General features: G+C 68.9%; 44 protein-coding genes and 1 riboswitch (1 of these 45 only partly in view). Of the genes, 21 read left to right on the forward strand and 23 right to left on the reverse strand.

The genetic code is table 11. From position 1 onward, the window contains the following. Positions 1–180 precede the first annotated feature (180 nt). Both MMB92_RS10585 and cdpA read right to left on the reverse strand, forming a co-directional pair. Entirely contained in the window at positions 181–1,692 is a 1,512-nt protein-coding gene (locus MMB92_RS10585; protein ID WP_205672030.1) for an HDOD domain-containing protein, read from the reverse strand. A 25-nt stretch (positions 1,693–1,717) separates the two neighbouring features. Continuing rightward, positions 1,718–3,460, reverse strand: a complete 1,743-nt coding sequence (gene cdpA / locus MMB92_RS10590) for a cyclic di-GMP phosphodiesterase CdpA (protein WP_012492445.1) — start codon at positions 3,458–3,460, stop codon at positions 1,718–1,720. A 278-nt stretch (positions 3,461–3,738) separates the two neighbouring features. On the opposite strand from cdpA, the gene MMB92_RS10595 reads away from it, so the two are divergent. After that, on the forward strand, positions 3,739–4,287 hold the full coding sequence (locus tag MMB92_RS10595) for a peroxiredoxin (protein WP_006497688.1): 549 nt from the start codon (positions 3,739–3,741) through the stop codon (positions 4,285–4,287). 85 nt (positions 4,288–4,372) lie between these two features. On the opposite strand, the gene MMB92_RS10600 is transcribed toward MMB92_RS10595, so the two are convergent. Continuing rightward, positions 4,373–5,002: an SDR family oxidoreductase gene (locus tag MMB92_RS10600; RefSeq protein ID WP_006497687.1), complete on the reverse strand. Its 630-nt coding sequence runs from the start codon at positions 5,000–5,002 to the stop codon at positions 4,373–4,375. A gap of 283 nt (positions 5,003–5,285) precedes the next feature. Between MMB92_RS10600 and MMB92_RS10605 the strand changes: the two genes are divergently transcribed. Further along, on the forward strand, positions 5,286–6,761 hold the full coding sequence (locus MMB92_RS10605; RefSeq protein WP_059721226.1) for an NYN domain-containing protein: 1,476 nt from the start codon (positions 5,286–5,288) through the stop codon (positions 6,759–6,761). Positions 6,762–6,861: 100 nt separating this feature from the next. Here the strand turns inward: MMB92_RS10605 and MMB92_RS10610 are convergent, their stop codons facing one another. Continuing rightward, entirely contained in the window at positions 6,862–7,245 is a 384-nt protein-coding gene (locus MMB92_RS10610) for a VOC family protein (RefSeq protein ID WP_006491250.1), read from the reverse strand. Between the two features lie 251 nt (positions 7,246–7,496). Between MMB92_RS10610 and MMB92_RS10615 the strand changes: the two genes are divergently transcribed. The 5 genes from MMB92_RS10615 (at position 7,497) to MMB92_RS10635 (ending at position 12,972) form a co-directional block, all read left to right on the forward strand. Beyond that, positions 7,497–7,937 carry a (2Fe-2S)-binding protein gene (locus tag MMB92_RS10615; protein ID WP_006491242.1) on the forward strand — a complete coding sequence of 147 codons (441 nt, stop codon included), beginning with the start codon at positions 7,497–7,499 and terminating at the stop codon, positions 7,935–7,937. Continuing rightward, positions 7,921–10,125: a molybdopterin cofactor-binding domain-containing protein gene (locus MMB92_RS10620; protein ID WP_080331435.1), complete on the forward strand. Its 2,205-nt coding sequence runs from the start codon at positions 7,921–7,923 to the stop codon at positions 10,123–10,125. Before MMB92_RS10615 ends, MMB92_RS10620 begins: the two co-directional genes overlap by 17 nt. Positions 10,126–10,213: 88 nt before the next feature. After that, positions 10,214–11,305 (forward strand): porin, encoded by a 1,092-nt coding sequence (locus MMB92_RS10625; protein WP_006497684.1) that lies wholly within the window; start codon positions 10,214–10,216, stop codon positions 11,303–11,305. 31 nt (positions 11,306–11,336) lie between these two features. Next, entirely contained in the window at positions 11,337–12,299 is a 963-nt protein-coding gene (locus MMB92_RS10630; protein ID WP_006497683.1) for an AraC family transcriptional regulator, read from the forward strand. After that, the gene (locus tag MMB92_RS10635) at positions 12,277–12,972 is read left to right on the forward strand and encodes a helix-turn-helix domain-containing protein (protein WP_006497682.1); all 696 of its coding nucleotides are present in this window, start codon (positions 12,277–12,279) and stop codon (positions 12,970–12,972) included. The genes MMB92_RS10630 and MMB92_RS10635 overlap by 23 nt, the downstream gene beginning before the upstream one ends. A gap of 141 nt (positions 12,973–13,113) precedes the next feature. Here the strand turns inward: MMB92_RS10635 and MMB92_RS10640 are convergent, their stop codons facing one another. The 7 genes from MMB92_RS10640 to MMB92_RS10670 all read right to left on the reverse strand — a co-directional run bounded on the left by MMB92_RS10640 (position 13,114) and on the right by MMB92_RS10670 (position 26,540). Then, positions 13,114–16,422, reverse strand: coding sequence for an efflux RND transporter permease subunit (locus tag MMB92_RS10640; RefSeq protein WP_277562691.1), 3,309 nt, complete (start codon positions 16,420–16,422; stop codon positions 13,114–13,116). Positions 16,423–16,425: 3 nt separating this feature from the next. Next, positions 16,426–19,539, reverse strand: a complete 3,114-nt coding sequence (locus MMB92_RS10645; protein WP_069352668.1) for an MdtB/MuxB family multidrug efflux RND transporter permease subunit — start codon at positions 19,537–19,539, stop codon at positions 16,426–16,428. A gap of 15 nt (positions 19,540–19,554) precedes the next feature. Then, on the reverse strand, positions 19,555–20,928 hold the full coding sequence (locus tag MMB92_RS10650; protein ID WP_080331436.1) for an MdtA/MuxA family multidrug efflux RND transporter periplasmic adaptor subunit: 1,374 nt from the start codon (positions 20,926–20,928) through the stop codon (positions 19,555–19,557). 255 nt (positions 20,929–21,183) lie between these two features. Then, positions 21,184–22,008: an IclR family transcriptional regulator gene (locus MMB92_RS10655; protein ID WP_006497679.1), complete on the reverse strand. Its 825-nt coding sequence runs from the start codon at positions 22,006–22,008 to the stop codon at positions 21,184–21,186. A 625-nt stretch (positions 22,009–22,633) separates the two neighbouring features. Then, positions 22,634–24,598: an alkaline phosphatase PhoX gene (locus MMB92_RS10660; RefSeq protein WP_006497677.1), complete on the reverse strand. Its 1,965-nt coding sequence runs from the start codon at positions 24,596–24,598 to the stop codon at positions 22,634–22,636. Positions 24,599–24,757: 159 nt separating this feature from the next. Continuing rightward, a complete protein-coding gene (locus MMB92_RS10665; protein WP_006483862.1) occupies positions 24,758–25,951 on the reverse strand; it encodes an ammonium transporter in 1,194 nt (397 codons plus the stop codon). A 253-nt stretch (positions 25,952–26,204) separates the two neighbouring features. Beyond that, complete coding sequence (locus MMB92_RS10670) at positions 26,205–26,540, reverse strand: hypothetical protein (protein WP_006493329.1); 336 nt, start codon at positions 26,538–26,540, stop codon at positions 26,205–26,207. Positions 26,541–26,739: 199 nt separating this feature from the next. Here MMB92_RS10670 and MMB92_RS10675 point away from each other — a divergent pair, with 199 nt between their 5' ends. The 4 genes from MMB92_RS10675 (at position 26,740) to MMB92_RS10690 (ending at position 29,228) form a co-directional block, all read left to right on the forward strand. Next, positions 26,740–27,168: a hypothetical protein gene (locus MMB92_RS10675; protein WP_006484403.1), complete on the forward strand. Its 429-nt coding sequence runs from the start codon at positions 26,740–26,742 to the stop codon at positions 27,166–27,168. 90 nt (positions 27,169–27,258) lie between these two features. Beyond that, positions 27,259–27,714: an Rrf2 family transcriptional regulator gene (locus MMB92_RS10680; RefSeq protein ID WP_006484400.1), complete on the forward strand. Its 456-nt coding sequence runs from the start codon at positions 27,259–27,261 to the stop codon at positions 27,712–27,714. A gap of 155 nt (positions 27,715–27,869) precedes the next feature. Then, entirely contained in the window at positions 27,870–28,511 is a 642-nt protein-coding gene (locus MMB92_RS10685) for an NAD(P)H-binding protein (protein ID WP_006497676.1), read from the forward strand. Positions 28,512–28,757: 246 nt separating this feature from the next. Beyond that, positions 28,758–29,228, forward strand: a complete 471-nt coding sequence (locus MMB92_RS10690; protein WP_006484401.1) for an Lrp/AsnC family transcriptional regulator — start codon at positions 28,758–28,760, stop codon at positions 29,226–29,228. Between the two features lie 30 nt (positions 29,229–29,258). Here the strand turns inward: MMB92_RS10690 and MMB92_RS10695 are convergent, their stop codons facing one another. From MMB92_RS10695 to MMB92_RS10705, 3 genes are read right to left on the reverse strand one after another with little or no spacing between them, the layout of a single operon-like run. Then, a complete protein-coding gene (locus tag MMB92_RS10695) occupies positions 29,259–30,032 on the reverse strand; it encodes an ABC transporter ATP-binding protein (RefSeq protein ID WP_006497675.1) in 774 nt (257 codons plus the stop codon). A gap of 4 nt (positions 30,033–30,036) precedes the next feature. After that, a complete protein-coding gene (locus MMB92_RS10700; RefSeq protein WP_264835451.1) occupies positions 30,037–31,671 on the reverse strand; it encodes an iron ABC transporter permease in 1,635 nt (544 codons plus the stop codon). A gap of 55 nt (positions 31,672–31,726) precedes the next feature. Further along, positions 31,727–32,770: a Fe(3+) ABC transporter substrate-binding protein gene (locus MMB92_RS10705; protein WP_006490794.1), complete on the reverse strand. Its 1,044-nt coding sequence runs from the start codon at positions 32,768–32,770 to the stop codon at positions 31,727–31,729. A 244-nt stretch (positions 32,771–33,014) separates the two neighbouring features. On the opposite strand from MMB92_RS10705, the gene MMB92_RS10710 reads away from it, so the two are divergent. After that, complete coding sequence (locus tag MMB92_RS10710) at positions 33,015–33,176, forward strand: hypothetical protein (RefSeq protein WP_006476417.1); 162 nt, start codon at positions 33,015–33,017, stop codon at positions 33,174–33,176. Between the two features lie 147 nt (positions 33,177–33,323). Here MMB92_RS10710 and MMB92_RS10715 read toward each other — a convergent pair whose 3' ends face one another. Then, positions 33,324–34,691 (reverse strand): amino acid permease, encoded by a 1,368-nt coding sequence (locus MMB92_RS10715; RefSeq protein ID WP_060211585.1) that lies wholly within the window; start codon positions 34,689–34,691, stop codon positions 33,324–33,326. Between the two features lie 290 nt (positions 34,692–34,981). Next, a complete protein-coding gene (locus tag MMB92_RS10720; RefSeq protein ID WP_205672022.1) occupies positions 34,982–37,273 on the reverse strand; it encodes an FUSC family membrane protein in 2,292 nt (763 codons plus the stop codon). Positions 37,274–37,454: 181 nt separating this feature from the next. On the opposite strand from MMB92_RS10720, the gene recC reads away from it, so the two are divergent. Genes recC through arfB form a run of 4 tightly spaced genes read left to right on the forward strand, consistent with a single transcriptional unit; the run spans position 37,455 to position 47,204 of the window. Then, a complete protein-coding gene (recC, locus tag MMB92_RS10725) occupies positions 37,455–40,793 on the forward strand; it encodes an exodeoxyribonuclease V subunit gamma (RefSeq protein ID WP_205672021.1) in 3,339 nt (1,112 codons plus the stop codon). After that, a complete protein-coding gene (gene recB, locus MMB92_RS10730; RefSeq protein WP_060211588.1) occupies positions 40,790–44,497 on the forward strand; it encodes an exodeoxyribonuclease V subunit beta in 3,708 nt (1,235 codons plus the stop codon). The genes recC and recB overlap by 4 nt, the downstream gene beginning before the upstream one ends. Continuing rightward, complete coding sequence (locus MMB92_RS10735) at positions 44,494–46,803, forward strand: AAA family ATPase (protein WP_264835445.1); 2,310 nt, start codon at positions 44,494–44,496, stop codon at positions 46,801–46,803. The genes recB and MMB92_RS10735 overlap by 4 nt, the downstream gene beginning before the upstream one ends. Then, positions 46,800–47,204, forward strand: a complete 405-nt coding sequence (arfB, locus tag MMB92_RS10740; protein ID WP_006483724.1) for an alternative ribosome rescue aminoacyl-tRNA hydrolase ArfB — start codon at positions 46,800–46,802, stop codon at positions 47,202–47,204. Before MMB92_RS10735 ends, arfB begins: the two co-directional genes overlap by 4 nt. 60 nt (positions 47,205–47,264) lie before the next feature. On the opposite strand, the gene MMB92_RS10745 is transcribed toward arfB, so the two are convergent. Next, positions 47,265–48,545, reverse strand: coding sequence for an EAL domain-containing protein (locus MMB92_RS10745; protein WP_006483719.1), 1,281 nt, complete (start codon positions 48,543–48,545; stop codon positions 47,265–47,267). A 243-nt stretch (positions 48,546–48,788) separates the two neighbouring features. Between MMB92_RS10745 and MMB92_RS10750 the strand changes: the two genes are divergently transcribed. Continuing rightward, positions 48,789–49,010, forward strand: coding sequence for a hypothetical protein (locus tag MMB92_RS10750; RefSeq protein WP_156908305.1), 222 nt, complete (start codon positions 48,789–48,791; stop codon positions 49,008–49,010). A gap of 41 nt (positions 49,011–49,051) precedes the next feature. Here the strand turns inward: MMB92_RS10750 and MMB92_RS10755 are convergent, their stop codons facing one another. The 4 genes from MMB92_RS10755 to thiC all read right to left on the reverse strand — a co-directional run bounded on the left by MMB92_RS10755 (position 49,052) and on the right by thiC (position 52,985). Beyond that, on the reverse strand, positions 49,052–49,978 hold the full coding sequence (locus tag MMB92_RS10755) for a DMT family transporter (RefSeq protein WP_006483721.1): 927 nt from the start codon (positions 49,976–49,978) through the stop codon (positions 49,052–49,054). 146 nt (positions 49,979–50,124) lie between these two features. Then, the gene (locus MMB92_RS10760; protein WP_011545019.1) at positions 50,125–50,379 is read right to left on the reverse strand and encodes a hypothetical protein; all 255 of its coding nucleotides are present in this window, start codon (positions 50,377–50,379) and stop codon (positions 50,125–50,127) included. A gap of 216 nt (positions 50,380–50,595) precedes the next feature. Then, positions 50,596–50,808 carry a glycine zipper 2TM domain-containing protein gene (locus MMB92_RS10765; RefSeq protein WP_011545020.1) on the reverse strand — a complete coding sequence of 71 codons (213 nt, stop codon included), beginning with the start codon at positions 50,806–50,808 and terminating at the stop codon, positions 50,596–50,598. A 245-nt stretch (positions 50,809–51,053) separates the two neighbouring features. After that, positions 51,054–52,985 (reverse strand): phosphomethylpyrimidine synthase ThiC, encoded by a 1,932-nt coding sequence (gene thiC / locus MMB92_RS10770; protein WP_006483722.1) that lies wholly within the window; start codon positions 52,983–52,985, stop codon positions 51,054–51,056. Between the two features lie 75 nt (positions 52,986–53,060). After that, positions 53,061–53,177, reverse strand: a riboswitch (TPP riboswitch). A gap of 270 nt (positions 53,178–53,447) precedes the next feature. Here thiC and MMB92_RS10775 point away from each other — a divergent pair. From MMB92_RS10775 to MMB92_RS10785, 3 genes are all read left to right on the forward strand, one after another. Then, positions 53,448–53,705 (forward strand): pentapeptide MXKDX repeat protein, encoded by a 258-nt coding sequence (locus tag MMB92_RS10775; RefSeq protein WP_006483713.1) that lies wholly within the window; start codon positions 53,448–53,450, stop codon positions 53,703–53,705. A 76-nt stretch (positions 53,706–53,781) separates the two neighbouring features. Beyond that, positions 53,782–54,414, forward strand: coding sequence for a cytochrome b/b6 domain-containing protein (locus MMB92_RS10780; RefSeq protein WP_006483711.1), 633 nt, complete (start codon positions 53,782–53,784; stop codon positions 54,412–54,414). A gap of 29 nt (positions 54,415–54,443) precedes the next feature. After that, entirely contained in the window at positions 54,444–55,232 is a 789-nt protein-coding gene (locus MMB92_RS10785) for a molybdopterin-dependent oxidoreductase (protein WP_006497663.1), read from the forward strand. Positions 55,233–55,266: 34 nt separating this feature from the next. Here the strand turns inward: MMB92_RS10785 and MMB92_RS10790 are convergent, their stop codons facing one another. Together MMB92_RS10790 and MMB92_RS10795 are read right to left on the reverse strand one after the other, a co-directional pair. Further along, positions 55,267–55,548 carry an XRE family transcriptional regulator gene (locus MMB92_RS10790; RefSeq protein ID WP_058901296.1) on the reverse strand — a complete coding sequence of 94 codons (282 nt, stop codon included), beginning with the start codon at positions 55,546–55,548 and terminating at the stop codon, positions 55,267–55,269. Then, positions 55,545–55,898: a type II toxin-antitoxin system RelE/ParE family toxin gene (locus tag MMB92_RS10795; RefSeq protein ID WP_006497661.1), complete on the reverse strand. Its 354-nt coding sequence runs from the start codon at positions 55,896–55,898 to the stop codon at positions 55,545–55,547. The genes MMB92_RS10790 and MMB92_RS10795 overlap by 4 nt, the downstream gene beginning before the upstream one ends. Positions 55,899–56,383: 485 nt before the next feature. Between MMB92_RS10795 and MMB92_RS10800 the strand changes: the two genes are divergently transcribed. Next, positions 56,384–57,546, forward strand: partial view of an EamA family transporter gene (locus MMB92_RS10800; protein WP_012492452.1) — the 5' portion only. It continues 13 nt past the right edge of the window; the window shows 1,163 of its 1,176 coding nt (coding positions 1–1,163); it begins with the start codon at positions 56,384–56,386; its stop codon lies beyond the right edge, outside the window.

Here is a 57,546-nt window from a genome sequence, read left to right on the forward strand (position 1 = left end):
AGTGTCTTGGTGCCGGCCTCTCCAGCCAGGTACGCCTGAACCACTCGACGCCGAAAACGTTCGTCGTACTTCGTCATGAAAAACACCCCAAAGGTTGGATCTAGTCCAACTTTTGGGGTGCAGTTCAGATGCGGCCGGTTTGCTTTTGGGGAAGCGAAAACGCCGGAGGCGCGCCGGCCGTCAGCCGGCCGGCGCGGGAAAGAACCGCCCCAGTTCGCGCGCGAGTTCGTTGAGCACCGCCATCTCCTGCTGCGAGATCTTGCGCGCGGGTTGCGCGCCGGCCCAGTCGCCGTACAGCAGCGCGACGGTCGTCGTGCCGACCCGCACGGGCAGCAGCACGAACGCGCGCGTATCGTCGAACGCGTCGAGATACCACGCGGGCAGGCGCTTCACCATCTTCGGCTCCTGCGCCTGCTCGATGAAGATGCCGACCGAGTTCGTGATCGCGAGATGAAACACGTCCGGCTCGAAGCGCTCGTCGAAGCGTAGCCGGTCGAGCGTCGTATCGACGCCGGGGCCGAAGCCGAGGCGCGCGGCGAACGTGCCGTCGTCGTGACGCACGAACATCACGGTGCGCGTGAACGCGAGGCCGGCCAGCAGGCTTTCCGACGCGAGCGCGAGTACCGGCGTCAGCACGTGCTCGGACGGCAGCGCGCGCAGGTCGGCCAGGCCGGCTTCGAGGCAGGCCTCGGGTTCGGCCTGCGCGCGTGCGATCGCATCGGCGTTCGCACGCAGCTCGACGATCTCGCGCATCACGGTGTCGCTCGCTTCCTCGCGCGCGAGGCGCTCGGCGATCTCGACGAGCGCCTCGGATTCCATGTCCAGCTCGGCGCCGTAGTGCTGCGCGAGCGCCGCGATGCGCGCGTCGCGCTGCGGGCTGGCGGGCATGACGAGCGCGCCGGCGACGTCGGTCGAACAGCGACTGACCGCGCGCAGCCAGCGGATGCGCTCGGCCGGGCCATCGTCGGCGGCCGGCTCCGGGTGGCGGGCGTCACTGTCTTCGTCGTCGAACGCGTCGGCGTGCGCCGCGTGATCGTGGTCGGCCATCCCGGCGCGGATCACGTCGGGCAGCCGCCAGCGCGCGGCCGCCTCGAGGCCGATCTCGTCGAAGCCGACGCCGAGCACGTCGACGCAGGCCGCCGATTCGTCGCCGTTCAGCTCGGCCGCGCGGCGCCGGATGCGGTCCCACTCGCTGTCGAGATAGCAGACCACCAGCAGCTTGCCGACCTGGCGCATCAGCGTGCAGACGACGGCTTCCTCGCCCGAGCGCAGTTCGGCGCGCTCGGTGAGCTTGCGCGCGACGCAGCCGGACAGCAGCGCGCGGTTCAGCTCCAGCTTCGCGTCGATGCGCCGCGGCGTGCTCTGGTGGAAATGGTCGACGAGCTTCAGCCCGACCACGAGATGGCCGACGGCGTCCATGCCGAGCACCATCAGGGCGCGGGTCACGGTGGTGATGTTGCCGCCGAACGCCATGTACATCGCGGAGTTCGCGAGCCGCAACACTTTCTGCGTGAGCGCGAAGTCCGACAGCACGACGCGCACGAGCGCGGTGAAGTCGAGGTCGTCGTTCTTCATCGCGGCCATCGTCGCGCGCAGCGATTCCGACAGCAGCGGGAAATCGCCCCGTTCGTTCATCCGGGCCCACAGCTTGTCGAGCAGCGCGGTGCGGGGCAGGTATTCGGTGGTTGACATACGGATCTGTCCGGTTCGCCGCGCGTCAGGCGGCGGCGTGCAGGTGCAGCTGCTGCGCCTCGAAGCGCCGCGCGAGCTCCTCGGACGGCAGCGCCTGGCAGACGAGCCAGCCCTGGATGTGATTGCAGCCCATCTCCGTCAGCAGCTCGCGCTGCGCCTCGGTCTCGACGCCTTCGGCGACGAGCTCGAGATCCAGTGTCTGCGCGAGGCCGACCACCGCCGACACGATCGCGCGATCGTTGCGCGACGTCAGCAGGTTCTCGACGAAACTGCGGTCGATCTTCAGCTTCGCGAGCGGGAAGCGCTGCAGATAGGCGAGGCTCGAATAGCCGGTGCCGAAATCGTCGATCGCGAAGCGGATGCCGAGATCGGTCAGCTCCTCGAGCAGCACCTTCGCGTGCGCGGGGTCGTGCATCAGCAGGCTTTCGGTGATTTCGAGCACGATGCGGCGCGGGTCGATGCCCGTCAGCGCGATCGCCTCGCGCACGCTCTGCGTGAAGCGCGGATCGCGGAACTGCTGCGGCGACACGTTGACCGCCACGTATTGCAGCGCGAGCCCCTGGCCGTCCCAGGCGACGAGCTGCATGCACGCGGCCTTGAGCACCCAGTTGCCGAGGTAGTTGATCAGGCCGATCGATTCGGCGAGCGGGATGAAGGTGGCCGGCGGCACGAGGCCGTGCACCGGATGGCGCCAGCGGATCAGCGCCTCGACGCCGACCACCGCGCCCGACTGGCTGCGCGTGATCGGCTGGAAATGGAGCGAAAACTCGCCGTTGCGCACGCCGTCGTACAGGTCGGCTTCGAGCTTGAGGCGTTCGGCGTCGGCCGGATCGTCGACGGGCGCATGGAACGCGAGCGCGTTGCCGCCCGACGCCTTCGCCTGCGAGAGCGCGTGGTCGGCGCGGCGCAGCAGCGGGCTGTGGTGCTGCGCCCGATGCGGCGCGGCACGTTCGTCGGGGTAGAGCGCGATGCCGATGCTCGCGGACAGGTGCACGGTCTGCCCGTGGTACACGTAGGGCTCGCGCACCGCGGCCTGCAGCCGGCGCGCGAGCGCGTCGGCGGCCTGGCTCGCCTGCGCGCGGTCCGGTGCGTTCAGCACGACCGCGAACTTGTCGCTCGCGACGCGCGCGAGCCGTTCGTTCGGCGTGACGAGCGCCTTCAGCCGCTGCGCGGTTTCGCGCAGCAGCGTGTCGCCCGCGTCGTAGCCGAGCGCGCGGTTGATCCGCTGGTAGTCGTCGAGGTCGAGCAGCAGCAGCGCCGCGCAGGTGCCGTGCTCGTCGGCGGTCTGCTGCGCGCGCATCAGCGCCGGCACGAGCGCGGACAGGTTGTCGAGGCCCGTCATCGGGTCATGGTGCATTTCGTACGTGAGGCGTGCCTCGAGCGCGCGCCACGACGACACGTCGAACGCCGCGATCGCGAAGCCGTCGACGCCGTGGTGGCGGCTCTTGAACGCGCGGATCTCGACGTCCAGCGGGTAGGTGAGCGACTTGACGATGCACATCGTCGCCTTCTCGACCTGGCCGGAACGGGCGGCGCGTGCAAGCAGCCCTTCGAGCGCCGGGGTATCCTGTTCGGCGATCAGGTCGCGCAGCGTCAGCGTGTGCAGGTAGTCGCGGTGGTAGCCGATGAAGCGCAGGCTGGCGTCGGACACATACAGAAAGCGCAGCTCGCGGTCGACATGGGCGAGGAAATCCACCGTGCCGACCGTCTGTTCCAGCCAGTTGCGCACGGAATCGTCGCGGCGCGGCGCGACGGCGCGCGCGGGCATCAGCGCGCCGCCCGACCGAGCGAAGCGGCGCAGCGTATGCAAGGCGCTGCGCCAGGAGCCCTTGCGTGACGTCTGTTTCCTGTTGGCTTCCATGTTTCTCGCTGACGTGAAGGGCTGGAACCGGTTGTCCGGAAGGAATAACGGCAGACTGTCAGAAATCTTTAACGGGCCGGCCGCGCGCGGGGCTGTCGCGGTCCGGATCAACGAGGCAGGTGTTCGTCAGGCGAACGCCTGAGGGGCCTGCATCGAGGCTGACTTTATAAGAAATGAGGACGCAGATGAAGCGAAAACTGTTGCTGGGCGCCATGGCGGCGCTGATGGCCGGCCATGCGCTGCTGGCGCAGGCGGAACTGAAGCCGGGCGCCGCGGCGCCCGATTTCACGACGCAGGCGTCGCTGGGCGGCAAGACTTACACGTACTCGCTCGCGGACGCGCTGAAGCAGGGGCCGGTCGTGCTGTATTTCTATCCGGCGGCGTTCACGAAGGGTTGCACGATCGAGGCGCATGCGTTCGCGGACGCGGTCGACCGTTACAAGGCTTACGGCGCGACGGTGATCGGCGTGTCGGCCGACAACATCGACACGCTGACGAAGTTCTCGGTGAGCGAGTGCCGGAGCAAATTCCCGGTCGCGGCCGACCCGGACGCGAAGATCATCCGCGAATACGACGCGAAGCTGCCGGCGCTCGACCGGGCGAACCGCGTGTCCTACGTGATTTCGCCGGAAGGGAAGATTCTCTACGAATACACGAGCCTGTCGCCCGACAAGCATGTCGAGAACACGCTTGCCGCCGTGAAGGCGTGGGCCGACGCGCATCCGAAGCAGTAAGCGGCTGCCCCGCGCATGAAAACGGCCCGTCGTGCGGGCCGCGGGCACGGGCATGCGCCGCCTGCCGGCGGCGCGCAACGGGCCGTTATGCGCGCAACGCCTGCTCGATCGGCACGCTGCCGCCGACGAAGCCGACGATCTTGCGCGAAATGCCGAGCTTGATCGCCTCGATCGCGGCCCATGCCACGTCCTGGCGCGACACGGGCGGCGCGGGATCGAGCCACGTATCGGTCAGCGCGATCTTGCCGACGCCCGGATCGTCGGTGAGCGGGCCCGGGCGCAGGATCACGTAGTCGACGCCCGATGCGATCACGCGGTCGTCGCCTTCGCGCTTCATCTGCGAATAGTGGTGCAGCGCGTCCGGCCCCTGCTCGGGCCGGTACGCGGACAGCGAGCTGACCACCACGAGCTTCTGTGCGTTGTAGGCGAGCGCGTAGTCGGCCGCGCGGGCCACCGCGTCGCGGTCGACCTGCTCCTCTTCGGTCGCGCCGTCCGATTCGGCCGAGCCGGCCGCGTAGATCACGTGCGTGATGCCCTGGAAAGCGTGCGAGAAATCGTTCGTCAGATCGGCCTCGACGACCCGTGCGCCCGCCAGCGCATAGCCGTGCCGGCGCACGAGCGCCGTGACCTCGAACTCCGGCTGCTTGAGCAGCAGATCCGCGCAGGCCTGGCCCGTCCGGCCGGTCGCGCCAATCAGCAGTAGCTTCGTCGTCATGAAACCGCTCCTTGCTCGATGCGTCATCCATCCAGATAGGGACGGACGACCGATAACTCAAGTGTAATGTCGAATTGACCCGGCGGCGGGCGCGTAATAAGGGGCGTACCGGCATCGGGCGTACCGGCGTCGGGCATACCGGCGTCGGGCATACCGGCATGCGCGGCCGGCGGTCATTCATTCACACGGATGCGGGAATGACGCGCCGACCGGCTATCATGTGCGCGATGCATTTTTCGCCGCCACGTGTGAATAACGCGGCGGCCCACCGGTTGGAGTACACATGGCATTACCCCTGGACAACGTCAGCATGGCCGTGTTCTGCGACTTCGAGAACGTCGCGCTCGGCGTGCGCGACGCGAAGTACGAGAAATTCGACATCAAGCCCGTGCTGGAGCGCCTGCTGCTCAAAGGCAGCATCGTCGTGAAGAAGGCCTATTGCGACTGGGATCGCTACAAGGGCTTCAAGGCGTCGATGCACGAAGCGAGCTTCGAGCTGATCGAGATTCCGCACGTGCGCCAGTCGGGCAAGAATTCGGCCGACATCCGGCTCGTCGTGGACGCGCTCGACCTCTGCTACACGAAGTCGCACGTCGATACGTTCGTGATCATCAGCGGCGATTCGGATTTTTCGCCGCTCGTGTCGAAGCTGCGCGAGAACGCGAAGAAGGTGATCGGCGTCGGCGTGAAGAAATCGACGTCGGACCTGCTGGTCGCGAACTGCGACGAATTCATCTTCTACGACGATCTGGTGCGCGAGCAGCAGCGTGCGCTCGCGAAGCGCGAACAGCAGCAGCGCGCGGGCAACGGCGGCGCGAAGCGGCCGGACGAGCCGTCGCGCAAGCACGACATGGACGCGCGCAAGGCCGAGGCGATCGCGCTGGCGGTCGAGACCTTCGACGCGCTCGCGTCGGAGCGCGACGACGTCGGCAAGATCTGGGCGTCGGTGCTCAAGAGCGCGATCAAGCGCCGCAAGCCGGATTTCAACGAGTCGTATTACGGGTTCCGCGCGTTCGGCAACCTGCTGGACGAGGCGCAGGCGCGCGGCCTGCTCGAAGTGGGGCGCGACGACAAGTCGGGCGCGTTCGTGTCGCGGGCCCGCCAGTCGGCGGCCGCCGAGCACGTTGCGGCGGGCGGTGAGGGCGGCGCGGCGCACCACGGCGGCCACCATGGCACACGGGCGGCGGAGCCGGTACCGGCCGGCCGCGAGGCGCGCCGTCGCGGGCAGCGGGCGGAATCGGTCGTTCACGAAAGCGTGCAGGTCGAGGCGGAAGACGCGGAACTTGCCGAGGTCGCCGACGCGGCGCCGGCCGACACGCCCGAGACACCCGAAGCACCCGCGGTGGCCGACGCGCACGGCGACGCGAAGGATGGCCGCAAGCGTGCGCGCAAGAGCGCGGCGAAGAAGACCGGCGCGAAGAAGGGCGCGGCCGCGAAGGCCGCCGGTCGCCACGCGGCCGGCCAGCCGGACACCGCCGCGCAGGGCGACACGACGCATGGCGGCGATGCGCACGCGCACGGCCAGCATGCGGACGAACCGCATCGCGACGCGGCGCATGACGAGCGGCACGCCGAGCCGGCGCCTCGCGCTTCCGGCGCTCGGGACGACGCCGCGCAACCGTCGCACGACGTGGCGCCGGTCGAAGCAACCGTCGACGCGACTCCCGAAGCACCGGCCGCCGCGAAGCCGAAGAAGCCGGCCCGCAAGGCGGCGCCGCGCGCGCGTCGTCCGCGCAAGACGACGGCCGCCGCCGAGTGACGGCAGCCGGCGGCAGCCGGGGCAGTCGTCCGGGTTTCGTCCGCAACCGGGCGACACCCGCGCCGCGCCGTCCGGGCCGGCGCCATGCCGGCCTGTCGCGCTAGCCGTTCAGCACGTACGGCTGCGTCATCACTTCGAGGAAGTGACCGTCCGGGTCGTCGAAGTACACGCCGCGTCCGCCGTTGTGGCGGTAGATGTCACCGGCTTGCCGCTTCGCCGGATCGGCCCAGTGCGGCAACCCGCGTTCGCGAAGGCGCGCGAGCACGCGATCGAAGCCGGCCTCGTCGATCAGGAACGCGTAATGCTGCGACCGGATCTCCCCCGCCTGTTCGTAAAAATCGAGCGACACGCGATTGTCGAGCGCGACGACCAGCATCGCGCCGAACGGCGTCGGCGGCGGCAATTCCAGCAGTTCGGTGAGGAAGCGGCTCGACGCATGCTTGTCGCGGCACCAGACGATCGTATGGTTGAGCTGGACGTTCATGGCGGGTTCCCGGGAAGGGGACGGCGGTGGGCATGGACACACGATAGCCGATCGCGGCCCGTCCGCAAGCCGGGGCCGCGGCGAACCGGGCGGCACGCGCCATTCGTCGGCTGAAACGATCTGGACGAACGGCTACTTTTTCGGGAGCAAAGGTCATTGGCGCCGCTTTTTGCGCCGCCAAGAATTCCTGTCAAGCCATCGCCGTCATCCGCCGGATGACGAACGGGCGATGCGCAACAGGGAGACAGACGATGCGCTTCATGCTGAACGGCCAGCCGTTCGATTTCGACGGCGATCCCGATACGCCGCTCCTGTGGGTCATTCGCGACTCGGCCAGACTGACGGGCACCAAGTACGGCTGCGGCATCGGCGCGTGCGGCGCCTGCACCGTGCATCTCGACGGCGAAGCCGCGCGCGCGTGCGTGCTGCCGGCGGCGAGCGTCGCGGGCCGCGCGATCACGACGATCGAAGGGCTGTCGCACGACCGCTCGCATCCGGTGCAGCGCGCGTGGATCGAGAAGGACGTGCCGCAATGCGGCTATTGCCAGTCGGGGATGGTGATGGCGACGGCCGCGCTGCTTGCGCGCCACCGCAAGCCGACCGACGCGCAGATCGACGCGGCCGTCACGAACCTGTGCCGCTGCGCGACCTATCAACGCATTCGCGAGGCGATCCATGTCGCGGCCGGCTGACGCGGTGCGGGCGCAGCCCGTGCCGAACGCGGCGCGACGCGTGTTCCTGAAGGGCGGCGTCGCGCTGGCGGGCAGCCTGCTGCTGCCGCTGGCATTCGGCGAAGTCGTGCAGGCGGCCGGCGACGGCGCGCGCTTTCGCGAGATCAACGACTGGGTTCGCGTCGACGTGGACGGCCGGACGATCATCGGCTTGTCGCAGGCGGAAGTCGGGCAGGGCGTCCATACCGGGCTGCCGCAGGTGCTGGCCGACGAGATGGATGCCGACTGGCGCAGCGTGACGGTCGAGTTCGTCACGGGACGCGACGCGTACCGGATCGATGCCGCGAACGAGGCGCCGCAGCAATTTGTCGGCGCATCGATGTCGGCGACGATGTTCTACACGCGGTTGCGGCTCGCGGGGGCGCAGGCGCGCTCGGCGTTCCTGCGGGCCGGCGCCGCGCGGCTCGGCGTGCGCGACACGCAGTGCGTGACGCGCGACGGCCGCGTCATCCATCCGCCGAGCGGGCGTTCGCTGTCGTACGGCGCGCTCGTCGACGACGCGGCCAGGCTGCCGCACGATCCGCAGCCGCGCCTGAAACCGGCTTCCGCGCACACGCTGATCGGCCGTCCGCTGCACAAGCTCGACGTGCCCGAGAAGGTCGACGGCAGCGCGATCTTCGGCATCGACGTGCAGGTGCCCGACATGCTGGTCGGCGCGCTGACGATGGCGCCGACGCTGAACGGCAAGCCGAGCGCCGTGAAGAACCGCGACGCATTGCGCGCGATGCCGGGCGTGGCGGACGTCGTGGTCGCGAAGGACGCGGTGATCGTCGTCGCGCAGACCTACTGGCAGGCGAAGAAGGCGTGCGACGCGGCGGACATCGTGTGGGACGCGGGCCCGACGCCGGCATTCGACAGCACGACGATCCTCGCGCAGCGCAAGGGCGCGCTGCAGGCGGAGCACGCGGTGGTCGCGACGCAGATCGGCGAGCCCGGGCGCCATCTCGCCGAGTCCGGCAACGTCGTCGAAGCCGACTACCACACGCCGTACATCGTTCACGCGACGATGGAGCCCGTCAATGCGACCGTGCATGTGCGGGCCGGCGAGATCGAGGTCTGGGGGCCGATCCAGGGGCAGGACAAGGTGCGCTGGACGCTGTCGGCGCTGTTCGGCGTGCCGGCCGAGCGCGTGATCGTCAACACGACGTTTCTCGGCGGCAGCTTCGGCCGCAAGTACGTGCCCGATTTCGTCGTGCATGCGGCCGTCGCGTCGAAGGCGGTCGGGCGGCCCGTGAAGGTGATCCGCTCGCGCGAGGACGACATCCGTCACGGCTTCTACCGGCCGTGCGCGTCCGCGCGGTTTCGCGCGGCGCTCGGCCGCGACGGCCTGCCGGTCGCGCTGCATGCGCGCGTCGCCGGCCATTCGCTGTATGCGGCGATCAAGCGCGACCGCTACGACAAGGCGGGCGGCTGGGACGAGACGATGCTCGACGGCCTGTACGACCTTTGCTACGACGTGCCGAACCTGCTGGTCGATTCCGTCACGGTGATGCAGCCGATCCCGGTCAGCTTCATGCGCAGTGTCGGCAGCACGTCGACCGTGTTCTTCCTCGAAAGCTTCGTGAACGAGCTCGCGCATACGGTGCGGGCCGACCCGGTGCAATACCGGCGCGCGTTGCTGAAGCACGATGCGCTCGCGCTGCGCGTGCTCGATGCGACGGCCGCGCGCGCGAACTGGTTCGGCCGCGCGCCGGCCGGCCTGTCGCGCGGGGTCGCGTATTCGCTGTACACCGGGCGCGGCGGCGCGTTCAGCACGTACGTCGCGGCGGTCGCCGAGGTGCGCGTGACGCGCGGCAGCGTGAGGCTCGAGCGGATCGTGTGCGGGATCGACTGCGGCCGCGCGATCAATCCGCTGCTGATTCGCGAGATGGTCGAGGGCGGCGTCGGCTTTGCGCTCACCAACACGTTCAGGAGCGAAATCACGTTCGAGCACGGCGCGGTCGTGCAGCGCAATTTCGCCGACTATCCGCTGCTTGGCCTGGCCGCGATGCCGAAGATCGAGGTGGTGATCGTCGACAGCGACCGCGATCCGCAGGGCTGCGGCGAGGTCGCGTTGCCGCCCGTCGCGCCGGCGGTGGCGGATGCGATCTGGCGCGCGACCGGCGAGCGGCCGCGTTCGATGCCGTTCGATACGCCGCTCGCGACCTGAACGACCCGATATCCCCCACCGGCCGGCGGCGCCCCGCGCGTCGCCGGTCAATAGCAAGCATAACTACACGATTGGTCTGGAGACTTCGATGAAAACCTTTCGCACGGCCGCGACGGCCGTCTCGTTCGCGGCCGCCGCCGCCGCATCGCCGGGCGCGCAGGCGCAGGGCAGCGTGACGCTGTACGGCATCGTCGACACCGGCGTGCAGTACTACAACCATGCGGCCGGCGGCGGCGCGGTCGCCGGCATGCCGTCGCTGACCGGCGAAGTGCCGTCGCGCTTCGGGTTGCGCGGCGTCGAGGCGCTCGGCGGCGGCTACCGCACGTTCTTCGTGCTCGAAAACGGCTTCGCGCTGAACTCGGGCGCGCTGAACTACGGCGGCCGCCTGTTTGGCCGGCAGGCGAACGTCGGCATCGATTCGCCGTACGGCACGCTCACGCTCGGGCGGCAGATGAACATGTCGATGCTCGTGCTGCTCAACGCCGACGTGATCGGCCCGTCGATTCATTCGATGGCCAGCTTCGACAGCTATCTGCCGAACGCGCGCAGCGACAGCGCGATCGGCTATCTCGGCCACTTCGGCGGCGTGACGCTCGGCGGTACGTACAGCACCGGGCGCGATGCGGCGGGCCCGGCCGGCCCGTCGGCCACGAACTGCGCGGGCAACGTGCCGGGCGACCCCGTCGCCTGCCGGCAATACACGATGATGGTCGCGTACGACGCACCGCAGTTCGGCGTGGCCGCATCGTACGACGTGATGCACGGCGGCACGGGCGCGTCGGCGCCGCTGTCGAGCCCAGGCTATACGGACACGCGCACGATCGTCGATGCGTACGTCAAGCTCGGCATCGCGAAGCTCGGCGCGGGCTGGATCCGCCGCAACACGGCGGCCGCGGCCCACAGCCAGTCGGACCTCTTTTTCGCGGGCGGCACGGTCTACGCGACGCCGGCGCTATCATTCGACGCACAGGCCGTGCGCTATCTGCTGCGCGGCCGCTACGACTCGAACCTGTTCGTCGGGCGCGCGAATTACAGCCTGTCGAAGCGCACGCTGGTCTATACGTCGGTCGGTTACATGACGAACAGCGCGTTCGGCACGTCGGCGGTGGCGGCAGGCGGCACGGTCGGCACCGGCCGCAACCAGGTCGGCGCGATGGCGGGCATCCAGCAGCGCTTCTGATGCGGCGGCGCGCTCCACGGAGACTTCGACGATGACGACCGATCTTCTCAGCGACGTGCTGACCGACCTGCGGGCCGATGCGGTCGTCACCGGACGCTTCACGCTGAGCGCGCCGTGGGCGATCCGCAAGCCGGCCGTCGCGGGCGCGCCGTTTCGCACCTGCGCGGGCAGCCCGTTCTTCCTGGCGGTCGCGGGCGCCGCGCCCGTGCACGTCGAGCCGGGCGACTTCGTGCTGCTGCCGCACGGCGACGAGCACGTGATGGCGTCGTCGCTCGACGTGCCGCCCGTGCCGTTCGACACGCTGATGGCCGACAAGGGCATCCGGCCGCGCTTCGATACGCCGCTCGAGTTCGTCGCGGGCGGCGGCGGCGCGACCAGCGAGCTCTATACGGGGATCGTCGTGTATCGCGACATCGTGCGCAGCCCCCTGTTCTCGGTGTTGCCGACGCTGATCCACGTGCGCGCCAACGATGCGGCCGTCGCGCCGTGGCTCGCGAGCACGCTGCAGAGCTTCATCCAGGAATCGATGGCGTGCCAGCCGGGCTGGGCGGTCGCCGCGACGCGCCTGGCCGACGTGCTGTTCGTGCAGCTGCTGCGCGCGCATCTGCAATCGTCGGCCAATCACACGGGCTGGCTGCGTGGCCTCACCGATCCGCAGATCGGCCGCGCGATGGCGCTGATGCATCGCGACCCGCGGCGCAACTGGCAGCTCGCGAGCCTCGCGGTCGAGGCCGGCATGTCGCGTTCGCGCTTTTGCGCGCATTTCGCCGAACTCGTCGGCGAGACGCCGATCGGTCATCTGACCGCCTACCGGATGTATCTGGCGAGCGGCGAGCTCGCGAACGGCAAGCTGCGCCTGATCGAGATCGCCGAGCGGGTCGGCTACACGTCGGAGAAGGCGTTCGCGCGCGCGTTCCATCGCTGGTCGGGGATGGCGCCGCGCCGCTATGCGCGCAACGCACGGGACCTGTATGACCTTGCACGACATGGATGACCGCGCGTTGCGCCATCGGGTGCCGGCGCTCGCGCGCGGGCTCGCGATTCTCGAAGCGGTCGCGGCCGGGCCGTCGCTCCCGACCGCCGCGGACCTGGCGACGCGGCTCGACGTGCCGCGCAACTCGATCGCGCGGTTGCTGAGGACGCTGGTCCGGCATGCGTTTCTGGTCGTCGATCCGCACGGCCGCTATCGGCCGGGGCCGGCCGCCGCGCGGGTCGCGGCCGCGTATCTCGGCGCGCGGCCGGAGGTCGCGCACGCGCAGCCGGTGCTGGACGCGTTGTGTGCGCGCAGCGGGCTCGCCGCGCAGTTGCTCGGGCGGGATGGCGCGGAAGTCGTCGTGCTCGCGCAGGCGGCGCCCGACGGGGCCGCGTGCCTCGTCACGCGCGTCGGCGCGCGGTTCGCGGGGCGGATAGAGGACGCTGCGGACGACCAAAGCGACGCGGCCGACACGGGTGGTCGGCCCGTCCGGCGGTTTGGCCGGCAACGCGCGTCGTGGCAGGCGGCTGGCATCGTCGCGATGCCGGTGGATGCGGGCGGGGCGCTCGCGATCGGCGTCGCGCTCGATGTGCCGGGCGACGCACGATGGCGGCGGATACCGGCAATGATCGACGACGCGGCCCGGCGCCTGGCGGACGCGCTGGCCGATCCGGCCGAGGCCGAGCGCCGCTGAGCGCCGTCGGCCGTCGTCGCGGCCCACCGGCGTGGATGCCGGCTGCGCGCGACCTTCGCGGCGGCGCGGGCCGACGGCCGGGGCGGGGCGGTACGACATGCCCCGCCCCGTTCGCGTCCGGCCGCTCGCCGCTACTTGCCGTTACTCGCCGGCGACGGCCGGCCCGCCGGTATTGCCGCGGCGGTTGCGGCGCTTCTCGGCCCATACGCGGAACCGGTCCATGTACAGGTAGACGACCGGCGTCGTATAGAGCGTCAGCACCTGCGACATGACCAGGCCGCCGGCGATCGCGATCCCGAGCGGCGCGCGCAATTCGGCGCCGTCGCCGTTGCCGAACGCGAGCGGCAGCGCGCCGAGCAGCGCCGCCATCGTCGTCATCATGATCGGGCGAAAGCGCAGCAGGCACGCCTCGTGGATCGCGTCGAACGACGACTTCCCTTGGTTGCGCGTCTGGTCGATCGCGAAGTCGACCATCATGATCGCGTTCTTCTTCACGATGCCGATCAGCAGGATCACGCCGATCAGCGCGATGATGCTGAACTCGGTCTTGAACAGCAGCAGCGCGAGCAGCGCGCCGACGCCGGCCGACGGCAGCGTCGACAGGATCGTGATCGGATGGATGTAGCTCTCGTACAGGATCCCGAGCACGATGTAGACGGCCAGCAGCGCGGCGAGGATCAGGATCGGCTGATCGTTCATCGACTGCTGGAACGCCTGCGCGGTGCCCTGGAAGCTGCCGACGATCGTCGGCGGAACCCCGACCTGCGCCATCGTCTGGTAGATCACCTGCGTCGCCTGCGACAGCGACACGCCCGGCGGCAGGTTGAACGAGATCGTCGTCGCGACGAACAGCCCCTGGTGGTTGACCGACAGCGGCGTCGTGCTCGGCCCGAAGGTCGCGATCGCCGACAGCGGGATCATCGTCGACTTCGACGTCGACACCGACGCGCCCGACGACGCGCTCGACTTGCCGCTCGCCGCGATCGAGTTGAGCGCCTGGTTGCGCGCCGAGTCGGACGCGATCGCCGCGGCGCTTTGCGCGGCCGTGCCGGCGCTCGACGTGCCGGCCGAGGTCGCGACGAAGGTGCCGGCGGCCGCGTTGGTGGTCTGCGAGCCGTTCGCGCTGCCGCCCGACGTGCTGATCCAAACCTGGTTCAGCATCTCCGGGCTCTGCCAGTATTTCGGCGCGACTTCCATCACGACGTGGTACTGGTTCAGCGGGTTGTAGATCGTCGAGACCTGGCGCTGGCCGAACGCGTCGTACAGCGTGTTGTCGATCTGCGCGGGCTTGATGCCGAACCGCGCGGCCGTCGCGCGGTCGATCGTCACCATGGCCTCCATGCCGCCTTGCTGCTGGTCGGAGTTCACGTCGGTCAGCTCGGGGCGCTTCTGCAGCGCCTCGGTCAGCAGCGGCCCCCACTTGTACAGGTCGGCGGTCGAATCGCCGAGCAGCGTGAACTGGTACTGCGCGTTGCTCTGCCGGCCGCCGACGCGAATGTCCTGCGCGGCCTGCAGGAACGTGCTCGCGCCGGCCACGTCCGCCAGCCGCGGGCGCAGCTGCTGGATCACCTGGTCGGCCGACAGCTTGCGCTCGGTGCGGTCCTTCAGCGTGACGAACATGAAGCCGGAGTTGGTTTGCGTGCCGCCGGTGAAGCCCGCGACGCTCTTCACGTTCGGGTTGGCCTGCACGATCCGCATCATCTCGGAGAACTTCAGCTTCATCGCCTGGAACGACGTGGACTGGTCGGCCCGAATGCCGCCGATCATCAGCCCGGTGTCCTGCTGCGGGAAGAAGCCCTTCGGCACGACGACGTACAGGTACACGTTCAGCCCGATCGTCGCGAACAGCGTCAGCAGGATCAGGAGCGGCCGGCGCAGCGCCCACGACAGCGAGCGCTCGTAGCCGCGCTGCAGGCGCGCGAAACCGCGTTCGAGGAAACGCCCGAAGCGGCCCTCGCTTTGCGGGTCGTGCTGTTCGGGCAGCAGGCGCGCGCACATCATCGGCGTGACCGTGAGCGACACCGCGAGCGACACGGCGATCGCGAGCGACAGTGTCAGCGCGAACTCGCGGAACAACCGCCCGACGATCCCGCCCATCAGCAGGATCGGCAGGAACACCGCGACGAGCGAGATGCTCATCGACAGCACCGTGAAGCCGACTTCGCGCGCGCCGTCGAACGCGGCCTGCATCCGCGGCTTGCCGTTCTCGATGTGCCGCGAGATGTTCTCGAGCACGACGATCGCATCGTCGACGACGAAGCCGGTCGCGACGATCAGCGCCATCAGCGACAGGTTGTCGATCGAGAAGCCGAGCAGGTACATCGCGCCGAACGTGCCGATGATCGAGATCGGCACCGCGACGCTCGGGATCAGCGTCGCGCGCCAGTTGCGCAGGAACAGGAACACGACCATCACGACGAGGCTGACCGCGATCAGCAGCGTATGCTCGGTGTCCTTCAGCGATGCGCGGATGGTGGTCGAGCGGTCGAGCACCGGCGTGACCGTGATGTCGGCCGGCAGCGACGCGGTGAGCTGCGGCAGCGCCGCGCGCACGCGGTCGATCGTGTCGATGATGTTCGCGCCGGGCGAGCGATAGAGGATCACGAGCACCGCGCGCTTGCCGTTCGACAGGCCGAGGTTGCGCAGATCCTCGACCGAATCGACGACGTCCGACAGGTCGGACAGCCGCACGGCCGAGCCGTTGCGGTAGGCGACGACGAGGTCGCGGTATTGCGACGCCTGGGACGCCTGGTCGTTCGTGTAGAGCTGGTAGTGCTGCGGGCCGAATTCGATCGCGCCCTTCGGCGCGTTGGCGTTCGCGGACGCCAGCGCCGCGCGCACGTCCTCGAGGCCGATCCCGTAGTGGAACAGCGACTGCGGTTCGAGCTCGACGCGCACGGCCGGGTTCGCGGAGCCGCTCACGGTGACCTGGCCGATCCCGTCGATCTGCGACAGCGACTGCTGCAGCACCGTGGACGCGGCGTCGTACAGCTTCGCGGGCGACGACGTCTCCGACGTCAGCGACACGATCATGATCGGCGAATCGGCCGGGTTGACCTTGCGGTACGTCGGGTTGCTCTTCAGCGCGGCGGACAGGTCGGCGCGCGCCGCGTTGATCGCGGCCTGCACGTCGCGCGCGGCGCCGTCGATGTCGCGGTTCAGGCCGAACTGCAGGATGATCCGCGCATTGCCGACCGTGCTCGTCGACGTCATTTCGGAGACGTCCGCGATCGAGCCGAGGTGCCGCTCGAGCGGGCTCGTCACGCTGGTCGCGACCGTTTCCGGGCTCGCGCCGGGCAGCGACGCCTGCACCGAGATCGTCGGGAAGTCGACCTGCGGCAGCGGCGACACCGGCAGCTTGATGAACGCGAACAGGCCCGCGAGCGCGACGCCGAGCGCGAGCAGCGTCGTCGCGACGGGGCGGGTGATGAAGGGGCGCGACAGGTTCATCGGTTACGCATCCGTGCGCGTGCCGGCCTGGGGGCCGTGCCGTTCGAACCAGCCGCGCACGCGGCGCGCGAGCGAATCGAAGCCGAGGTAGATCACGGGCGTCGTGAACAGCGTCAGCACCTGCGACACGATCAGGCCGCCGGCGATCGCGATCCCGAGCGGCTGGCGCAGCTCGGAGCCCGCGCCGGAGCCGACGATCAGCGGCACCGCGCCGAGCAGCGCGGCGAGCGTCGTCATCAGGATCGGCCGGAAGCGCAGCAGGCAGGCCTGGTAGATCGCCTCGCGCGGCGGCTTGCCTTCGACGCGTTCGGCCTCGAGCGCGAAGTCGATCATCATGATCGCGTTCTTCTTCACGATGCCGATCAGCAGCACGATGCCGATGATCCCGATGATGTCGAGGTCGTGCCCGGTGATCATCAGCGCGAGCAGCGCGCCGACGCCGGCCGACGGCAGCGTCGACAGGATCGTGATCGGGTGGATGTAGCTCTCGTACAGCACGCCGAGCACGATGTACATCGTGACGACCGCCGCGAGGATCAGGAACAGCTGGTTCGACAGCGACGCCTGGAACGCGAGCGCCGCGCCCTGGAAGCGCGTCTGGAACGAGCCGGGCAGGCCGATGTCCTTCTCGGCGGCCTCGATCGCCTTGACCGCTTCGCCGAGCGACGCGCCCGGTGCGAGGTTGAACGAGATCGTCGTCGACGGGAACTGCGACAGGTGCGCGACCAGCAGCGGCGACGGCCGCTCGTGGAACGATGCGATCGACGACAGCGGCACCTGGCCGCCGCCGGCCGACGGCAGGTAGATGTCGTTCAGCGATTGCGCGTAGTGCTGCTCCTTCGGCTCCGATTCGAGAATCACGCGGTACTGGTTCGACTGCGTGAAGATCGTCGACACGATGCGCTGGCCGAACGCGTCGTACAGCGCGTTGTCGACGGTCGCCGGCGTGATGCCGAAGCGCGCGGCGCTCGGGCGGTCGATCTCGATGTACACCGACTGGCCGTTGCTCTGCAGGTCGGTCGCGACGTCGGCGAGCGACGGCTCCTGCTGCAGCCGCGCGACGAGTTTCGGCACCCAGGTCGCGAATTCTTCCGAGTTGGGGCTCGTCAGCATGAACTGGTACTGCGTCGGGCTGACCGTCGAGTCGATCGTCAGGTCCTGCACCGGCTGCATGAACAGCGAGATGCCGGTGATGTTCGACACGCGCTGCTGCAGGTCGCGGATGATCTGCGCGGCGGTTTCGGTGCGTTCGTCGCGGGCCTTCAGGTTGATCAGCATCCGGCCGCTGTTCAGCGTGATGTTGCTGCCGTCGACGCCGATGAACGACGTGAGGCTGTCGACGTTCGGATCCTTCAGGATTGCGGCCGCGAGCGCCTGCTGGCGTTCGGCCATCGCGCCGTACGAGATCGACTGCGGCGCCTGCGTGATCGCCTGGATCACGCCGGTGTCCTGCGCGGGGAAGAAGCCCTTCGGCACGAACACATAGAGCAGGGCGGTCAGCCCGAGCGTCAGCAGCGCGACGACGAGCGTCGAGCGCTGGCGGTTCAGCACCCATTCGAGCGCGACCGCGTAACGCGCGATCACCCAGTCGATTGCCTGGTGCACGCGCGCCTCGAAGCGGTGGCTCTCCGGCGGCGGCGAATGGCGCAGCAGCTTCGCGCACATCATCGGCACGAGCGTGAGCGACACGATCGCCGAGATCACGATCGTCACCGCGAGCGTGATCGCGAATTCGTGGAAGAGGCGCCCGACCACGTCGCCCATGAACAGCAGCGGGATCAGCACCGCGATCAGCGAGACCGTCAGCGAGATGATCGTGAAGCCGATCTGCCGCGAGCCCTTCAGCGCGGCCTCGAGTCCCGATTCGCCTTCCTCGACGTAGCGCGCGATGTTCTCGATCATCACGATCGCATCGTCGACGACGAAGCCGGTCGCGATGGTGAGCGCCATCAGCGACAGGTTGTTCAGCGAGAAGCCGGCCATGTACATCACCGCGAGCGTGCCGATCAGCGACAGCGGCACCGACAGGCTCGGGATGATCGTCGCGTAGACGTTCGCGAGGAACAGGTACATCACCAGCACGACCAGCGCGACCGCGAGCAGCAGCTCGAACTGCACGTCGCGCACGGCCGCGCGGATCATCGTCGTGCGATCGGTGACGATCTCGACGTCGAGCGCGGCCGGCAGCGTTTCCTGCAGCTTCGGCAACTGCGCCTTGATCGCGTCGACGGTCGCGATCACGTTCGCGCCCGGCTGGCGCTGCACGTTCAGGATGATCGCCGGGTCCGCATTCACCCACGCGCCGAGCTTGGTGTTCTCCGAGCCGGCGACGACCGTCGCGACGTCGGTCAGCATCACCGGGCGGCCGTTCTTGTACGCGACGACCGCGCTGTTGTACTGGTCGGCGCTCGTCAGCTGGTCGTTCGCGTTGATCGTGTACGCGCGCGTCGGGCCGTCGAAGTTGCCCTTCGGCGTGTTGACGTTCAGGTTCGAGATCGTCGTGCGCAGGTCGTCGAGGTTCATCCCGTACTGCGCGAGCGCGGTCGGGTTCGCCTGGATCCGCACGGCCGGGCGGTTGCCGCCCGACAGGCTGACGAGGCCGACGCCGGCGATCTGCGAGATCTTCATCGCGAGGCGCGTGTCGGCCAGGTCCTGCACCTGCGTGAGCGGCAGCGTCTTGGACTTGACGGCGAGCGTCAGCACCGGTGCATCGGCCGGGTTCACCTTCGCGTAGATCGGCGGAGCCGGCAGGTCGGACGGCAGCAGGTTGCCGGCCGCGTTGATCGCGGCCTGCACTTCCTGTTCGGCGATGTCGAGCGGCAGGTCGAGCGAGAACTGCAGCGTGATCACCGACGCACCGGCCGAGCTTTGCGACGACATCTGGTTCAGCGACGGCATCTGCCCGAACTGGCGTTCGAGCGGCGCGGTGACCGACGACGTCATCACCTCCGGGCTCGCGCCCGGGTAGAAGGTCTGGACCTGGATCGTCGGGTAGTCGACCTCGGGCAGCGCGGCGAGGGGCAGAAAGCGCAGCGCGACGAGGCCGGCCAGCATGATCGCCGCCATCAGGAGGGCGGTGCCGACCGGCCGGAGAATGAAGAGGCGGGATGGATTCATCGAGCGGCCCGCGCGTTACTGGGCCGCGGGGGCCGCGGCTTGCGACGCGCCGTGCCGGTGTCCGCCGCGATGGCCGGCTGCACCGGACGCAGCCGATGCGCCCGACGCCGCGCCGGCGCCGTGCGCGCCTGAGGCGCCTTTCGGCTTGTCGGCCGGAATCGAGATCTTCGAGCCTTCGCGCAGGCGGTCCGAGCCGTCGGTCACCACGCGCTCGCCGAGCGTCACGCCGCTGACGATGCTCGTGCGTTCGCCGTCGACCGGGCCGATCGTGACCTTGCGCACGGTCACCGTGTTGTCGGGCTTCACGACGTACACGAACTGGCCGATCGAGCCGGTCAGCACCGCGGAGGTCGGCACGATCGTCGCGTTGCGCAGCACGTCGACGAGCAGCCGCGTGTTCACGAACTGATTCGGGAACAGCATGCCTTCCTTGTTATCGAAGTTCGCGCGCAGCTTGACCGTGCCGGTGCTTGTGTCGATCTGGTTGTCGAGCGTCGCGAGCGAACCCGTCTCGAGCGGCACCGTGTTGTTGCGGTTGTACGCGGTGATCGACAGCTTCCGGCCCGCGTTCACCTGCTTGAGGATCTGCGGCAGGTTGTCTTCCGACGTCGTGAAGATCACGCTCATCGGCTGCAACTGCGTGATCACGACGATGCCGTTGGTGTCGCCCGGCGTCACGTAGTTGCCGGGGTCGACCTGGCGCAGGCCGACGCGGCCCGACACCGGCGCCGTGATGCGCGCATACGTGAGGTTCAGTTTCGCGGAATCGATCGCGGCCTGGTCGGTCTTCACCGCGCCTTCGTACTGCTTGACGAGCGACGCCTGCGTATCGACGGTTTGCGACGCGATCGAGTCCTGCGACAGCAGCGTCTGGTAGCGCTTCAGGTCGAGGCGGGCCGTCGCGAGCAGCGCCGCGTCGCGCGCATGCGTGCCTTCGGCGTTCTCGAGCGCGACCTGGTACGGACGCGGGTCGATCTGCGCGAGCACGTCGCCCTTCTTGACGATCTGGCCTTCCTGGAACGACACCGATTGCAGATAGCCCGACAGTTGCGTCTTCACCGTCACGTTCGCGAGCGGCGTGACGGTGCCGAGCGCGGACAGCACGATCGGCATTTCGCCCTGCGTCGCGGTGGCGACCTGCACCGGCTGCGGAACGTTCGCCATCGCGGCGGGGCCGCCGCGGCCGCGATGGCTGCCAGCGGCCGCGCTGGCGCCCGCGCCTTGCGCTGAACTGCCTGCCGCGGGCGTGCGGTTCCACGGATGCCACCACAGCAGGCCGCCGATGACGACGACCGCGACGGTGCCGAGCAGCAGCGTGCGGCGCGGGCGCCGTGCGGCGGCGGGCGCGGGGTCTTTCGAAGGGGGCGTGGGCTTTTGTTCGTTATCCATCGTGTTCTGTCAGGAAGACGGCGCGGCGTGCCGGAAATCGGACTGCTGGGCTGCGCGTGGGCGTGCGGGTGACGGGACGGGGCGGCCCGGCTCGGTCCGGGGCCCCGCCGATCCGCGCGGGAAAAGAGCGGTGCGCGCCGCGAATGCGGCGCGACGATGGGCATGATCCTACGTGCCGTCCCCGTTACAGTCCAGCGGTCTATCTTTCAACGGGTTACGGTCGTTACAGAACGCGACACGGCGATGACGAAACGATTACACGCCGATGCGCCGGGCTGGCGCGCCGCCGATTTCGCGGGTGATTTTCGCGATGCATTCCTGCAGCGCGGGCACCACGTGTTCCTGCAGCCATTCGGGCGGGCACTGGTGCGACGCGCCGCCGCAATTCACCGAATAGCGTTGACCCGACGGGCCGACGAAACCGGCCGCGACCGCATTGAGGCCCTCGCGCCATTCGCCGATCGCGATCGCATGGCCGTCGCGCATCGCTTCGTCGAGCGCGGGCGTGAGGCGAGCGGACACGTGCGGCCAGTCGTCGCCGGCGGTGGTGCGCAGCGATTCGAGCAGCAGGCGACGCTCGTCGTCCTCCAGCGCGGCGAGATACGCGCGGCCGACGGCCGTACGCGCGATGTCCATCCGCGAGCCGATCTCGAGGCGCGTGACGAGCACGGCCGAGCGCGGGCGGATCACGTCGATCGCGACCATGTCGAGGCGGTCGCGCACCGCGAGGTGCACGGACAGCGACGTGCGTTCGGCCAGCTCGATCATGAACGGCCGCGAACGCGCGCGGATGTCGAAGTTGCGCAGGAAGCCGTGGCTCAGTTCGAGCACCGACGCGGTGAGCACGAAGCGCTCGCTGTCGGGCAACTGGAACAGGAAGCCGGCGCTGACGAGCGTCGCGGTGATGCGCGAGACGGTCGGCTTCGGGATGCCGGTCAATTCGGTCAGTTCGCGGTTGCTGACGGGCGCGTCGGCAGCCGCGATACGGCGCAGCACGGCGAGGCCGCGGGCGAGGGCGGTGATCTCGTCGGGTGACGATTCACGGTCCCGCGACGCGGGAGGGGTTACAGTTGTCGACACGAGGGATTCTCTCTAATTCCGAAACTCGATTTCAATTTTGTTGGTATTGTAGGACTATTGTCAAAAGATGCATGTTCCGTGGGTGAACCGGTCATTGGATGAGATTTTACGGGTTCACCCTTGGTTTATTAGGAAAACGCTCAAATGAGCGTTGCCGGAAAGTGCATGAACCGGTGCAAATACCGCTTGACTTGTCGGGCGGAAACGGAAAGAATGTCTCACGTTTTCGAAACATCGTTTCAAGAGTTTAACCGGCAACGATGTTTCGCGCAGTCTCTCAGGTTCTAGCACGGCCCTCGGAATGGCTAGAACTTTTTTAGCGCCACGGTCTCCGTGGCGCTTTTTTTTGCCTGTCTTCCGACGGTCCGCCCGGACGCGTCGGCCCGTATTATCTCCTGATCGCCACAAACGCCCGTCCGGGCCAGTTTCGCGCGTGCTGGCCCGCGCGATGGGCGCCGTCTGCACGCTTCCCGCACGCAAAAAAAAGCGCGACGCCCGCAGTGGGCATCGCGCGTGAAACGGCGTGGAGCGCCGACGAATGAACGGTGATGAAGAAAGGACGCCCGGTTAGGGACGCCCGGTCAGGGACGCCCTGCAGGGCGCAACGCCCCCTCGCGCGAGGCGGTCAGTCCTTCGCGAGCTTGATGCTGGTCTGCTCGGCCGTCAGGTAGCCGACGCTGGCGCCGAAGCGATCCTTGTAGTTCGCGCGCACGAGCGGGTCGAGCGTCGGCTTGACCTTGTCGTGCAGCGGCGCTTCCCAGTCGCCCGCGTGCTGGAAGTTGCTCATGATGTAGGTCCAGCCGTTGATCTCGTCGACCGCGTGCAGGCCCGTCGATTCGGCGCCGGCCGGGCACGACAGCACGCGCGCGAGCGACTTCGTGTCGACGTTGTAGGCCCACAGGAAGTTGTTCACGTGCATGCCCGAGTCTTCGCCGATGAACAGCGTGCGCAGCTTTTCGGAGAACTTCAGGTTGTCGGGGTTCGCGATCTTGTCCGGGTTCGCGAGGTTGCCGAGCGCATCGGCCGCGGCGAGGTCCTCGCCGACCAGCGCGGCCGGCGCGCCCATGTCGACCGGCACCCATTCGCTGTCGATCGCGCCGCCCGTCGTGTCGCGCTGGCCGGCCTTCAGGTTCAGCGCGTAGACGGCGCCCGCGGCGATCTTCTTGTCGACCGCGACGTCGCGCGACACCGCATTGCCCTTGACCATCGACGTTTCGATCCGCGACATCGCCGTGTAGACGATCTTGTCCTTCGCGTTCACGGTCGTGCCTTCGAGCTTCGTGAACGCCATGCTGCCGCCGAGCAGCGCCGCGTAGCGGTGCGTCTCGAGGAACGCGGCCGCCTTTTCCATCCCCGGCTTCACGCGCATCCAGTTGAACTTGCCGCCGAAGTGGATCTTCGTGTAGCTCGCATCGTTCGGATCGGTGGTCACCAGGTCCATGATGTCCGACGCCTTCAGCGTGTTCGCGAGCGTTTCGATCTCGCCGCTGGTCGCGTGGCCGATCTTGATCCACGTCAGCGTCGCGGTGCCGGCGCCGGCGGACGACGTCTGCGTCCACTTCGCGACGTACAGCGTGCCGGCCGACAGGTCGGCCGCCTTGTCGGCGACGAACATGAACAGGCCGCCGTTGGTCGCGTCGTCGCCCATCATCACGGTGCGCTGGTCGGGCATCACCTGGATCAGCTCGTGCGAGATGCGGCCGAGGCAGTAGTGCTTCTTCACGGTGCCGGTGCCGTCCGGGTTCACGGTGATCTCGGGCAGGTGGCCGTAGTGGTAGGGGTTCGCCTTCGTCTCGTCGCCGAAGGTGTTCTTGCTGAACGCCTTGAACTGCGCGTCGGTCGCGGCCTTCGTCGCGTCCGGCTCGTATTCCTCGCTCGACAGGTGCGTGCCCCACGGCGACAGGCTCGCGCCGCAGGTGATCCACAGGCCGTGCGCCTTCGACGTGTCGACGTTGTGGTACTTCACGACCTTCAGCGCGCCGGTGGCCGGGTCCTGGTCGAGCGTGAGCACGGCGATCGGCGACGGCAGCTGGCCGTACTGCGACGCGCTCGCCTGGTCGCGCGTCGTGTATTCGAACTGCACGACCGCGAACACCGTGTTGCCCTTCACGCCGGGCACGTTCGCGTTCTTCAGCGTCAGGAGCGAGCTGCCGTCCGGGCAGTCGGAATAGAACTGGCGCTCCTTGCCGGCGACCGAGCGATCGATGATCGGCTGGTTGTTGATGTCGTAGTAGCCGCCCGCGAGCGTCGTGCCGCCCTTGCCGTCCGGCACCATGTCGCCCGTCACGAAGAACGGCCGGTACGCGAGCTTGAAGTTGCGCGACGAGCCGTCCGAGAACGACACCGACAGCGTCGAGCCGACCGTCGTCGTGGCCATCGCGGCCGCGTTGTCGAGCGTCGGCGCGGCCATCGCCGAGAATGCCGCCGACGTATAGGCAGCGGCGACCGGGGCCGGCGTCGACGCGGGATCGTCGTCGCCGCCGCAACCCGTCAGCAGGGCCGGCAGCGCGAGGCCGGAAAGGGGAAGCATCGGCGCGCCGGCGAGGATCTTCAGGGCCTGACGACGGGAAGCATTGGGCAACGCGGGCATGTGGAGTCCAGTTTCGGTTGTTGGAAGAATGGCCTTCGCGAAGCGGGCGAGCGGCAAGCTCCGCGAAGGCATATTGAAAACTGGACGGAAGTGTAAGGACGATAGATGAAAGTTTTTTGAATTGAAAACGTAATGACGCGTCCGGGGGCGTTCAGCGGGTCAATCGCGCTCGGGCGTGGCCGAGATGCGGTGGATCGACAGGTCGGCGCCGTCGAATTCGGCTTCGCGGTCGAGACGCAGGCCGACGGTCGCCTTCAGCGCGCCGTAGACGAGCGTGCCGCCCGCGCTCGCGAGTGCGATGCCGCCGAGCGTGCCGACGAGCTGCGACAGGAACGACACGCCGCCGAGGCCGCCGAGCGCCGGCTGCCCGAACACGCCGGCCGCGATGCCGCCGAGCGCGCCGCACATCCCGTGCAGCGGCCAGACGCCGAGCACGTCGTCGATGCGCCAGCGGTTCTGCACGCAGGTGAACATCGCGACGAACAGCGCACCGGCGGCGGCGCCCGTGACGAGCGCGCCGATCGGGTGCATCACGTCGGAGCCCGCGCATACCGCGACGAGGCCAGCGAGCGGCCCGTTGTACGTGAAGCCCGGGTCGTTGCGGCCGGCCATCCATGCCGCGAGCGTGCCGCCGACCATCGCCATCAGCGAGTTCACCGCGACGAGGCCGCTGATCTTGTCGAGCGTCTGCGCGCTCATCACGTTGAAGCCGAACCAGCCGACCGCAAGCACCCAGGCGCCGAGCGCGAGGAACGGGATGTTCGACGGCGGGTGCGCGGCGATCCGGCCGTCCTTCGCGTAGCGGCCGTGGCGCGCGCCGAGCAGCAGCACGGCCGGCAGCGCGACCCAGCCGCCGAACGCATGCACGACGACCGAGCCCGCGAAGTCGTGGAACGGCGCGCCGAACGCGTGCGTGAGCCAGGCTTGCACGCCGAAGCGCTCGTTCCACGCGATCCCTTCGAAGAACGGATAGATGAAGCCGACGATGATCAGCGTCGCGACGAGCTGCGGGTTGAACTTCGCGCGCTCCGCGATGCCGCCGGACACGATCGCCGGGATCGCCGCGGCGAACGTCAGCAGGAAGAAGAAGCGCACGAGCGCGTAGCCGTTGTGCTGCGACAGCGTGCCGATGTCGTCGAAGAATTCGACGCCGTACGCGATCGTGTAACCGATGAAGAAATACGCGAGTGTCGACACCGAGAAGTCGACCAGGATCTTCACGAGCGCGTTGACCTGGTTCTTCTTGCGGACCGTGCCGAGTTCGAGAAATGCGAAGCCCGCATGCATCGCGAGCACCATGACGGCGCCGATCAACAGGAACAGGGTGTCGACGCCGGATTTCAGACCATCCATGCCGTTACTTCCTTGCGCAAAAAACGGGCAAGGAATGCAAGTATCGAGCCAACCTGGTGAACGACTGCGTGAAATTGGTGCCCGGTTGCCGCGCGATGCGGCATTCCGGTGAATCGCGCACGGGATCGGGGCGTGATCGAGGGCGAGCGACGGCGGTGCCGGCTGCACGCACGTGGTGCGACGCGTGCTGAACTGGTGCGTACGACGAACGAAGCGGTGCGCGGCGTGCGCTGTCACGCACCGATCTGGCGCGTCAGTGGCGCGCGAACAGCGCGGGCGGCCGGCGCAGCCGCAGCGCGCACGCCGACCAGTAGGCAGCGACGGTCGCCAGCCCGAGCGCGGCGAACGCGAGCGCCGCGAAGCCCGCGAGCGACTGGCCGTCGCCGTCGGCGCCGAGGATGCCTTGCGCGACGATCAGCGCGGCCGTCCAGAAGCCGATCACGGCCTGCGTGAGCAGACGCGCGCACGCGATGCGGCGCGGACGCCCCGATTCGGCGAGGCGGCGCGCCGACGGCGCACGCAGGCACAGGAACAGGGTGGCGGCGAGCAGCGCGGCCAGGACGATGAGCCAGTCGACGAGGAAAGCCATAACGAGGAAAAGTGGGGGACACGTACGAAGCGGATTGAAGCGTGCCCACTTTAGAGGCATGGCGCGTGCGATTGAATCAGACGAATCCGAAATTGAAAGGCATTTTTAATGCCGGGTCGTGATTGGGCCTGTTCCACAGGCGGTATCATCGACACCGGTCCAACCATGAGGTCGTGCAACGCGCGGCCGGAGATTGCTGATGAACATGAAGACATCGCGGGCGCGTCGCGTGCCCGGGTCCGTGCTGGCGGCCGTGGCCGCCGGTGCGCTGCTGTTGCTCGCGGGCTGCGAGAAGTCCGGCACGCCGGTCGCGCAACCCGATACGGCCGCGAGCGCGGCCGCCGACGCCGCGAACAATGCGGCAAAGGCGCTCGACCAGGTGGCGAGCACCGTCAACCAGCAGATCAACGCGGCGAAGGCCGGTATCGCGTCCGCGGCGTCGGCCGTGCCGCCGTTGTCCGCGAGCGGCCTCGCGTCGGCCGCGCAGGCGCAGATCGACGCGGCGGCGTCCGCGGTCGTCGCGCATGCGGCTTCCGAAGCGGGCGCGAAGATCGCCGAAGCCGGCAAGAAACTCCAGCAGTGGAGCCAGCAGAGCGCCGCGGGGGCCAAACCCGCGAGCGGTGAATGACGCGGGCTTGCGCGATCCGCAAAATGTAATTATTATGGTTACACATGTCGCCGGTTGCGGGTCGGGCCGGCGTCGCCGAGTGAGTCAGGAATGAATACCAGCAGCCGGTTCGCGTTTGCCGTTCACGTGCTTGCCTTGCTGTCGATGCAGGAAGGCGTGCCTTTGTCGTCCGACATCATCGCGGGCAGCGTGAATACGAATCCGGCGCTGATTCGCCGGCTGCTGTCGATGCTGGCGGCCGCAGGCCTGACCACGTCGCAGCTCGGCGCGGGCGGCGGCGCGCTGCTGGCGCGCGAGCCCGGCGAGATCACGCTGCTCGACGTGTATCGCGCGGTCGACGATGCGCAACTGTTCGCGCTGCATCGCGAGGCGCCGAATCCGGCATGTCTCGTCGGGCGGCACATTCAGAGCGCGCTGACCGGCTATATCGGCGACGCGCAGCGCGCGATGGAGGCGTCGCTCGCCACGCGCACGCTGGCCGACGTGACGGCCGACATGCTGGATCTGGAGCAGCGCACGCAACGGGCGGCGCGCGCCGGCGGGTGACCGGCGCCGGGTGCCACGGGTATCCGGCGGCAGGCAGGGCGGGAAGCCGGACGGCGCGTACGCGCGGCGATCGGCACGACGGGGGCTTTGCCCCGTTTTTTTCGGTCTTATATGTAATTGAGTGTGTTACACATTTTCATTTCTGGAGAATCGATATGACGCAACGTTCATTGAATATCGCGCTGTTCGGCGCCACCGGCATGATCGGCACGCGCATCGCGGCGGAAGCCGTGCGGCGCGGCCACCGCGTCACGGCGCTGTCGCGCCATCCGCACGCATCCGTCGACGGCATCACCGCGAAGGCGGCCGATCTGTTCGACGCGGCCAGCATTGCGGCCGCGCTGCCGGGCCATGACGTCGTCGCCAGCGCGTACGGCCCGAAGCAGGAAGACGCGGTGCAGGTCGTCGCGGCCGCGAAGGCGCTGGTCGCCGGCACGCGCCAGGCCGGCCTGAAGCGGCTCGTCGTGGTGGGCGGCGCCGGTTCGCTCGAAGTCGCGCCGGGCAAGCAGCTCGTCGACACCGAAGGATTCCCGGAGGCATACAAGGCGCAGGCGCTCGCGCACCGCGATGCGCTCGACTACCTGAAGACGGTCGCCGATCTCGACTGGACCTTCTTCGCGCCGGCCGCGCTGATCGCGCCGGGCGAGCGCACCGGCACGTTCCGCACGGGCGTCGGCAAGCTGATCGTCGACGCGCAGGGCAACAGCAAGATCTCGGTGGAAGACTACGCGGTCGCGTTCGTCGACGCACTCGAGCAGGACAGCTTCGTGCGCGAGATCGCGACGGTCGCGTATTGAGCGGCATGACGGCCGGCGGGCGGTGAGCGCCGGCCGGCCCGGCGCGACGTGCGAGCCGCGACGCGCAGTCAATTTCAGGCGATGCCACCCCGGCGGTGGCGTCGCCTGTTTCGTTTGGCGCGGCGGACGAATCGTCTGCGTGCCGGATCGGTATTTACACCGGTCGACGCGCCGCGGCAGTTTTCATATTGTTCCCCGTTGGGCAGGATGAATAGAATAAATTTCTATCGACGAGGGAATGGAGAAATGGACGCCATCGATCGCAAGCTGCTGGAGCTGCTGCAGGCGGATGCCACACTGCCGATCGCGGAACTGGCACAGCGCGTGAACCTGTCGCAGACGCCATGCTGGAAGCGCGTGCAGCGGCTGAAGGAAACCGGCGCGATTCGCGCGCAGGTCGCGCTGTGCGATCCGCGCAAGCTCGGGGTCGGCACGACCGTGTTCGTCGCGATCCGCACGAACCAGCACACCGAGGAATGGGCGCAGCGTTTCACGCAGGCGGTGCGCGACATGCCGGAAGTGGTCGAGGTCTACCGGATGAGCGGCGAGACCGATTACCTGCTGCGCGTCGTGGTGGCCGGCATCGACGACTACGACCGCGTCTACAAGCAACTGATTCGCACGGTGCCGCTGTTCGACGTCAGCTCGTCGTTCGCGATGGAGCAGATCAAGTATTCGACCGCGCTGCCCGTGCGCGATCTGGCCGAGCCCGCCTGACGGGCACCCCGCCCCGCCGGCCGCGCGGCTTCAGCGGCCGCGCGCGAGCGCGCGTGCGCGTTCGTCGGCCAGCGCGTCGCGGCGCACGAAATCCGCGACGAACGGGCTGGCCGGATGATGGTGCAGCGCATACGGCGTATCCCATTGCGCGAGCTGCCCGTCCTTCATCACGCCGATCCGGTCGGCGATCGCGAACGCTTCCGCCTGATTGTGCGTGACCAGGATCGCGGTGTGGCCCGTGTGCTTCAGGATGTCGCGCAGCTCGAATGCGAGCCGCTCGCGCGTATCGACGTCGAGATTCGAGAACGGCTCGTCGAGCAGCAGCAATTCCGGCGACGGCGCAAGTGCGCGCGCGAGGGCGACGCGCTGCTGCTGGCCGCCCGACAGTTCGTGCGGATACGCATCGCCGGAATCGGCGAGGCCGACGAGCTCGAGCATCTCCGCGACGCGCAGGCGCCGGTCGGCCTTCGGCAGGCGCCGCAGGCCGAACGCGACGTTGTCGGCCGCGCTCAGGTGCGGAAACAGCGCGTAATCCTGGAACATCATGCCGATGCGCCGGCGCTCGGGCGGCACGTCGAGCGCCGGCGCCGCGACGGGCGTGCCGTCCAGCACGATGCGTCCCATGCGCACCGGTTCGAAGCCGGCGATCGCGCGCAGGACGGTGGTCTTGCCGCAGCCGGACGCGCCGAGCAGGCAGCCGATGTCGCCGCGCGGCAGCGCGAGGCTCAGGCCGTCGACCACGGTGCGGCGGCCGTGCGGCGTGTCGTAGGCGACGCAGAGGTCGTCGAGTTCGAGCAGGTTCACGGTGTCAGGCTCCGATCTTGTGGCGGGTGCGGGCGAGCAGGATCACGGGCACGAGCCCGGCCAGCACGATCGCGAGCGCGGCGACCGCGCCTTCTTCATAGGTGCCGCGCGCGGCTTCCGCATACAGCCAGGTCGCGAGCGTGTCGAAATTCAACGGGCGCAGCAGCAGCGTCGCCGGCAATTCCTTCATCGCGTCGACGAACACCAGCAGCGCGCTCGTCGTGAGCGCGGGCCGCAACAGCGGCAGGTGAACGCGGTGCAGCGTGCCGCCGGCCGTCTCGCCGAGCGAGCGCGCGGCCTGTTCGAGCGACGGCGGAATGCGTGCGAGGCCGGCCTCGATGCCGCCGGCCGGGATCGCGAGGAAACGCACGGTATAGGCGATCACGAGCGCGGTGGCCGAGCCCATCAGCAGCAGCCCGTCGCGGCCGAGCGCCGCGCCGAACAGCCGGTCGGCCGCCGCGAACGGAATCAGCAGGCCGATCGCGAGCACGGTGCCCGGCACCGCGTAGCCGAGGCTCGCGATCCGCGCGCACAGGCGGGCAGGGCCCGTACGGGCGCTGTCGCGTTGCGCGCGGGCGGCCCACGCGACGACGAGCCCGCACGCGAGCGTCGTGGCGGTGGCGGCGGTCGCGATCGTCAGCGTGTTCGCGAGCCCGGTCATCAGTTGCGCGGAGACGCCGCCGACGAGGTGCAGCCGCTTGGCCGTTTCGACCGCGAGGTACGCGGCCGGCGCGCCGAAGCCGAGCAGGACGGGCAGCCAGCCGAGCACGGCGGCGCCCAGCGCGGCCGCGCCGGTCAGGCGGCGCGGCGCGATCGGCCGCATGCGCCGGCCGTGCGCATAGCGCTGGCGGCGGCGCCCGTAGCGTTCGAGCGCGATCATGCCGACGACGATCGCGAGCATCGCGAGCGCGATCTGCGCGGCGCCGGCGAGATCGGAGCGCGTGATCCACGTCGTATAGACGGACACGGTCAGCGTCTGCACGCCGAGAAATTCCGACGCGCCGATATCGTTCAGCGTTTCGAGCAGCGCGAGGCTCACGCCGACCGCGATCGCCGGGCGGGCCAGCGGCACGACGACGCGCCAGAACGTCGCGAGGCGGCCCGCGCCGAGCGTGCGCGCGGCTTCGAGCAGGCTCGCGGACTGCGTGACGAACATCGCGCGCGTGCTCAGATAGACATAGGGATACAGCACGAAGCCGAGCACGAAGATCGCGCCGGGCAGCGAGCGCAAATCGGGCAGGCGGAACTGGCGCGGGCTGTCGAAGCCGAGCAGCCAGCGGATCGCGCCCTGCACGGGGCCGATCGGATGCAGCAGGTCGAGATACGCGAACGCGACGATGTAGGTGGGGACCGCGAGCGGCAGCAGCAGCGCCCAGGTCAGGATCCGGCGGCCGGGAAAATCGTAGGCGGTGACGAGCCATGCGCAGCCCGTACCGACAATCGACACGATCGCGCCGACGCCGGCGAGCAGCAGCAGCGTATTGACGAGCGCGTGCGGCAGCACGAATTTGGCGAGATGCCGCCAGTGCGCGAGATCGGCGTCGAACGCGGCGGCCACGAGCACCGCGAGCGGCGCCGCGACCGCCGCGGCGATCGTCAGCGCCCCGAGCAGCCACAGGCTGCCCGCGCGCGGCCGCAGACGCGGCCACGGACGCGGGCCGCGCGGCTCGCGGCAGGCGTCGGCGGGCGAGGCGTCAGTTGTCAAAGCCGACCTTGTCGACGAGCTGGCTTGCCTGCTTGCGATGCTTCGCGATATCCGCCAGCGGCAGCGGATCGACCTTCAGCGTGCCGAAGCTCGCGATCACCGGGTCGAGCTTCACGTTCGCGCGCACCGGGTATTCGTAGTTCGCCTGCGCATACAGCGCCTGCGCTTCCGGCGACACCAGGTATTCGAGCAGTTTCACCGCGTTGGCCTTGTGCGGCGCATGCTTCGCCACCGTCGCGCCGCTGATGTTCACGTGCGTGCCGCCGCTCTTCGCGTTCGCGAAGGTCGGGCGCACGACCTTGATCGCGTCGCCCCATTTGCGCGCATCGCTGCCCGGTTCCGCGTGCTTCATGTGGCCGACGTAGTAAGCGTTCGCGAGGCCGACGTCGCAGATTCCGCCGAGAATGTCGCGCGCGACGTCGCGGTCGCCGCCGGTCGCCTTGCGCGCGAGGTTCGCCTTCACGCCGCGCAGCCATGTCTCGGTTGCGGCCTCGCCGTCGTGCGCGATCATCGCCGCGACGAGCGCGGTGTTGTACGGATGCTGGCCCGAGCGGATGCAGACCTTGCCCTTCCATTTCGGATCGGCGAGATCCTCGTAACGGAACGCATCGACCTTCAGGTCTTTTTCGACGTACAGCACGCGGTCGCGTAGCGACAGCGCGTACCAGTCGCCGTTCGTGGCGCGCAGGTTCGCGGGAATCGCGTCGTCGAGCGCCTTCGAGCGCACCGGCTGCGTGACGCCGCCGTCGACGAGGTCGAGCAGGTTGCCGACGTCGACCGTCATCAGCACGTCGGCCGGCGACTGCGCGCCTTCCGCCTTCACGCGTTCAAGCAGGCCGTCCTTCACGAACACCGTGTTGACCTTGACGCCGCTCTGCTTCGTGAACGCGTCGATGAGCGGCTGGATCAGCTTCGGCTCGCGGGTGGTGTACAGGCTCACTTCCTCGGCCGCCTGGGCAAGCGGCGCGAAGGCGGCTGCAGCCAGGGCGAGGGCGCCGGCGAGCGGCAGCAGGCGGGTGCGCGGATTCGACATGAAGACTCCGGTGGGGCAGGTGGACGAGGGAGCGTTCCGGGGCGCGCCTGCCGCCCGAGCGAACCGGAACATTACAAAATGAAAGACTTGGGATTCTAGATCGAAATGGGAACGATTAACAAACGAAAGCTTGCGGAAAGCGGCGGGGAGGACAGGGACGGGCGATCGGAACACCGGGCGGCGCAGCGCGGGCGCAAGCGCGTAGAATGCCCGCTTCGACGAATTTGACGGAGCAGCACCGACCATGAACGATCAGCGCAAGAAGAACCCAGTCCGCAACGTGAGCATCCTGATCGTCGTGGCCGTGCTGCTCGTGATCGGGACGATCCTGTACAACGCGATTTCGCAGAAGCACGCGTACGACGAGGCCCATCCGGCCGAGGCCGCGAGCGCCGCATCGCACTGACGTGCCGGGGCGCGGGCCGGTCGGGCCGCGCGTGCGGGGAGGCGAACGGGGTCGATCCGCGGTTCTCGCGCGACGGGCGCCGCGCGGAACCGGGACAGTAGAAAGCGCGCCGGAACCGACGCGCCGCACTCGCAGGTCAGCCGTGCGTCAACGTGACGCAGCGGCGAATTTCGGGCGGATCCGTGCGTAGAACACGGCCGCGAGCAGCGCGAGCCACGCCGCGCCGACATACAGCGCCACGCGCGTATCGTCGAACCAGCCGAGCATCACGATCACGAAGCCCATGAATGCGATCGTCAGCACGGGCGCGACGGGCCACAGCGGCACCTTGAACTTCAGCGCGGCGACTTCGGCGCTCGACAGACGGCGACGCATCGCCACCTGCGACAGCAGGATCATCAGCCAGACCCACACGGTCGCGAACGTCGCGATCGCGGCGACCACCAGGAACACGTCCTTCGGCATCAGGTAGTTGAGCAGCACGCCCACCAGCAGCGCGCCGGCCATCACGAGCACCGTGACCCACGGCACGCCGTGGCGCGACGTCGTCATCAGCACGCGCGGCGCCTGACCCTGCCGCGCCATCCCGAACATCATCCGGCCCGCGCCGAAGATGTCGCTGTTGATCGCCGAGATCGCCGCGCTGATCACGACGAGGTTCAGGATCGTCGCGGCCGACTTCACGCCGAGCGCCGAGAAGATCTGGACGAACGGGCTACCGTCGCTGCCGACGCCGGTCCACGGGCTGATCGACATCAGCACGACCATCGTCAGCACGTAGAACAGCAGGATGCGGGCGGGCACCGCGTTGATCGCGCGCGGAATCACGCGTTCCGGGTCCTTCGCTTCGCCGGCGCTCATCCCGATCACCTCGATGCCGCCGTACGCGAAGATCACGACCGACAGCGACGCGATCAGCCCGCCGACGCCGTTCGGCAAGAAGCCGCCGTGATTCCACAGGTTCGCGAACGTCGGCATGTCGGCCGAATGGCCGAAGTGCATGCCGGTGAGCAGGATCGCGACGCCGCCGCCGATCATCGCGACGATCGCGCCGACCTTGATGATCGACAGCCAGAATTCGAGCTCGCCGAACACCTTCACGTGGCACAGGTTCAGCCCGCAGATGATCGCGACGACGCCGAGCACCCAGATCCATTGCGGGACATCCGGAAACCAGAAGCCCATGTAGATGCCGAACGCGGTGATGTCGGCGATCGCGACGATCACCATTTCGAGCGTATAGGTCCAGCCCGTGACGAAGCCCGCGAACGGGCCGAGGTTCTCGGTCGCGTAGTGGCCGAACGAACCCGCGACGGGCTCGCGCACGGCCATTTCGCCGAGCGCGCGCATCACCATGTAGACGGCCGCGCCGCCGAGGACGTACGCGAGGATCACGGCCGGGCCCGCGAGCTGGATCGCGGACGCCGAACCGTAGAACAGGCCCGTGCCGATCGCCGAGCCCAGCGCGAGAAAGCGGATGTGCCGCGCGCTGAGATGGCGCTGCAAGTTTTTCATCGAGTCTCCGATATCGTTATGCGACGAACCGGGCGAGCAGGGCTGGCCCGATTGGCTCAAGTTGTCTATACAACTTGAATGTGAACGAATGATAACAAGCCGGACCCGGTGACCGGAATCGGGTATTCCCTGACTGGCGCGGCGAATGGAATGGGGCGTGGGGCGCTCGCGCGCCGGATGCGCGGGCCGCGTGGAGTGGGTGGGGCATGCTTCGGGGAATCGTTGAACCGGAGTGCGCCGGTGGCCGATCCGCGGCGCGCGGGTCGGCCTGGCGGCGCGGGGATGCGGGGTCAGGCGGGCAGGCGGATCACGCTCGCATCCTTGCGGATCAGCAGCGACGACGCGAGCATCTGCTTGCACTGGTGCGCGAGCACCTTCAGGTCGTGCGTGAGCTCCGCGCCGACCGCGTCGGATTGCTCCGCGGACACGACCATCGCATCGAGATCGCGCGTGATCTGCTTCGACGCTTCGAGCTGATCGGCCGGCGGCGGCTCGCCGGCTTCCGCCTTCTCGAGATTGTCGAGCACGGCGGCGAGGCCGCGCTGCAATGCGTCGTCGTGCACCAGGCCGCCATCGGCCGCGCATGCGCTGCGGATCAGCGGCGCGGCGGCCGTGATCTGCGCGCCGAGCACGTGCGTCTGCACGAGCAGGTCGTTCAGTTCGGGCACGAAGCGCTGGTGCGCCTTCGGCTCGATCATCATCCGCTGGAATGCCTGCCCGAGATTCGCGAACGCGATGTGCACGTCCTTGCGGGCGAGGCGGTAGCGGTAGTCGTCGTCGAGGCTGGTCACGGGCGCCTCGACCGCGGCGGCCACGCCCGCGACGACGGCCGCGCCGTCGGCGGCCGGCACCGGCGGCGGCGACATGCCGCGCCCCGCGCGCCACACGGCCTCGAAATACTTGCGCGTGGACGTCAGCATGTCGGTGACGAGCTTGCCCATCAGCCGGTATTCCCAGTACGGGAACAGCCGGCTCGCGGCGATCGCGATCATGCAGCCGACCACCGTGTCGATCGCGCGCTCGCCGATGATCCGCATGCTGCCCGGCGCGAGCAGGTGGAACATCAGCAGCACGTACGACGACGTGAACACGACGCTCGCCGCGTAGTTGAACAGCAGCAGGCTGTAGCTCATCACCATCGATCCGAACATGATCGCGATCAGCAGGTGCGGCTCCTTCACCGTGTAGATCAGCGCGATGCTCGCCGCGCAGCCGATCAGCGTGCCGATGATCCGCTGCGCGTTGCGCTGCTTGGTCAGCGAGTAGCCGGGCTTCAGGATGATGATGGTGGTCATCACGATCCAGTAGGCGTTCGTGAGCGGCAGCAGCCGGCCGATCCAGAAGCCGACCGCCACGGCGATCGTCACGCGCAGCGCATGGCGAAAGCTCGGCGAACGCATGTTCAGGTTCGAGAAAATCAGCAGCGGCGACATGCGGCGGCGCTGCAGGAAGCGCGTGAGCGCCTTGTCGATCTTCAGTTCGGTCTGCTGCGGATCGGCGTGGCCCGACAGGTTGCGGCGCATTCGGTCGATCAGGCGCGTCGCGCTCCAGATGCGCCGGAACGTCGCGAGCACGGCCGCATACGCTTCCGCGTTGGTGGCCGCGAAGTTCTTCTTGCGCATCAGCTCGATCTCGTACTCGATCGCGCGCAGCTCGGCCTTCACGCTGATGCGCGAATGGGGCGCGCGGTTTTCGAGCACCGCGAGGCCGATTTCCTCGAGATCGGCGGCGGCCTTGCGGATCAGGTCGCGGTAGAAAATGATCAGGTCCGTGCCGCCGAACGTGTTGCGCACCAGCGGGTAATCGGTGTGCGCGCCGACGAACAGCTCGTGCAGGTCGACGCTGTTGATGAACAGGTTGTACATCGTCGTGCGGCCGGGATCGAGCTTGCCGCGCCGCAGCTTCGGCAGGTTGCGCAGCACGATGTCGCGCGCGGTTTCCTGCGTTTCGACCGCGGTGATCTGCCGGGCGACGAGATTGCGGTAGCACTCGTCGAGATCGGCGTCGAGATCGTAGAACTGCGCGCGGGCGAGCAGGTAGTCGGCGCACGCGAACAGGCTTTCGGCCAGCGCCTGCTGCTCGATCCGGCGCGCCTGCCATTGCGACACGAGCGTGGCCCAGTACGTGTACCAGAGGCCGCCCGCGAGAATCCAGCCGGCGTTGATGAACGCCTGCAGCGGCGTGAACTTCTCCTCGAGCGTCATCACCATCATGAACAGCGTCGCGAAGCTGATCTGCGGCCAGCGGTTGCCGTAGACGACGATCAGCGACAGCACGAACGTGAGCGGCACGATCGTGAGCCACAGCGCGAAGATGTTCGGTGTCGCGAGGCCGGTGGCGAGCGCGGCCAGGAAGCCGATCACGCTGCACGCGAGCATTTCGTTGTGTTTGTACTTCAGCGGGCCCGGCATGTCGACGACGCATGCGCCGAGCGCGCCCGTCGAGATCGTGAAGCCGAGCTCCCGGTTGTGAAACACGATCAGGCACAACACGGCCGGCAGCGACACGCCGACCGCGATCCGCAGGCCGCCGAAAAAGTACTGGCTGTAGAAAAACTTTCTGATTTCGACCGAATAGCGCATCGATGGGCTGAATGGCAGACGAAGACGCCCGGGGGCGGCGTATTGACTGGCGACGAGTCTATCGTATTTCGCGGCTCGCAAAAGCTGGCTTTCCGGACGATGGTCGCGGCTGCAGCCCTTTGCTATCCTTGGTCATTGTGTTCGCCCGGCCCCGTCGGTGCGAGGTTCCGACGCCCGCCTCATGCTCCATCTCTTCTATTCGAACCGTCACGAAACGCTGGCCGACGCGCTGCTCGAGGATCTGGCCGCGTTCCCGGCCCGCAACGGCCCGTGGGCGCCGCAACAGGTCATCGTGCCGAGCGCGGCGCTGCGTCGCCGCCTCGAGCTCGACATCGCCGCGCGCAATGGCGTGTGCGCGAACGTCGAGTTCACGTATCTCGCGCAGTGGCTGTGGGCGCAGATCGGCCGCGTGCTGACGGTGCCCGCGCGCTCCCCGTTCGCGCCCGACCGGCTGGTGTGGCGCTGCTACCGGCTGTTCGCGCAGGCGGCCGATGGTGCGCCGTGGTTCGCATCGCCGCGGCTCGCCGCCTATCTGTCGGCGTCCGACGACGCGATGCGTTACGAGCTGGCCCATCGTGTCGCGGCCGTGCTCGATCACTACCTGACCTATCGCCCCGAATGGCTGGCCGCGTGGCAGGCCGGCGAGTCGGTGCTCGCGGGCGACGGCGCGCCGCGCGGGATCAGCGATGCCGCGCGCGACGACGAGCGCTGGCAGGCCGCGCTGTGGCGCGCGCTGCTCGCCGAGCTGAGCGACAGCGGCACGCCGCCGGCGCACCGCTTCCTCGTCGAAGCGCGCCATCTCGATGCCGATGCGGTTGCGCGCGCCGACTGGCCCGAATCGGTCAGCGTGTTCGCGCTGCCGACGATGCCGCCGCTGCACGTCGCGCTGTTGCGCGAACTGTCGCGCTGGATCGACGTGCGCGTCTATGCGCTGAACCCGTGCCGCGAATTCTGGTTCGACATCGTGACCGCCGCGCATGCCGAGGCGCTCGATGCGGCCGGGCGGCTCGATTATCAGGAAGTCGGTCATCCGCTGCTCGCCGAATGGGGCAGGCAGACACAGGCGCAATTGCACATGCTGCACGAGCTGACTGAAAGCGCGGCGTCGGGCGATGCGTCGCGGTTCGTCGAGAATCCCGCGCCCACCTGGCTCGCGCGCGTGCAGAACGCGATCCTCGAATTGCAGCCGGAGGCCGAAACCGGCGACACGCCGGTCGAGCGCGGGATCGAGGTGCATGTGTGCCACAGCCTCGCGCGCCAGCTCGAGGTGCTGCACGACCGGCTGCTCGCGTGGTTCGACGCCGATGCGAGCCTGCAGCCGTCCGACGTGCTCGTCGCGGTGGCCGATCTGGCCGCGGCCGGGCCGCTGATCGACGCGGTGTTCGGCACGGCCGGCGCCGGCGGCGCGCGGGTGCCTTACCGGATCACCGGCCTGCCGCCGTCGCAGGCGAACCCGGTCGCGCGCGTGCTGCTCGACTGGCTCGCATTGCCGGAGCGGCAGGTCGGCGCGCCGGAGCTGGTCGAATGGCTGCGCGTGGATGCGGTGGCCGCGCGCTACGACATCGATGCGGCCGCGCTCGAAACGGTGCAGACCTGGCTCGCGGCCGCCGGCGCGCGGCGCGGGCTGTCGCCGCGCGCGAGCGACGACGCGGCCGTGCCCGCGCCGCGCCATACGTTCTCCGATGCGCTCGCGCGGCTCTTTCTCGGCTATGCGATGCCCGAAGGCGCCGCGCCGATCGGTGCGTGGTTGCCGATCGAGGCGGCCACGGGCAGCGAGGCCGAACTGCTCGGCCGGCTTGCACGGTTCACCGACGATCTCGACGGCTTCGCGCGGCGGCTCGAGGAGTCGCACACGCCGCGCGGCTGGAGCGAACTGTTCGCCGACACGCTCGCGCGCTTCTTCGATTCGGGCGCCGCGTATGCCGACGCGCTGGCCGGCGTGCGCGACGCGCTCGATGCGATGCTGGCCGCGATGACGGAGGGCGCGCCCGACGAGGCGTTGCCGGCGGCCGTCGTCCGCGCGGGGCTCGCCGCGGCGCTCGACGATCCGGCCCGCGGCGGGGTGCCGTGGGGCGGCGTCACGTTCTCGTCGCTGACGAGCTTGCGCGGGCTGCCGTATCGCGTCGTCTGCCTGCTCGGGATGGACGACGGCGTGCTGCCGAGTCTCGCGCGCGCGGACGAATTCGACCTGATGGCCGTGCTGCCGAAGCTGGGCGACCGGCAGCGCCGCGACGACGAGCGCAATCTGTTCCTCGACCTGCTGCTGGCTGCCCGCGACCGGTTGCTGATCGCCTATACGGGCCGCAGCATCCGCGACAATGCGCCGTTGCCGCCCGCGGCGCTCGTCGACGAGCTGCTCGATCATCTGGCGCTCGTCACGGCCGGGCCCGACGCCGCACCGGATGCGGTCGAAGCCGCGCGGCGCGCGTTCATCGTCGAGCATCCGCTGCAACCGTTCGCGGCCGCGTATTTCGAGCCGGGCAGCGAACTCGTTTCGTACGACGCCGAGCGGGCCACGCTCGCGTCGCTGCTGGCCGCCGAAGCATCGCGCGATGGGCCGCGCGAGCAGCCGTTCTTCGCGCAGCCGCTGCCGGCCGAACCGGTCGAGCCCGTTGCGTTCAGCGAATTCGAACGTTTCTGGCGGCATCCGGCACGCGCATTGCTGCGCGGCCGGCTCGGCATCATGCTGGCCGACGCGCAGGCCGAACTGCTCGATACCGAGCCGTTCGCGCTGGATTTTGCCGGCAGCGACGCGCTGGCCGAACGTGTGCTGCCGCTCCTGATCGAAGCGGGCGACGGCGGCGTGTACGATCACGCGCTGCGCATCGCGGACGCGAGCCCCGAACTGCCCGGCGGCGCGACGGGCGCGGTGTGGCGCGACCAGGCGCTCGGTTCGATGACGCAGCTTGCGTCGAATGTGCGTCGTGCGCTGGCCGACGGCATCGAGCGGCGGCCGTTCTCGCTCACCGTCGTGCCGAAGTGGCCCGACGCCGAACAGGCGCTGTTCGGCGCCGACGACGCGATGCTGGCGGCCGACGCGGTGAGTGCGCCGCTCGAACTACACGGCACGCTGAACCGGCTGACGGCGGCCGGGCAGGTCATCTATCGCTATGCGCGGCCGAGTGCGCGCGACTACCTGTCCGCGTGGCTCGCGCATCTCGTCTACTGTGCGATCGAGCCGGGCGGCCCGCGCCGCACGCTGTGGTTCGGCAGCGGCGGTGCGTTCGAGCTGACGCCCGTCGCGGCGCCGCTCGAGCGGCTCGCGCCGCTTGCCGCGCTGTTTCGCGCGGGGCGGCGCATGCCGCTGCGGTTTTTCCCGCGCAGTGCATGGGCGCGGGTGTCCGACGGCGAGGCGAAGGCCGCGAGCGTGTGGATCAACGAGCGGGTCGTGAGCGAAGCCGACGATCCGGCCATCGCGATCGCGTGGCGTGGCGCGCATCCGTCGCTCGACGAACCGTTCGGCACGCTCGCGCGGCTCGTGTTCGAGCCGCTCGTCGAGCATCTGAAGGAGGTCGCATGAGCGCCGTGTCGCAGCCGCAGGCGCTCGAACTCGACGTGTTCGCGTGTCCGCTCGACGGCGTCAATCAGATCGAGGCGTCGGCCGGCACCGGCAAGACCTGGAACATCTGCGCGCTGTATGTGCGCCTGCTGCTCGAAAAGGATCTCGGTGCCGACGAAATCCTTGTCGTGACCTTCACGAAAGCGGCGACGGCCGAACTGCACGAGCGGATTCGCGGCCGGCTCGCGCAGCTCGCGCATGCGCTCGATACGGGCGACGACGGCGGCGATCCGTTCATCGCGCGCCTGCTCGAGACCACGCTCGGCGACGGCGGCGCGCTCGATCCCGAGACGGCCGTGAAGCGAATCCGGCGCGCGTTGCGGGCGTTCGACCAGGCCGCGATCCATACGATCCACGCGTTCTGCCAGCGCGCGCTGCAGGAAGCGCCGTTCGCGGCGGCGATGCCGTTCGCGTTCGACATGGAGGCCGACGATGCGTCGCTGCGCTTCGAGCTCGCGGCGGATTTCTGGCGCACGCGTGTCGAACCGGCGGCCGCGCGCTGGCCGGGCTTCGCGACCTGGCTCGTCGAATCGGGGGCCGGCCCGGCCGCGCTCGATGCGCAGCTCGCACGCCGGCTGAAGAAGCCGCTCGCCGCGCTGCGCTGGGACGGCGTGGCCGAGCCGGACGAAGCGGCGGAAGCGGCCGCAGCCGAATGCTTCGCGGAGGCCGCGCGGATGTGGGCGGCCGAGCGTGACGCGATCGATGCGTTGCTGCGCGCCGCGCAGCCCGTGCTGAATCAACGCTCGCATAAGCCGGACGCGGTCGCTGACGCGCTCGCCGCGTGGACGGTGCATTTCGAGCAGGGCGACGCGACGGCCGCGCTGCCGAAGGCCGCGCTGAAGCTCACGCAAACCGCGCTGACGAAGGCGACCAAGAAAGGCGGCACGACGCCCGCGCACGCGTTCTTCGACGTGGCCGACGCGCTCGAAGCGGCCGTGGCCGCAGCCGAGGCCGCGCAGCGCGCCCGCTGGCTCGCGCTGATCGCCGAATGGCTCGACATGGCGCCGGCCGAGCTGGCCGAGCGCAAGCGCACGCGACGCGTCGTGTCGTTCGACGATCTGCTCGCGAACCTGTATCACGCACTGCACGCGCATCCGTGGCTTGCCGAGACGCTGCGCGCGCGCTATCCGGCCGCGCTGATCGACGAGTTCCAAGATACCGATCCGTTGCAGTTCGCGATCTTCGACCGGATCTTCGCGCCGGGCGGCCCGCTGTTCCTCGTCGGCGATCCGAAGCAGGCGATCTACAGTTTCCGCGCGGCCGATCTGCATACCTATCTCGCCGCGCGCGCACGGGCGAGCGCGTGCTACACGCTCGCGGTCAACCAGCGCTCGACGCCTGCGATCGTCGATGCGTGCAACCGCTTCTTCCTGTCGAATCCGCGCGCGTTCGTGCTCGACGGGCTCGACTACTACGCGGTGCGCGCCGGCACGCGCGTGCGCGCGCCGTTTGTCGACGAAACCGATCCGGGCCCGGCCGGCGATTTCCGGGTGTGGGCGCTGCCGGGCGGCGAAGGCACGCTGCTCAAGCGCGAAGCGCAGGCGCAGGCCGCGCAGGCTTGCGCGGCCGAGATCGCGCGGCTGATGCGCGGCGCACGCGAAGGGCGCGTGCGGTTGGGCGACACGCCGTTGTCGCCGGGCGATATCGCGGTGCTCGTGCAGACGCACCGGCAGGGTAGCCTCGTGAAGCGCGTGCTGGCGACGTGGGGCATCGGCAGCGTCGAGCTCGCGCAGGCGTCGGTGTTCTCGACCGGCGACGCCGAGCAGCTCGAACGCGTGCTGGCGGCGATCGATGCGCCGGGCGACCTGCGGCGTCTGCGCGCGGCGCTCGCCTCCGACTGGTTCGGCCTCGATGCCGGCGCGCTGTGGCGCATGGAGCAGGGCGACGGCGGCGCGCCACCCGGCGCGTCGGCGGCCGACAGTGCCGATGCGATGAGCTGGGTCGAGCGCTTCTCGCGGTATCGGTTGCTGTGGCGCGAACGCGGCTTCGCGGTGATGTGGCGCACGTTCACGCGCGAGCTGCGGATCGCCGAACGGCTGATGGCCGGCGCGGACGGCGAGCGCCGCGTGACCGACATCAACCATCTGGCCGAGTTGACGCAGGCGCGTGCGTCCGCGCAGCCCGGCATCGCACCGACGCTGCGCTGGCTCGCCGCGCAACGGCTCGACGGCGGCGGCGAGGAAGCGCAATTGCGGCTCGAATCCGATCGCAATCTCGTGCAGATCGTCACGGTGCACAAGTCGAAGGGGCTCGAGTACGCGATCGTGTTCTGTCCGTTCCTGAACGACGGTGCGCTGCGTGAGCCGCCGTCGTCCGCGTTGCCCGATGCGCGCGAGTATCACGACGAGGCGGGCGATGCGGTGCTGCATTACGGGTGCGATGACGAAGCGGCCGCGCACGCGGCGCGGCAGGCATTGCGCGAGCAGGCCGCGGAACGCGCACGGCTCGTCTACGTCGCGCTCACGCGCGCCGTGTATCGCTGCTATGTCGTCGCCGGGCCTTACCTGTCGTCGCGCTCGACGCGCGAAGCGCGGCGCAGCGTGCTCAACTGGCTCGTCGCCGGTGCCGGCCATGCGTTCGACGCGTGGCTCGACGAGCCGCCCGACGAAGCCGCGCTCGAGGCGGCATGGCGCGCGCTCGCCGGCGGCCCCGTGTGCGTCGCGCCGCTGCCCGTGCCGGCGCGCCGCGAGCGTGTCGCGGCCGGGCACGACGCATCGCAGACGCTCGCCGCGCGTCATGCGACGCGCGTGCTGCGCGATGCGTGGCGGATGGCGAGCTTCAGTTCGTTGACCGCATCGATGGCGCGCGAGGAGGCGGGCGTCGCGGCCGTGCCCGACGACGAACTGCGGCCCGATCACGATGCGCTGGCCGCGGTGACGCCGGACGGCGAACTGATATTGGCCGATACGGTCGCGGCCGAGCCGCCGGATGACGACATCCTCGTGTTCCCGCGCGGCGCGGCGGCCGGCGAATGCCTGCACCGCCTGTTCGAGCTCAGCCGGTTCACGGAGCCCGAGTCGTGGCACAAGGCCGCGCTCGGCGCGCTGCACGACCGGCCGGTCGAGGCCGAGCCGGCGCTTGCCGCGCGCCTGCCGGCGATGATGGCGCGGCTCGTCGACGACGTCGTGCACACCGAGCTGGTGCCGGGCATGCGGCTCGTCGATCTCGATCCGGCGAAGCGGCTCGACGAAATGGGTTTCCTGTTTCCGGCGCCGTCGCTCGACCTGATGGCGCTGCGCCGGCTGCTGGTCGCGCACGGCTATCCGGACGTTGCACTGGAGGCGGGCACGCTCGCCGGTTTCATCAAGGGTTTCATCGACATGATCGTCGAACACGACGGCCGTTTCTGGATCGTCGACTGGAAGTCGAACCACCTCGGCACGACGCCGGACGCCTATGGCCCGCGCGCGCTCGACATTGCGATGGCCGATCACGCGTATCACCTGCAGGCGCTGCTCTATACGGTCGCGCTGCATCGCTACCTGCGCGGCCGGCTGCCCGATTACGACTACGACACGCACATCGCGGGTTACCTGTACCTGTTCGTGCGCGGCGTGCGGCCCGGCTGGCGCAGCGGCGGCGAACCGGCGGGCGTGCATGCACGGCGGCCCGCCCGCGGGCTGGTCGACGCACTCGACCGGATGATGGAAGGGGGCCGCGCATGACCGCATCCGACGACATGCTCGAATTTACCGGCGGCCTCGTCGCGCGGTTGCCCGAGCCGGCCGATTTCGGCATCGCGCTCGCGGAAGGCTTCGCGCGCCGCATCGGCGATCTCGCGCGGCGTGCCGGTGCGCCGTCCGCATCGGCACGCTGGGCGGCGCGCGCCGCGTTCGCGACGAGCCGCGCGACCGCCGGTGGCCACGTGTGCGTCGCGCTTGCTGCGCTCGCGCAGCGTTACGAAGCGCCGCTCGACGAGGTCCGCGCGGCGCTTGCCGCGAGCGGCGTGGTCGCGTTCGGCACGCTGGCACGCGGCGACGAACGGCCGCTGATCGTCGACCGGCACGATCATCTGTACCTGTCGCGCTATTTCGATTACGAACGGCGGCTCGCCGATGCGCTCGTCGCGCAGGCGGGCGTCGCCGCGCCGGACGAAGGCCTGTCGCCCGACCGGTTGCGCGACAGTCTCGCCCGTTACTTCGGGCCGGCTACCGGCGAAGTCGACTGGCAGCGCGTCGCGGCGATCGTCGCGCTGACCGGTCGCGTGACGATCGTCAGCGGCGGGCCGGGCACGGGCAAGACGACGACCGTCGTCGGCGTGCTCGCCTGTCTGCTCGACGCGCATCCGGGGCTGCGCATCGCGCTGGCCGCACCGACCGGCAAGGCCGCGCAGCGGATGCAGGAGGCGCTGCACGCGCGTGCCGGCGATCTGCCGCCCGAGCTCGCGGCGCGCCTGCCCGACACGTCGTACACGCTGCATCGGTTGCTGGGCGGCGGCGGGGCGGCCGGCTTCCGGCATCATCGCGACAATCCGTTGCCGTACGACCTGATCGTCGTCGACGAGGCGTCGATGATCGACGTCGCGCTCGCCGCGCATCTGCTCGACGCGCTCGCGCCGGGTGCGCGGCTCGTATTGCTGGGCGACAAGGATCAACTGGCCGCGGTCGAGGCCGGCGCCGTATTCGCGGAGCTGAGCGCGCGGCCGGCGTTCACCGCCACGGCGCGCACGCGCATCGCGCAGGCGCTGGGCGTCGACGAGGCGGCGTTCGTCGCCGCGTTGCCGGTGCCGGACGAAGCGGCGCCGGCAGCGGTTCCCGTTGCGAATCCGGTGCCCGCTGCCGCACGGGCACCGGCGCCGCCATCGGCATCCGCTCCTGTTTCGCGCAGATCGGCATCTCGGTCGAAAATCGATACGCGGCAGGCATCGCTGTTCGACGACGAACCGCAGGACGATGAAGTGTCGTCGACCGACATCGCGCCGCCGCCACCCACCGAGTCGGCACCGCTCCTCGATGCCGGCGCATCGGACGATACGCCCGCCTGGATCGAGGCCGACGAACTCGCGTGGCTCGACGCCGTCGAGCTGCCGCCGTTCGATGCGGGCGACGCGGCGCTCGCATCGGTGACTGCTGCATCGCCGTCGGCAGGTGAAGCCGCCGCGGCTGCCGCGTCCGCCATCGCGCCCGCTGCGGCGCCGCTCGCGGACTGCGTCGTGTGGCTCGAACGCAATTACCGCTTCGGGCTCGATTCGCCGATCGGACGGCTGTCGCTCGCGATCCGCCGCGGCGACGTGCAGGCGGCGCTCGATGCGCTGCCCGCCGACGATTCGGCGGCCGCATCGTTTCACGACGATGCGGGCGACACGCTGGCGTCGTCGACGGTCGAGCGGCTCGCCCGGCGCTTCGGCGCATACCTCGACGCATTGCGCGACGCGCTGGCCGCACCGGTGCCCGATCCGTTGCCGCTGTTCGACGCGCTCAACCGGTTCCGGATCCTGTGCGCGACCCGCAGCGGTTCACGCGGCGCGGAGCACGTCAATGCGCTGGTGGCCGCGCACGTCAGGCATGCGGCGCGCGTGCCGCTCGCGGTCGGTGCGCACTGGTTCACCGGGCGGCCGATCATGGTCACGCGCAACGACTATGCGCTCGGGCTGTTCAACGGCGACATCGGCATTGCATTGCCCGACGCAGATGGTGTGCTGCGCGTGTGGTTCCGGCGCGCGGACGGCACCGCGCGCGCGGTGTCGCCGGCCGCGCTGCCGCCGCACGAAACGGCGTTCGCGCTGACGGTGCACAAGTCGCAGGGCTCGGAATTCGACGAAGCGGCGCTCGTGTTGCCCGCGTCGTTCGGCCGGGTGCTCACGCGCGAGCTGGTCTATACGGCCGTCACGCGCGCCCGCACGCGCGTGCAGGTAATCGGGCCGCGGCGCGTGCTGGCGCAGGCGGTCGCGACGCGCACGCAGCGCGATTCGGGGCTCGCGGCCCGCGTCGACGAGGCGCTCGCCCGGCGCCGCACGGAGGCTTCGCGATGATGATCCGCTACACGCTCGATCCGGCCGAGGTCGAATGGACGGCCGTGCGCGCGCAGGGCGCGGGCGGCCAGAACGTGAACAAGGTATCGAGCGCGATTCACCTGCGCTTCGACATTCGCGCGTCGTCGCTGCCGCCGGTCCTCAAGGAGCGGTTGCTCGCGCTGTCCGACCAGCGCATCACCCGCGATGGCATCGTCGTGATCAAGTCGCAGGAATACCGGACCCAGGAGAAAAACCGCGAGGCCGCGCTGGCCCGGCTCGATACGCTGATCGGCAGCGTCGCGTACACGCCGCGCGCCCGGGTCGCCACGCGGCCGACGCGTGCGTCGAAGGAGCGGCGGCTCGAGCACAAGTCACGCCGCAGCGTGGTGAAGTCGGGACGCGGGAAGGTGATCGACTGACGAGCGAGGGGCCGGTGCCGGTCGCCGGCGAACCTGCGACGCGCGCGCTAAGTGCGCCGGCTAGCGCATCACGGTTCCCGCGCTGTCGAGCACGAAATCGACGCAGAACACGACGAGCCGGCTCTGCGCGCGGATCGCGACGGCGGCCGTATAGCAGTCGCGGCCTTCCGTCAGCGAGAAGTGCGGGCCCATCAGCGCGACGCGCCCGGGCGCGGCGATTGCACGCTGGAAATACGGGCGCCGCGACCAGTTGCTGTGGGTTTCCGGGAACAGCGGCGCGAGACGGGTGACGCTCGCCTGGCTGTCGTCGAGCGGGGCGCCGATCGACGGCAGGAACTGTTCGCCGGTCTCGTCCGTGACGAACACGCGGCGCGCGGCCGGCACCGCGAATACGCGTTGCGCGGCGTCGTGCAGGTTGCCGCTTGCCGAAAACGCGGCTGCGCCGCCGAGCACCAGCCGTTCGATCGCGTCGAAGCCGGGCTGTTCGGCGACCGCCGGCGTGTGCCGGCGCGCGATGAAGCGTCGCCACGCGGCGTCGAGCATCGCGGGCGCCGCCGCGCTCGCGTGCGCGATCGACGCGTCGGGCTGGCCGAACTGGAAACCCTGCACGAAATCGATGTCGGCTTCCATCAGCGCCTGCAGTGCGTCGTCGCTTTCGACGCCTTCGGCCAGCACCATCGCGCCGGCCTGGTGCAGCATCGACACGAGGTGATGCATGATGCGGCGATCGTCGGCCGAGCCGGTCGAACGCTCGACCAGCGAGCGGTCGAGCTTCACGATGTCGGGCCGTGCGCGCCACACGCGGTCGAAGTTCGAGAAGCCGGTGCCGAAGTCGTCGATCGCGATCAGGAAATCGCGATGCTGGATCATGTCGATCGTGCGGGCGAGCGCGGCTTCGTCGCGCGCCGGCTGCTCGACCACTTCCAGCACGATGCGATTCGGCGGCAGCGCGAAATGCCGGCATAGCGCTTCGACGAACTCGCGCTGCACGAGGCCCGTATCGAGCACGCGCGGCGTCACGTTCAGGAACAGCCAGCCGTCGCCGATGCCTTGCGCGACGAAGTTGGCCGTGTGCAGGCAGCGCGCGAGCCGGTCGAGCAGCAGCGCGTCGGCGTCGCCGCGTGTCTTGTCGAACAGCGCGGTGGGCGACACCAGCGTGCCGTTCCCGTCGACGACGCGCAGCAGCGCCTCGTAGCCGACGACGCGCTTGTGCGTGATCGAGAGCACGGGCTGGAACACGCTGCGCAAGGTCGTGGTGCGATAGGTGGCGAGCCAGCCCTGGGGTGTCGGCGTGAGGCGTTCGAGCAGGGCGTCGAGCGACAGGTCGCGGGTGGACTTCATGTCAACGGTGCCCGGGAGCGGACGGCGGGGCGGCGGCGCATCGCCACGCCGATGCAGCCGCATGCGCAGGCGGACGCAAAAGAACGTGGGGCATCGAGACCGCCTTCTGCGGATGAGTTTTCCGAGTGTAACGGGATTGCCGCGGCGCGCGTATCAGGGTAACTCCAGACGCAAACGGTACACCGCGATTCCGGCCCGTGCCCGGCGGTGCAGCGAGGGGCGCCGCGTGCATGCGCGCGGTGCATGACCGTCGCGAAACGAAGCGCGCCGCCGCGGCAGATGACAATCGCGCGACAGGGCCTCGGCATGACCGTGCGTCGCCGCGGCGCGACGCGCAGGCTGATGCGGGAAATCCCGGCGGCGACCGCCGCCGTCAGACGAATGGGGCGAATGTGCGCGCGTCACGATGCGATTCGCAGCCCGTCGGCACACCCGCGTCGCTTCGCCGCCGGCATTACCGCGTGACGGGCGGCCGGCGGCAGTTCGTGCGCCCGGCGCGCCGATCGTCAGGCCGCTTCGCCGCCGCGCGGGCGCACGCCGGGGATCCGCTTGATCACGCCGGTTGCGAGCGCGGTGCCGACGAGCACGATCGCACAGCCTTCGATCATCACGGCCGACACGTGTTCGCCGAGGAACAGCGCGCCCCACAGCAGCCCGAACACGGGGATCACGAACGTCACGGTAATCGCGCGGGCCGGCCCGATATGCGCGATCAGGTAGAAGAAGATGAAATATGCGATGCCCGTGCATGCGACGCCGAGGGCGAGCACCGCGCTCCATGCGTGCACGCCGACCGGCGCGGCCGGCCACGTCGCGATCGCGAACGGCAGCAGCAGGATGGTCGAGCCGATCATGCTGCCGGCCGCGTTGACGAGCGGATCGACGCCGCTGAGCTTGCGTTTCGTATAGTTGGCCGCGATGCCGTACAGCAGCGTCGCGCCGAGGGCGGCCGCGGCGGCGAGCGCGGTCGCGCCGGCGCCCGTGTCGCCGTGCGCATTCGCGATCTGGTTCCACACGAGCGTGAGCACGCCCGCAAACCCGATGACGAGACCGAGCGCGCGCGGCAGAGACAGCTTGTCCTTCAGCCACAGGTAGGCGACGAGCGCGCCCCACAGCGGCGTGGTCGCGTTGATCACCGACGTGACGCCAGCCGACAGCGTCAGTTCGGCGAACGCGAACAGGCAGAACGGGATGCCGGAATTCAGCGCGCCGACGACAAACAGCGGCCACGCATGGCGGCGCAACCGGGCGCCGAGATCGGCCGGTTTGAAGCGCGTCAGCGCGAAGCCCGCGAGAAACAGCGCGCCGATACCCACGCGCAGTGCCATCAGCGGCGCGACGCCGAAATCGACCACGCCGATCCGGATGAACAGGAAGGAGGCGCCCCACAGGGCGGCGAGCACGGTCAGCAGGAAAGCGTTCTTGGGCGACATCGATCGGCGGGGGCGGGGACGGGATGCGAGGAATCTTACACCGCGTTACCGCATCGTCGTTTCACGATCGGATGAAACGACAAGAAACGGGAATTTCGCCGCTTGCTGCTCCGGGGCGAGTAGCCGGCCGCGTGCGGCGCGGCCGATCAGTGATGACGCCAGCCGCCGCGTCCGCCGAAACCGAAATTGAGCGACAACGCCGGGCCCCAGTAACCGCCCCACGCGGGCGCATACGCCGGCGCCGGATAGTAGTAGGTGGGGGCCGGATCGACATACACGGGCGCGGGCTGTACCGGCACCGGCGCCGCCGTGTAATAGCCGCCCGGATAGTAGCCGTAGGGGTAGTAGCAGCCGGCAAGCGTCGTGCAGGCAAGCGCCGCGGCGACGAAGGTCCTGTTCATGATGTGTCTCCGGCGGAAGCCGGCCATCGGCAGATGCTTCAAGCTTAGGCCGAGTCCCGATGACACGGTATGAAAAACGGTAACCGATCATTTCCGGGCAGAGCGGCAGCGCCTGTTGCGGCACACATACGAAAACGGCGCTTCCGCATCGCGGAAACGCCGTTGAACCGACCGCCCTGCAGGTGGGCGACGCCCAACCGGCCGGTGTCGCGTTCGTTACTTGCCGACTTGGTTACCGATGATGCCGCCGGCCGCCGCACCGCCCAGCGTCGACAGCGCGTTGCCGCCGATCGCCGCGCCGGCGACGCCGCCGACACCCGCACCGATTGCCGTATCGCGCTGGCGTCGCGACATCGAATCGCAGGCCGACAGGCTGGCCACGGTCGCGACGAGCAGCGCGCATACCCCAAAACGCCGAATCGAGTTCATGATCGTTGTCCTTGTGGTAGTGAACGGAAGGCGCACGACCGGCTGGCGGCCGCGCATGTCCCCAATCTACGCGCCGTCCCATGACGCTGCTGTAAGGACTTGTTAAGGCTCGCGCGGTTTCGTAATCAATTGTTTCGCACGGCCCCGCAGGCACACGGCATGCGCAAACGACATGCGCAAAAAAGCCCGCTCGAAAGCGGGCTCCGTGCATCGCGATGCAAGCCGGTGCGGCTCGCCGCGCGCGCTTACTGACGGTGGTAGATCTCGGCGCCGGTCTTCACGAACTCGACCGCCTTGACCTCCATCCCCTTCTTCAGCGCTTCGGTTTCCGACACGCCCTGCTGCGCCGCGAATTCGCGCACGTCCTGCGTGATCTTCATCGAGCAGAAGTGCGGGCCGCACATCGAGCAGAAGTGCGCGACCTTGGCCGAATCCTTCGGCAGCGTCTCGTCGTGGAATTCGCGCGCCTTGTCCGGGTCGAGACCGATGTTGAACTGGTCTTCCCAGCGGAACTCGAAGCGCGCCTTCGACAGCGCGTTGTCGCGCACCTGCGCGCCCGGGTGACCCTTCGCGAGGTCGGCGGCGTGCGCGGCGAGCTTGTACGTGATGATGCCTTCCTTCACGTCGTCCTTGTTCGGCAGGCCGAGGTGTTCCTTCGGCGTCACGTAACACAGCATCGCGGTGCCGAACCAGCCGATCATCGCGGCGCCGATGCCGGACGTGATGTGGTCGTAACCCGGCGCGATGTCGGTGGTGAGCGGCCCGAGCGTGTAGAACGGCGCTTCCTTGCACCAGTCGAGCTGGAGATCCATGTTCTCCTTGATCAACTGCATCGGCACATGGCCGGGGCCTTCGATCATCACCTGCACGTCGTGCTTCCACGCGATCTGCGTGAGTTCGCCGAGCGTCTTCAGTTCGCCGAGCTGCGCTTCGTCGTTCGCGTCGTAGATCGAGCCGGGACGCAGGCCGTCGCCGAGCGAGAAGCTCACGTCGTACGCCTTCATGATCTCGCAGATCTCTTCGAAGTGTTCGTACAGGAAGCTTTCCTTGTGATGCGCGAGACACCACTTCGCCATGATCGAGCCGCCGCGCGACACGATGCCCGTCATCCGGTTCGCGGTGAGCGGCACGTACTGCAGGCGCACGCCCGCATGGATCGTGAAGTAGTCGACGCCTTGCTCGGCCTGCTCGATCAGCGTGTCGCGGAAGATTTCCCAGGTGAGATCCTCGGCCTTGCCGTTGACCTTTTCGAGTGCCTGGTAGATCGGCACCGTGCCGATCGGCACCGGGCTGTTGCGGATGATCCACTCGCGCGTTTCATGGATGTGCTTGCCGGTCGACAGGTCCATCACCGTGTCGCCGCCCCAGCGGATCGCCCACGTCATCTTGTCGACTTCCTCGCCGATCGACGACGTGACGGCCGAGTTGCCGATGTTCGCGTTGATCTTCACGAGGAAGTTGCGGCCGATGATCATCGGCTCGGATTCCGGGTGGTTGATGTTCGCCGGGATGATCGCGCGGCCGCGCGCGACTTCGTCGCGCACGAATTCCGGCGTGATCTCGGCCAGCGCGTTCGCGCCGAAGGCCGCGGCGCCGAACGCCTGGCCCGGATGCTGGCGGCCCATCATCGCGGCGAGCTTCGCGCCGTTCGGGCCGCTCGACTTCAGGCTCTCGATGTACTCGGCGCGGCGCTGGTTCTCGCGGATCGCGATGTATTCCATTTCCGGCGTGATGATGCCCTGGCGCGCATAGTGCATCTGCGTGACGTTCTTGCCGGCCTGCGCGCGGCGCGGGTTGCGGTGCAGGCCCGGGAAACGCAGCTCGGCCGTGGCCGGATCGGCCGCGCGCTCGAGGCCGTACTGGCTCGACAGGCCGGGGAGCACTTCGGTGTCGCCGCGCGCTTCGATCCAGCGCTGGCGCAGCGCCGGCAGGCCCGCGCGGATGTCGATCTTCGCGTCCGGATCGGTGTACGGGCCCGACGTGTCGTACACGTAGATCGGCGGATTCTTCTCGCCGCCGAAGCCGGTCGGCGTGTCGGCCTGCGTGATTTCGCGCATCGGCACGCGGATGTCGGGTTGCGAACCGGTCACATACACCTTGCGCGAATTGGGCAGCGGCGCGACAGCAGCGGCATCGACGTGGGCGTCGGCGGACAGAAACTTCGGATTGGCGTTCATGCAATCTCCTGATGTGGGGCGCTAGCTAAGCAGGAGACGAGATTCGTGAGGCGGCGGGTTTCGTCAGAGGGATGGCGGCGAAATCCGTACGCTTCCCTGCGCTGGCATTATCCAGATCAGGTTCAAAGGGTATTTCTCACCCGCAATGCCGGTTGTTTGACCGAACGCATTGCAGGACCCCCGCGTTAGCAAGGGCACACGATACACCGGCTTGGCGGTGGTTTCAACCGGGTGCGGCGCGGATGCCGCCGGGCGATGGCCCGCTCGTGGCCGCCGCCGTGCGCACGGTGCGCCGCAGCAAGCGTTGCCGTCGACCCGCCACGCGGCCCCGGACACAAGCGGCGCGCAGTGCAGCATTTCCTTCCCTTATTCCCGGCTTCGAAAAAATTTTCGCAAGCGCTGTCATTTCCGGCCGCGTGCTCCGTCTATTCGACTCCTAAACCCATGTATCGGAGAGATGTCATGAAAAACGTATTCGTCGCCGCCTGTGTCGCCGCACTCGCCACGATTGCCACGGGGGCCTACGCGCAGAACGATGCGATGTCGAAGGACGGCATGTCGATGTCGAAGGACGCGATGGGCCACGACGCGATGGCGAAGGACGGCGCGATGAAGAAGGACGGCATGAAGAAGCATGCGATGAAGAAGGATGCGATGGGCCACGACGCGATGAAGAAGGGCGACGCGATGAAGAAGGACGCGATGAGCCCGTCGAACTGACGAATGCGGGCGGGGCGCGGCCGCCCGGTTACCGGCGCGCGTCGCGTCCCGCTGCATCATCCCGGGAGTCTTCATCATGCAAACGGTTCCTGTCACGGATCGCGCGGGCGCGCCGCCGCCCGCACCGACGATCCATCCGCGCTGGGTGCGCGCGAGCCATTGGCTCAACGCGCTCGCGGCGGTCCTGATGGCGTTGTCCGGCTGGCGCATCTACGACGCGTCGCCGATCTATCCGTCGTTCACGTTCGCGCACGGCATCACGCTGGGCGGCTGGCTCGGCGGTGCGCTGCAATGGCATTTCGCGGCGATGTGGCTACTGGTCGGCAACGGGCTGTTCTACCTCGCGATGTCGATCGCGACCGGGCGCTTCGCGCGCAAGTTGCTGCCCGTGACGCCCGCGTCGGTGTGGCGCGACGTACGCGCCGCGCTCGGCGGGCGGCTGTCGCACGACGACCTGAGCGTCTACAACGCGGTGCAGCGTGCCGCATACCTGACCGCGATCGTCGATCTCGTCGTGCTGGTGCTGTCGGGGCTCACGATCTGGAAGTCCGTGCAGTTCCCGCTGTTGCGCGAATTGTTCGGCGGTTACGACAACGCGCGCATCGTGCACTTCTGGGCGATGGGGCTGCTGGTCGCATTCGTGGTCGTCCACGTCGCGATGGCGTTGCTGGTGCCGCGCTCGCTGCTCGCGATGCTGCGCGGCCGCTGACCCGCGCGTCGCGGGCGAAGGAAATCATCATGTCGGAATCCGAAAAAAACCGGAGCGCGCCGCGCTGGACGCTCGACCGGCAATCGCTCGAGCTCGACGTGCGCCGCACGCTCGAGATGCCGTCGCGACGCCTCTTCAACCGGCGCGTGCTGACGCTCGGCGGCCTCGCGATGCTGACCGGCTGCACGCTGCAGGACGACGCGTCGGTCAACACGTTCCTCGAGAAAGTGTCGCGCATGAACGATCGCGTGCAGGCCTGGCTGTTCAATCCCGACCGGCTCGCGCCGACCTATGCCGAAGCCGACATCACGCGACCGTTTCCGTTCAACGCGTACTACGGGATCGACGACGTGCCGCACGTCGACGAATCGACGTATCGGCTCGTGTTGTCCGGCCGTGTAACGGGCAAGCGCGTGTGGACGCTCGACGAGCTTCGCGCGCTGCCGCACGCGGAACAGATCACGCGGCACATCTGCGTGGAAGGGTGGAGTGCGATCGGCCGCTGGGGCGGCACGCCGTTCGGCGCATTCCTCGCGCGCGCCGGCGCCGACACGCAGGCGAAATACGTCGGCTTCAAGTGCGCGGACGACTACTACGAAAGCATCGACATGCCGACCGCGCTGCATCCGCAGACGCTGCTCGCGTTCGAATACGACGGCCGTCGGCTGCCGCCCGAATACGGTTTCCCGATGAAGCTGCGGATGCCGACCAAGCTCGGCTACAAGAACCCGAAGCACATCATGGAAATCTTCGTGACCGATACGTTCCCGGGCGGCTACTGGGTCGATCAGGGCTACAACTGGTTCGGCGGATCGTGAGCGGTGCGCGCGGCGTGCACCGCGTGCGTATGCGTCACGCGGAATCGCGCACCTGCAGATCGACGCGCAGGCCGACTGCCGAGGCCATGTTCACGAGCGCGTCGAGCCCGAACAGGTTGATCTTGCCGCGCATCAGGTCGGAGACGCGCGGCTGCGTGACGCCCAGCTGCTTCGCGGCCTCGGCCTGACTCAGTTCGAGCCGCGCGATGCGCTGCTTGAGCGCGATCATCAGTTCGGAGCGCAGCTTCATGTTCGCGGCTTCCGGCGGCTCGCGCTCGATTGCGTCCCAGACGTTCGCGTAACGTTCATCGGTCATCGTTTCAACTCCATCATCAGCGTCCGATAGCGGCGGGCGGCGAGGTCGATATCGGTCTTGTTCGTGCGCGTCGATTGCTTGCGCAAGCAGTGCAGGACGTAGACCGCCTCGGTGAAAGTCGCGACGTAGACGATCCGGAATGCGCCGCTTGCATGGCGCAGGCGAATTTCCCGCACGCCGACGCCGATCGTGCGCATCGGTTTCCAGTCGTCGGGCGCGAGGCCGCGCTGCACCTGATCGATCGGGTGGCCGGCTTCGCGTCGCGCAGGCAACGGAAAGCCGCGGAGATCGGCCAGCGCGCTGCCGACGAAAACGACGGGCTTCGGCGGAAGAATGTCTGGATTATACAAAATTTTGTATAGTCTGTGCAGGTGTCGGAAAGAAGCCGCGGGCGCCACCAGGAGCGCGCGCCGTCCGTCACGATAGGCGCGTCACGACGCGCCGACGCACAAACTGGTCGTCAGGCCGATTCAAGGGGGGCGAATGGCGGCGCCGGCGCTCCGCGCCTTGCGTATCCGGCCCCGGATTTCGCCGCACCGCCGCGCGAAAAATGTCGCGCCGAAACATCAGTCGATAGGCTTTCAGACAGGTCCGACGATGCTTTCGAATCCTTGATGCCATAATGCCGAGCGTGTGCAGCCGACGCGGGTGCGCACGTTTTTTTTGCCCGTTTTTGTCCCTTTGCCGCCGCTTGCCGGTTCTCTTTCGTCGCCGTTCGCACTGCCATGTCGTTCCGCACGTTCGCTTTGCCTTCCCGGTCCCGCGTGGACCGTTTGCCGGCATCGTCGGCGTCTTTCAGCGGAGCACGCAGCGTGACGTGCGGGCGGGCTGCACGATGACGCCGCTCGACCGCCTCCTCGATTTCCTTGCCCGCTTTTCGTTCCGGATCCGCCTGCCGCAAAGCCGCGGCGGCCGCGTGGCGCTCGCGCTCGTCTTCATCTATTTCGTCTGGGGCTCGACCTACAGCGGGCTGCATTTCGCGCTGCAGTCGTTCCCGCCGCTGCTGCTGTCGGGGCTGCGCAACCTGCTCGGCGGGATCGGCCTGTTCATCTTCGCGCTGCGGCGCAAGCCCGAATGGCCGACGCTGCTGGAAATCCGCAACTCGGCGATCGTCGGCACGATGCTCGTCGCGCTGTCGTCCGGCACGATCGCGCTCGGCATGCGCACGGTCAGCAGCGGTTCGGCCGCGGTGATGGTGGCCACGGTGCCGCTGTTCGCGACCGTGATCGCGGCGGTGGCCGGGCGGCCGGTGACGAAGGGCGAATGGGCGGCCGTCGCGCTCGGGATGGTCGGCATCGTCGTGCTGAATTCGGGCGGCGCGGCCGCCGCGAATTCGGCGCTCGGCACGATCTGCGTGCTGGCCGGCGCACTGTTCTGGGCGGGCGGCGCGCATCTCGCGACGCGCCTCAAGCTGCCGTCCGACCTGTTCCTGTCGACGTCGCTGCAGATCGGCCTCGGCGGGCTGATGTCGACGATCGTCGCGTGGCTGCTCGGCGAACGCGTCGAGCAACTGGCCGTCGGGCCCGTGTTCGCGTTCGCGTACCTGATGGTGTTCTGCACGATGGCCGCGTACGTCGCGTACGGCTACCTGATCCGCCACACGAGCCCGATCATCGCGAGCAGCTGCATGTACGTGAACCCGATCGTCGCGGTCGCGCTCGGCGCGCTGCTGCTGGGCGAGCCGGTGACGATGGCGACCGTGGTCGCGACCGTCGCGATCCTCGGCAGCGTCGGGTTGTCGTTCTTGTTCGATCCGGCGCGCCGGCCCGCGGCGGCGGCGACCAGTTCGCCGGCCGTGGCGGCCGAGCAGGCGCCGACGGCGGACGCTTCGCCCGTCGCCGAGCCGATCGCCGCGCCGGAGGCGGCGCCGATCCTCGCGCCTTCGGCTGTTCCGCTCGCGGTGCCGACGCCCGCAGCGGTGATGGATCCCGCCGCGGTGATCGATCCGGCCCCGGCGTTCGCGCCGCCGCCCGCCGCCGTCGAGCCGGCCGCGTCGCG

This window comes from Burkholderia sp. IO2 (assembly GCF_029522185.1).
GTDB lineage: Bacteria > Pseudomonadota > Gammaproteobacteria > Burkholderiales > Burkholderiaceae > Burkholderia > Burkholderia cenocepacia.

What these genes read in the sequence shown, in the direction of transcription:
- MMB92_RS10585 (WP_205672030.1), bottom strand. Translation starts at nt 1,692, where the DNA reads ATGTCAACCACCGAATACCTGCCCCGCACCGCGCTGCTCGACAAGCTG.
- cdpA (WP_012492445.1), bottom strand. Translation starts at nt 3,460, where the DNA reads ATGCCCGCGCGCGCCGTCGCGCCGCGCCGCGACGATTCCGTGCGCAAC.
- MMB92_RS10595 (WP_006497688.1), top strand. Translation starts at nt 3,739, where the DNA reads ATGAAGCGAAAACTGTTGCTGGGCGCCATGGCGGCGCTGATGGCCGGC.
- MMB92_RS10600 (WP_006497687.1), bottom strand. Translation starts at nt 5,002, where the DNA reads ATGACGACGAAGCTACTGCTGATTGGCGCGACCGGCCGGACGGGCCAG.
- MMB92_RS10605 (WP_059721226.1), top strand. Translation starts at nt 5,286, where the DNA reads ATGGCATTACCCCTGGACAACGTCAGCATGGCCGTGTTCTGCGACTTC.
- MMB92_RS10610 (WP_006491250.1), bottom strand. Translation starts at nt 7,245, where the DNA reads ATGAACGTCCAGCTCAACCATACGATCGTCTGGTGCCGCGACAAGCAT.
- MMB92_RS10615 (WP_006491242.1), top strand. Translation starts at nt 7,497, where the DNA reads ATGCGCTTCATGCTGAACGGCCAGCCGTTCGATTTCGACGGCGATCCC.
- MMB92_RS10620 (WP_080331435.1), top strand. Translation starts at nt 7,921, where the DNA reads ATGTCGCGGCCGGCTGACGCGGTGCGGGCGCAGCCCGTGCCGAACGCG.
- MMB92_RS10625 (WP_006497684.1), top strand. Translation starts at nt 10,214, where the DNA reads ATGAAAACCTTTCGCACGGCCGCGACGGCCGTCTCGTTCGCGGCCGCC.
- MMB92_RS10630 (WP_006497683.1), top strand. Translation starts at nt 11,337, where the DNA reads ATGACGACCGATCTTCTCAGCGACGTGCTGACCGACCTGCGGGCCGAT.
- MMB92_RS10635 (WP_006497682.1), top strand. Translation starts at nt 12,277, where the DNA reads ATGACCTTGCACGACATGGATGACCGCGCGTTGCGCCATCGGGTGCCG.
- MMB92_RS10640 (WP_277562691.1), bottom strand. Translation starts at nt 16,422, where the DNA reads ATGAACCTGTCGCGCCCCTTCATCACCCGCCCCGTCGCGACGACGCTG.
- MMB92_RS10645 (WP_069352668.1), bottom strand. Translation starts at nt 19,539, where the DNA reads ATGAATCCATCCCGCCTCTTCATTCTCCGGCCGGTCGGCACCGCCCTC.
- MMB92_RS10650 (WP_080331436.1), bottom strand. Translation starts at nt 20,928, where the DNA reads ATGGATAACGAACAAAAGCCCACGCCCCCTTCGAAAGACCCCGCGCCC.
- MMB92_RS10660 (WP_006497677.1), bottom strand. Translation starts at nt 24,598, where the DNA reads ATGCCCGCGTTGCCCAATGCTTCCCGTCGTCAGGCCCTGAAGATCCTC.
- MMB92_RS10665 (WP_006483862.1), bottom strand. Translation starts at nt 25,951, where the DNA reads ATGGATGGTCTGAAATCCGGCGTCGACACCCTGTTCCTGTTGATCGGC.
- MMB92_RS10670 (WP_006493329.1), bottom strand. Translation starts at nt 26,540, where the DNA reads ATGGCTTTCCTCGTCGACTGGCTCATCGTCCTGGCCGCGCTGCTCGCC.
- MMB92_RS10675 (WP_006484403.1), top strand. Translation starts at nt 26,740, where the DNA reads ATGAACATGAAGACATCGCGGGCGCGTCGCGTGCCCGGGTCCGTGCTG.
- MMB92_RS10680 (WP_006484400.1), top strand. Translation starts at nt 27,259, where the DNA reads ATGAATACCAGCAGCCGGTTCGCGTTTGCCGTTCACGTGCTTGCCTTG.
- MMB92_RS10685 (WP_006497676.1), top strand. Translation starts at nt 27,870, where the DNA reads ATGACGCAACGTTCATTGAATATCGCGCTGTTCGGCGCCACCGGCATG.
- MMB92_RS10690 (WP_006484401.1), top strand. Translation starts at nt 28,758, where the DNA reads ATGGACGCCATCGATCGCAAGCTGCTGGAGCTGCTGCAGGCGGATGCC.
- MMB92_RS10705 (WP_006490794.1), bottom strand. Translation starts at nt 32,770, where the DNA reads ATGTCGAATCCGCGCACCCGCCTGCTGCCGCTCGCCGGCGCCCTCGCC.
- MMB92_RS10710 (WP_006476417.1), top strand. Translation starts at nt 33,015, where the DNA reads ATGAACGATCAGCGCAAGAAGAACCCAGTCCGCAACGTGAGCATCCTG.
- MMB92_RS10715 (WP_060211585.1), bottom strand. Translation starts at nt 34,691, where the DNA reads ATGAAAAACTTGCAGCGCCATCTCAGCGCGCGGCACATCCGCTTTCTC.
- MMB92_RS10720 (WP_205672022.1), bottom strand. Translation starts at nt 37,273, where the DNA reads ATGCGCTATTCGGTCGAAATCAGAAAGTTTTTCTACAGCCAGTACTTT.
- recC (WP_205672021.1), top strand. Translation starts at nt 37,455, where the DNA reads ATGCTCCATCTCTTCTATTCGAACCGTCACGAAACGCTGGCCGACGCG.
- recB (WP_060211588.1), top strand. Translation starts at nt 40,790, where the DNA reads ATGAGCGCCGTGTCGCAGCCGCAGGCGCTCGAACTCGACGTGTTCGCG.
- MMB92_RS10735 (WP_264835445.1), top strand. Translation starts at nt 44,494, where the DNA reads ATGACCGCATCCGACGACATGCTCGAATTTACCGGCGGCCTCGTCGCG.
- arfB (WP_006483724.1), top strand. Translation starts at nt 46,800, where the DNA reads ATGATGATCCGCTACACGCTCGATCCGGCCGAGGTCGAATGGACGGCC.
- MMB92_RS10745 (WP_006483719.1), bottom strand. Translation starts at nt 48,545, where the DNA reads ATGAAGTCCACCCGCGACCTGTCGCTCGACGCCCTGCTCGAACGCCTC.
- MMB92_RS10750 (WP_156908305.1), top strand. Translation starts at nt 48,789, where the DNA reads ATGACCGTCGCGAAACGAAGCGCGCCGCCGCGGCAGATGACAATCGCG.
- MMB92_RS10755 (WP_006483721.1), bottom strand. Translation starts at nt 49,978, where the DNA reads ATGTCGCCCAAGAACGCTTTCCTGCTGACCGTGCTCGCCGCCCTGTGG.
- MMB92_RS10760 (WP_011545019.1), bottom strand. Translation starts at nt 50,379, where the DNA reads ATGAACAGGACCTTCGTCGCCGCGGCGCTTGCCTGCACGACGCTTGCC.
- MMB92_RS10765 (WP_011545020.1), bottom strand. Translation starts at nt 50,808, where the DNA reads ATGAACTCGATTCGGCGTTTTGGGGTATGCGCGCTGCTCGTCGCGACC.
- thiC (WP_006483722.1), bottom strand. Translation starts at nt 52,985, where the DNA reads ATGAACGCCAATCCGAAGTTTCTGTCCGCCGACGCCCACGTCGATGCC.
- MMB92_RS10775 (WP_006483713.1), top strand. Translation starts at nt 53,448, where the DNA reads ATGAAAAACGTATTCGTCGCCGCCTGTGTCGCCGCACTCGCCACGATT.
- MMB92_RS10780 (WP_006483711.1), top strand. Translation starts at nt 53,782, where the DNA reads ATGCAAACGGTTCCTGTCACGGATCGCGCGGGCGCGCCGCCGCCCGCA.
- MMB92_RS10785 (WP_006497663.1), top strand. Translation starts at nt 54,444, where the DNA reads ATGTCGGAATCCGAAAAAAACCGGAGCGCGCCGCGCTGGACGCTCGAC.
- MMB92_RS10790 (WP_058901296.1), bottom strand. Translation starts at nt 55,548, where the DNA reads ATGACCGATGAACGTTACGCGAACGTCTGGGACGCAATCGAGCGCGAG.